Origin of the sequence: Micromonospora sp. NPDC005707, assembly GCF_040631005.1 — a bacterium.
GTDB lineage: Bacteria > Actinomycetota > Actinomycetes > Mycobacteriales > Micromonosporaceae > Micromonospora.
Window position 1 is genome coordinate 1 of sequence record NZ_JBEXYR010000012.1, and the last position, 54,994, is coordinate 54,994.

Consider the following 54,994-nt stretch of genomic DNA (forward strand, 5'->3'; position numbering starts at 1 on the left):
CGCCGCAGGACCACACCACGGTGGCGGAGCTGGCGATCGAGCGGGCGAAGCGCCTCGTCGAGCTGGGCCACGACGTGGTCGTGCTGCTCGACTCGCTGACCCGGCTGGGCCGCGCCTACAACCTGACCGTCCGCTCGGCCGGCCGCACCCTCTCCGGCGGCATCGACGTGGCCGCCCTCACCCCGCCCAAGCAGCTGCTCGCCGCCGCCCGGACGCTCGAGGAGGGCGGCTCCCTGACCGTCATCGCCACCGCCCTGGTCGATACCGGGTCCGCCGCGGACAGCCTCATCTTCGAGGAGTTCAAGAGCACCGGCAACGCCGAGTTGAGGCTGGACCGGGCGCTGGCCGACCGGCGCACCTTCCCCGCCGTCGACGTGCGGGCCTCCGGCACTCGCCGCGAGGACCTGCTGCTCACCGGCGTCGAGCGGGAGCGCCTGCGGGCCCTGCGTGCCGCGCTGTCCACGCTGGACCGGCAGGCGGCGCTGGACCAGCTGCTCCGCCAGCTCGCCGCCAGCGGCGGCAACGCGCATTTCCTGGCCCGCCTCGGTGCCGCGGCCCGCGGCTAGGATCTGCGGTCATGGACGCTCCCCGAGCCGACGGGCCGCCGACCGTACGCCAGTTGCGCCTGGTCGTGGAGGCCGAGGACTACGACGCCGCGGTCGCCTTCTTCCGGGACGCGCTGGGCCTGCCCGAGCAGGCCGCGTACTCGGGTGGCGACGGCGCCCGGGTGGTGATCCTGGAAGCGGGCCGGGCCACGCTGGAGCTGGCGAACCCCGCACAGAAGCGGATGATCGACGAGGTGGAGGTCGGCCGCCAGGTCGCGCCCCGGCTGCGGGTGGCCTTCGAGGTGGACGACAGTCGCGCGACCACCGAGCGTCTCGTCGCGGCGGGCGCCACCGAGGTCGCCCCGCCGACGGTCACCCCGTGGCAGTCGCTCAACGCCCGCCTCGACGGCCCGGCTGGCCTGCACCTCACCGTCTTCGAGGAGCTGCGGAGCCCGGCCGAGCGGGAGACCCTGGACGGCTTCGGCACCGACGGCTGAGAATCCCCGTGGCGCGCCGCCCGTCGGCCCCGCGATACTCGGGCCCGTGCCCGACGTGACGATGACCCCCGCGCAGGCCGCCGCCCTCCGGCACGTCCGCGACGTCGCCCTGCGCGACCGGCCGGCGGCGCTCGCCGTCATCGCCCGGCACCTCGCCGGCTCCGGCGCCGCGTACCGCGCCGAGGAGATCCTCGCCGCGGTGGCCGCGCACGGCCGGCTGACCCTCAACTTCCACCCCGACCGGTTGCTGCGCGACGGCCGGACGGTCGCCGAGGCGCTCGACCAGGAGGGCGTCTACCGCAGCCAGTTCGAGACGGGCGTCTCCAACGGAGGGCTGACCGCCTTCCCCGGCGGCGACCGGGACCGCTGGGAGGAAAAGCTGTTCGGCGGGGCGTACCAGCGGCCCGGCGTGCCCCCGGCGGACCGGCCGAAGTACGGCGGCCTCAACCTGCTCGACCACCCGGACGGCGCCTGCCCCCGGTTCGGCTCCTGCCACCTGCGGTTGCGCCCCGCGGCGCTCGCGCGGGCCACCTTCAGCTTCGGGGACAGCCACACCGAGCCGAAGGACCTCGGCACCCTCACCGTGTTCGAGCCCGTGCTCGCCGCGCTGCTGGCGGCCACCGCCACGACCGGGATCAGCCTCGGCGTGGCCGGCATGGACACCGGCACCCTCCTGCAGACGCTGCTGCGCCGCCGCGAGCGGGCGTCCGACGCGGCCGGCCGGGCACTGGACGACTACATCGAGGCGCAGGTGCACGGTGAGGTCAGCCTCGCCCGGGACGTCGAGGCCGTGGTGGTGGACCCGTCGTTCCGGGGCACCGAGGAGGGCACGATCCTCGCCGGGATCGCCCGGCGGCACGGCTTCGCGCTCTGCTGGCACACCGGGTTCGAGCTGCCGGTCGACGGCGTCGACGCCGAGTTCCGGGGGCCGGCCATCCCGCCGCTCGCCGCCCGCGTGCACGCCGAGTTCGCCCGCCCCGGCGAGCCGGTGCATGCCGCGCTCATCGGCCGCGCCGCCGCCTCGGTGGTGCGCGAGCCGCAACGCTGGGCCGACCGCGGCCCGACCGAGGTGACGCTGCAGCACCTCAAGCAGCTCTGGCACGTCCTGGTCCGGTTCGGCGTCCCGTCGGCCGTCTAGACCGTTTCCATCGGGTTGTCCTTGCCGTCACGGCCGTCCGGAATCCCGGGTGAGCTGGACCGCAGCTCCAGCGGGAGCGGGCATTTCCGGAATGCCCGACTGGTCGAGCTGGTTGTGTCCCCCGTACCGCCGGAACACAAACCCGTACCGACGAGTAGTTCCCCCGAGGGGCGCTCACCCCGGAGCGCGTCGTAACGATCGAAAGGGCATCCATCGTGAAGCAGCACTTCACTCGATGGCTCCCCGCCATCGCGAAGACCGCCGTGGCGAAGGCCGCCGTCACCCGGACCGCCGTGGCGAACTCCGCCATCGCCGAGACCGCCATCGCGAAGACCGCCGCCGCGAGGACCGCCCTCGCCACCAGCCCGAACCGCCGCGCCGCGCTGACCGTTGCGGGCGTGGCCTGCCTGGGCGGGCTGGCGTTCGGCCCCACCGCCGTCGCCGCCCCGGTGACCAGCGGCCCGCACGCCGGGGCCCTGGCCGCCATCGGCCTGGCCACCGGCAAGAAGACCGGCACCGAGACGGTGAAGTCCGGCCTGACCACCGGCAGTGACAAGGTCCCGACCAAGGCCGACCGGCCCGACCGGGAGCAGCTCATCCCGCACGGTGTCGAGGGCGCCCAGTCGCGCATCCCGCTCGACGACGCGCAGCTCGACAACGCCAAGGCCATCGTGAAGGCGGCCAAGGAGAGCGGTGTGGGGGAGCGGGGCGCCGTGATCGGCGTCGCCACCTCCCTGCAGGAGTCGAAGCTGTACAACCTCGGTCACCTCGGCACGTACAACGACCACGACTCGGAGGGCCTGTTCCAGCAGCGCCCGTCGTCCGGTTGGGGTACGCCCGACCAGGTCACCGACCCGGACTACGCCAGCAAGGCGTTCTTCGGCGCGCTGAAGAACGTCGGCGGCTGGCAGGACCTGCCGCTGACCGCCGCGGCCCAGACGGTCCAGGTGTCCGCCTTCCCGTACGCGTACGCGCAGTGGGAGGAGCAGGCGGCGGACATCGTCCAGCAGCTCTGGTGACATGACAAGACCCGCGAAGCGGCCGGCCCCGGACACGGGGGCCGGCCGCTTCCGTCTGTCCCGACCTCCCGCCGCCCGGGTGCCACGGCGTTCCACCGACCGGTGTCGGCGGATTGTCCGGTTCGCAGGCGGCCTCGGTCGCTGAGTGGGAACCTCATGTATGTCTCCCGCGCCCGGATACCTCCATGGCGTTCCACCGGCCGTCCGGGTCTGAGTGCGGTGTCCGTTTCGCGGGTGACCGGCGGCATCCCGGCGGCGGAATGGCCGGCGGGTGGGGGTCGTTGTATCCGGGTGAACGACCGAGGACCACGCCCCGCCCGACGGGGTGACTGGCCCGCGTGACAGCCCCCCGCGTGACAGCCCGCCGAGGCGGGGCTGCCCGGCCGGGAATGACGGTGGCCCGCCGGTCGTTGTACATGGTCCCGGCGCGACGAAGAGGCCTTCGCCCCGCGCGCCGGATCCCCCAAGACTTTCTTGAGCGCCTGACGGTGCTTGCGCACACCAGCAGAGCCGACGCCCGTCGGCCCGCGTGTGCGCCAACCCCCGAATGGAGCTACCCCCATGAACACGATGCTGCGTAAGAGCGTGCTCGGTATTGCTGGTCTGGCCTTCACCGGTGGCATCTTCGCCGGTCCGGTCGCCGCCCACGCCGACGCCGCCCCCGTGCAGGGCACCACGCCGGTCGCGGTGAGCGTGCAGGGCGCCCAGTCCAAGATCGAGCTGAACGGTGAGCAGCTGGCCAACGCCAAGGCGATCATCGCGGCGACGAAGAAGGCCGGCCTGCCGGAGCGGGCCGCGGTGATCTCGATCGCCACGAGCCTGCAGGAGTCGAAGCTGGAGAACCTGGGCCACCTCGGCGACGCCAACGACCACGACTCGCTGGGCCTGTTCCAGCAGCGCCCGAGCTCGGGTTGGGGCACGCCGGAGCAGATCACCGACCCCGAGTACTCCACCCTGTCCTTCCTCAAGGGCCTCAAGCAGGTCGACGGCTGGGACAAGATGCCGCTGACCGACGCCGCGCAGACCGTGCAGGTCTCGGCCTACCCGGACGCCTACGCCCAGTGGGAGCAGCAGGCCACCGACATCGTCACCCACAACTGGAACAGCTGACAGCCGAACGAACACTGGCCGGCACCCCCGAGCGGGGTGCCGGCCAGCGGCGTATCCGGATCAGGCCGGGGCGCTCTCGGCGCGCAGGCGGGACGAGCCCGTGCCCACCGACCAGCCCGCCACCCACCGGCTGGCGCTGGTGTCGCTGGTCCGGTCGGTGAGGTGGTACCAGTCCATCCGGCAGCTCTGCGGAGTCACGTCGAGCACCCCGTACCCGTGCCCGTCCAGCTCGGCCCAGCGCACGTGCGGATTCGTGGAGCGGAGCAGCCCCGCGCCGAGCCGGCTCAGCGGGTTCCCGGCCGGCAGCCTGAGGAAGTCGTTGACGTTGTCGCTGGTCACCGACGGGACGACGAACTCCGCGGCGGCCGGCTCGAACAGTGTCGTCCGGGTGGTCACCTCGTTGGCCCACGAGGTGTGGATGTCCCCGGTCAGGAAGACCACGTCCCGGGTGCCGGTGGCCCGGAGGTGGTTGACCAGTTCGTTGCGGTCGGCGTTGTAGCCGTCCCACTGGTCGGCGTTGAGGACCGCGCCGTTCTCGGGGATGCCGAGCAGCTTCCCGAGCGGGCCGAGCAGCCAGGACGGCAGCGCGCCGACGTCCAGGCGGGCCATCATCACCGGGTTGCCGACCAGCTTCCACCGCGCGGCGGAGCCGGACAGCCCCGCCTTCAGCCAGGTCATCTGCGCGTCGCCGGTGATCGTCCGGTTCGGGTCGTCGACGTCGGCGCCGGAGGCCTGCGCCGACCGGTACGAGCGGAGGTCCAGCATGGACAGCTCGGCCAGCCGGCCGAACCGGAATCGCCGGTAGATGGACCCGTCCGCGCCGATCCGCACGGGCATCCACTCCAGGTACGCCCGCCGTGCGGCGGCCAGCCGGTCGGCGAACGGTCCCTCGGCGCCCGGGGTGTGGTTCTCGGCGCCGCCGGACCACTCGTCGTTGGCCACCTCGTGGTCGTCCCAGGTGATCACCCAGGGCACGGCGGCGTGCAGCGCCTGCAGGTCGGGGTCGGTCTTGTAGAGCGCGTGCCGGATCCGGTAGTCGGCCAGCGTGAGCACCTCGTGCGCCGGCTGGGTCGGCCGGACCACCCGGCCGGCGGCGGCGAACTCGCCGGTGCCGTACTCGTAGAGGTAGTCGCCGAGGTGGACGACGAGGTTGAGGTCGCCCCGGTCGGCCAGCCGCCGGTAGGCCGCGAAGTAGCCGGCCTCCCAGTTCGCGCAGGACACCACGCCCATCCGCAGCCGGTCGACGACCGAGTCCACGGGCGGGGCGGTCATCGTCCGGCCGGTCGGCGACCAGGCGCCGCCGTGGCCGAAGCGGTACCAGTAGGTGGTGGCGGCGGCGAGGCCGGAGACGGCGATCTTCACCGTGTGGTCCCGGTCCGGCCCGGTGGTCAGCGTGCCGGCGGCGACGGGCGAGCGGAAGTCGGGCTCGGTGGCGACCTGCCAGCTCACCTCCACGTCCGGGCCGGCGCCGGAGCCGGGCAGGGCGTCGGGGGTCGGGGTGACCCGCGTCCAGAGCAGGATCCCGTCCGGCAGCGGGTCACCGGAGGCGACACCGTGCCGGAACGCGGCGGTGGCCGCGCCGGCGGGGGAGGGGCCGGCGAGGGTGGCGCCGGCCAGCAGGGCGGTGCCGGCGGAGGCACCGGCGAGACGCAGGAGGGTACGACGGTCGAGGGTGTTCGTCATGACCCATGTATCTACCGCCGTCTACGTCTCCGGCGCACCCCTCCGGGCGGCGAATTCGCAAGCTGTTCCGCGCGGGTTCTCAATTCGCGGGCGGATCAGGAGCGGTCGCCGGAGTGGCGGTGCTCGGCGACGACGTCGACGAGCGCGGCCACCAGGGCCAGCGCGATGATCGCGACGGCCAGCAGCAGCGAGTGCCGGTAGGCGACGGTGAAGTCGCCCCGGCTGTCGCTCAGCGTGGAGAAGAACAGCGCGCCGACACCGGCGATGCCGGCGGCCGAGCCGATCCGCTGCCCGGTCTGCAGCATGCCGGCGCCGCTGCCGGCCTGCGGCACGGGCACCTCGGAGAGGGTCAGCGTCTGGTTCGGCGCGATGACCAGTCCGCTGCCCAGCCCGGCGAGCAGGAACGGCACGGCGAGGAGCAGCGGCACGGAGTGCCGCGGCTCGTTCCGCAGCACCCACACGGTGGCGAGCAGGCCGAGGACGACCACCAGCAGGCCGGCGGCGACCAGCGGCCGGCCGAACCGGGTGACGACCCGGCCGCCGACGGCCGAGGCGGCCGCCGAGCCGAGCGCGAACGGGGTGATGGCCAGGCCGGCGGCGAGCGCGCTGTAGCCGAGGCCGACCTGGAGGTAGAGCGTGAAGATGAAGAAGATCGCGGTGAACCCGGCGAAGTAGACCAGGCCGATCAGCGATCCCAGGGTGTACGAGCGCAGCCGGAACAGCCGCAGGTCGAACAGGGGCGGCCGGTGCCGGCCGTACCACCGCTCCCAGAACGCGAAGCCGGCCAGGAAGAGCAGGCCGACGGGGATCAGCGCCCACTTGCCGGCGCCGCGCCACTGCTCCCGTTGCACGAGCGGCAGCAGCACCATGGTCACCCCGAGGCCGAGCAGCAGCACCCCGATCGGGTCCAGGCGGTGCCGGTCCGGCTGGCCGGCCGGGCGGGCCGGAATGAGCCGCCAGCCGAGCACCACGGCGAGGATGCCGACCGGGATGTTCACGAAGAAGACCCACCGCCAGCCGTGCTCCTCCCCGCCGAGCTGGATGAGCAGCCCGCCGAGCAGCGGGCCGACGGCGGTGGAGATGCCGATGGTGGCGCCGAGCAGGCCGAATGCCCGGCCCCGCTCGGCGCCCCGGAACAACTGCTGGATCATGCCGCTCACCTGCGGGTTGACCACCCCGGCGGCGGCGCCCTGGACCAGCCGGGCCACGACCAGCCACTCCGGCGAGCGGGCCAGCCCGGCCAGCGCGCTGGTCACGGTGAACAGCGCCACCCCGACCACGAACGCGGTACGCCGGCCGCGGGCGTCGCCGAACCGGCCGGCCGGCACCAGCACCAGACCGAAGGTCAGCGCGTAGCCGGACAGCACCCATTGCAGGTCGCTGGGCGTGGCGTGGAGCGCCCGGTCGATCGACGGCACGGCGACGTTGACGATGCTGACGTCCAGCAGGGTCATGAATGCCGCGACCAGGCCGACGCTGAGGGCCTTCCAGCGGCGCCGGTCGTCGGACCCGCCGGTGTCCGCCGGCGCCGACGACCGGTCCGTGCTCATCGTGCCTCCCGTGGACCGTCGATCACGCATTCTTCGATCGCTACCCGGCCCCCGATGGGGCAAACGACGATGTCAGGTCATCTGGCGCGCGCACCACCGCGGTCCGAAGTCGAGCCCGGACATCGGGGAGTCCTCCCGATGCAGCAGCCCCCGCTCGGTGAGCAGGTGCAGCGGCTCGCGGAGCTCCTCCTCGGTCATTCCGGCTTCCTGGGCGATCAGGTCCGGATAGGGGACGTGCCCCCGCACCTCGAGCGCGGACACCGCCTGGTACACCCGTTCCTCGATCGCAGACAGCTGTACCTGCTGCATCGCTTCCCTCCTCGGCGTGGACCGCCCGACCGGCGGGCGGTCTGCGCCCGGCGGTTACCCGGGCGGCGTCCGATGATGCCCACCCGTTCGGGGGGTCGTGGCCGGCGCGTGCCGGGCGGGGGGTCGGCGCCGTGGCCTAGGCTGCTCCCGTGATCATCTGGGACCTCGTCGTCGTCGGTGGCGGCCCCGCCGGCCTCTCCGCCGCGCACGCGGCGGCGCGGGCCGGTGTCCGCACCCTGGTGGTCGAGCGGGCCACCCATCCCCGGTACAAGACCTGCGGGGGCGGCCTGATCGGCACCTCGCTGACCGAGATCGCCGACCGGATCGAGGTGCCCGCGCACGACCGGGTCGACCGGATCGACTTCACCCGGGACGGGCGACGCGGCTTCACCCGCCGGCACTCCGCGCCGCTGGTGGCCATGGTCCGCCGGGAGGAGTTCGACGACCGGCTGCGCGCCGCCGCCGTCGCCGCCGGGGCCGAGGTCCGCGAGGGGGTCGCGGTCCGGGCCGTCGAGCAGGACCCCGACGAGGTACGCCTGCGGCTGGCCGACGGCGACACGGTACGCGCCCGCGCGGTGATCGGCGCCGACGGCTCGTCGGGCGTGACCGCCCGGCACGTCGGGGTGACGTGGCGCCAGGTCGACCTGGGGCTGGAGTTGGAGCTGCCGGTCCCACCCGCCGAGCAGGACCGCTGGCGCGGGCGGGTGCTCATCGACTGGGGCCCGGTCCCCGGCTCGTACGCCTGGGTGTTCCCGAAGGGCGACCGGCTCACCGTCGGTGTCATCGCGGCCCGGGGCGAGGGCGACCGCACCCGCGCCTACCTGCGCGACTTCGTGGCCCGGCTGGGCCTGGCCGGGGTCGCCCCGGAGCACGACTCGGGGCACCTGACGCGCTGCCGGGCGGAGGACTCGCCGCTGCGCCATGGCCGGGTCCTGGTCGCCGGCGACGCGGCGGGCCTGCTGGAGCCGTGGAGCCGGGAGGGCATCAGCTTCGCCCTGCGGTCGGGCCGGCTGGCCGGCGAGGCGGTGGCCGGCGGCGACCTCGACGCCTACGAGCGGGAGGTCCGCCTGCGGCTGGTGCCGGAGATGCGGGCCGGGCACCGGCTGCTGGAGGTCTTCACGCGGCGGCCCGACGTGTTCCACGCGCTGCTGGCGACCCCGCCGGGTTGGCGGATGTTCGTCCGGTTCTGCCAGGGGCGGGCCAGCTTCAGCGACGTCCTGGCCCGCCGCCCGGTGCGAGCCGGCCTGGCCCTGCTGGACCGGCTGCCGCCCCGGCGGCCGAGCGAGGCCGAGGGCGCACGCTAGTCAGGGCACGACGACCGCGCGGCCGTGGATCTCTCCGCGCCGCAGCAGCTCGTACGCCTCCGGCGCGTCCGCCAGCGGGAAGGTCTGCACGTCGGCCTGCAGTTGCCCCGCCCGGGCCAGGGCGATCACCTCCTGCAGTTCCGCCCGGGTGCCCCAGAACGGCACCTCGACCGACGTCTCCAGCGGGACGGTCGGCGGCTCGTCGGCGACCGGCCGCACCGGCAGGGTGCCGCCGGCCAGGCCGACCAGCAGCACCCGACCGCCGGTGGCGACCACCTGCCGGGCCGTGGTGACCGTGGGGTCGGCGCCGACGAAGTCCAGCACCACGTCCGCGCCGTCCGGCGGCGGGCCCACCAGAGCCCGGATCCGGTCGACGCTGTCCGGCCCGGCCTGCACCACCTCGTGCGCGCCCATCCGGCTGGCCAGGTCCAGGGCCGCGACGCTGGTGTCCACCGCGATGATCCGCACCGCCGTGGTGGCGACCAGGATCTGCACCGCCATGTGGCCCAGCCCGCCGATGCCGATCACCACGCAGGAGGTGCCGGGGCGCAGCTGCTCCCGGGCCAGCTCGACGGCGTGGTACGGGGTCAGCCCGGCGTCGGTGAGCGGGGCCGCCTGGGTCAGGTCCAGCTCGCCGGTGTGCAGCAGCCGGGAGGCGGGCACCACCACGTGTTCGGCCAGGCCGCCGTCGCGGCTGAGCCCGATGCCGCCGACCGGCACCACCCGGCACTGGTTCTCCGCGCCCCGCAGGCAGGCCCGGCAGCGGCCGCACCCGATGATCCCGTAGACCGCCGCCCGGTCCCCGCCGGTCCAGCCGGTAACGCCGGGTCCGACCTGGTCGACGGTGCCGGCGATCTCGTGCCCGAGGGTCATGGGGACGGGGTAGAGGCCGGCCGGCGCGTCGAGGATGTGCAGGTCGGAGTGGCAGGCGCCGACCGCGCCGACGCGCAGCAGCACCTCGCCCGGCCCGGCGGTGGGGGTGGGTACCTCCACCTGCTCCAGCACCCCGGGTGCGGTCATCCGTACCGCGCGCATGGTCGCCCCCCACCTTGTCGCCGGACGAATCGTCGCGGCGGCTTACCCCGACCGGATCGATTGATGCGGCAGGTGGCCGGGCGGGCGCACAATGCGGTCATGAGCGAGCCGCGCGAGTCGTTCACCGACGAGGAGTACGCGTTCCTCCGGCACGTCCGCTTCGGCGAACTGCCGCCCTCGGTGCGCCCGGAGGACCGGGTGGAGTCGACCGAGAGCGAGACCGAGCCGCGCCGGGACCGGCCCGACCCGACCGGCGGTCAGCACGAGTGGGACCTGCGCGCCGGCGGCGCCTGACCGGTCCGTGGACGCGGACGGGCCCCGGGTGCGGCACCCGGGGCCCGTCGTGATTGGTACGGATCAGAAGACCGGCACGCCGTCGCGGACCAGCTTCCAGTTGTCGACGAAGAAGTCGGCCGGCCGGATGACGCCCTTGGCCTGCGCCCAGTCGATGAGCAGCTGGCGGATCTCCTGCTGCTGGTTGTAGACCTGGGTCTTCACGATGCCCGGGAAGTTGCCGCCACCGCTGCGCCGGTAGTTGTTGACCGCGACGACGAACTGCGCGTCCGCGGCGACCGGGGTGTCGGTGCCCGGCAGCACCAGGCGGGTGATCCGCTGCCCGACCGGCTTGGCGATGTCGATGTCGTAGTCGAGGCCGGAGATCACGTCGTAGTTGTAGTCCGGCACGGTCGGGTCGTTGATGTTGTCGAGGTCGATGGTGACCCCGGCCGCCCAGGTCTTGAAGTACTTCGCCGAGTACTCCAGGTACGCCTTCACCTCGGCGCCGGTCATGACGACCGCCTCCAGGGTGTTGTCGAAGACGTACAGCCCGGCGACGTCGCGGATCCGCACGTCGCCGGCGGGGAAGACGGCGGTCCGGCTGAACGGCGACGCCTGCGACAGCACCGGCAGGTTCGCGTACGCGGTGCCGGCCAGGGCCGCGGTGACCACCTCGGCCTGGACGTGGTTGATGAAGTCCAGGATCGGGGTGTCCTTGTACCGCGACTCGACGGTGGACAGCTCCACCTCCGACTGCGCCACGACCTGGTTCACGTACCCGACGGTCTTGGTGTGCTGGCCGCGGACGGCGGCGAGCACCGCCGGGTCCTCGACGACGGTGTTGGTGTTCAGCATGGTCGAGCCCTTGCCGGCGACCTTCCAGCGGCCCTTCTCCCGGGTCAGGGTGAAGTCCATCCGGGTGAGCCGCTGGCCCCACTTCGACGGCTCCGAGGTGAGCACCTGCGCGCCGGTGGCCTTGTTGGTGACGAACTTCTCCGGCACCTCGTTGTGGGCGTGGCCGAAGAGGATCGCGTCGATGCCCGGCACCTGCTCGGCGATCAGCGCCACGGGGTTCTCGTTCGGCAGCTCGGGGCCGTAGCTGGAGGTGCCGCTGTCGCCGCCGTGGGCGGAGATGATGACCAGGTCGGCGCCGCGCTCGCGCATCACCGGCACCCACTTGGCGGCGGTGGCCACCATGTCGGCGAAGACCAGCCGGCCCTCGACGTTGGCCTTGTCCCAGATGGCCACGCCCGGGTTGGTGAGGCCGAGGATGCCGACCTTCAGCTTCGGCGCGCCGTGCCCGCCGAGGTCGACCTCCTTGATCACGTACGGCAGGAAGGCCGGCTTGCCGGTCTTCTCGTTGATCGCGTTCGCCGCCAGGGCGGGGAAGCCGAGCTGGCCGATCCAGGTGGCGAGCAGCGGCAGGCCGTAGTTGAACTCGTGGTTGCCCAGCGTGACGGCGTCGTACTTCAGCACGTTCATGGCGTTCGCCATCGGGTGCGTCTCACCGGTGCTGGTGATCGGCTCCTGCTTGGCGTAGTAGGTGGCCAGCGGGGTGCCCTGGATGGTGTCGCCGGCGTCCAGCACCAGGGTCGCCCTGCCCTTGCGCTCCGCGCGGATCTGGTTGACCAGGGTGGCCAGCTTCGCGACGCCGACGTCGTTGTGCTTGCTGTCGTCGAACTCGGCGTCCCGGTAGTAGTCCCAGTTGTAGACGTTGCCGTGGGTGTCCGACGTGCCGAGGACCGTCAGGTCCCAGGTCTTCGGCGGCTTCGGCTTGGCCTCGGCGGGAGCGCCGGCGATCAGGGGGGCGGTCGCGGCGGCGGCGGCGACGGCCAGCACCTGGCGGCGCGAGGCGCCGGAGGAGGAGGTCATGAGGTGCCCTTCCATGGGGGTGGACGCGCCTCGTGGGCGCCGTTGCGCACCATAACGACCAGCTGTCACAGACGCCACATTGCCCAGAGGTATCTCACACCACCAGCGCCACGGGACCCCATGGCGTAACACCGCACGGCGGCCCGTTTCCGCCCCCGACCCCCGGGTAGGGCCGAGGGGACGGACGACGACGGTGCGAGGGAGACCCGGTGAGCGAGGACCAGTACACCCAGCAGGACCCCACCCGGCAGTACGGCCAGCGGCAGGGCCAGCCCGGCCAGCAGCAGTCGGCGCCGGGCACCGAGCGGGAGATGGGTCCCAAGCCGGACCACGGTGAGGAGTCGTACCGGGGCAGCGACCGGCTCGCCGGCAAGCGGGCGGTGATCACCGGCGGTGACTCCGGCATCGGCCGGGCGGTCGCGATCGCCTACGCCCGGGAGGGCGCCGACGTGCTGATCTCCTACCTGGGCGAGGAGGAGGAGGCGGACGCCGGCGAGACGGTGGCGCTGGTCGAGCGGGCCGGGCGCAAGGGCGTCGCCGTCCGGTGCGACGTGCGGGAGGAGGCGAACTGCCGGAGCCTGATCGAGCGGGCGCTGTCCGACCTCGGCGGCATCGACATCCTGGTCAACAACGCGGCCTTCCAGATGTCGCAGGACAAGGGCCTCCTCGACATCACCACCGAGCAGTTCGACCGGGTGTTCAAGACCAACGTGTACGCCATGTTCTGGCTCTGCAAGCTGGCCGTGCCGCACCTGCCCGAAGGTTCGGCGATCATCAACACCTCGTCGATCCAGGCGTTCGACCCGTCGCCGCAGCTGCTGGACTACGCCACCACCAAGGCGGCCATCGCCAACTTCACCAAGGCCCTCGCGCTGAACCTGGCCGACCGGGGCATCCGGGTCAACGCCGTGGCGCCGGGCCCGGTCTGGACGCCGCTGATCCCGGCCACCATGCCCGAGGAGAAGGTGAAGCAGTTCGGAACCGACACGCCGATGGGTCGCCCCGGTCAGCCCGCCGAGCTGGCCCCCGCGTACGTCTTCTTCGCCTCCCAGGAATCCAGCTACGTGACCGGCGAGATCCTCGGCGTCACCGGCGGTAGGCCCACCAAGTGAGGTGGCCGCCCGGCGGCGCGTGCGGTCAGCGCGGCCAGGTGGCCATCCGGCGGCGGACCTCGGCGACCTGGCCCGGGTCCAGGCCGTAGCGGGCAAACCGGCGGTCCGGCACCCGGTCCAGGTAGCGCCCGGCCTCCCGGATGTCGTCGGCGTCCAGCGCCGGGTCCACCTGCCGGGCCAGCTCCAGCAGCTCCGCCACGGCGTACCGGTCCAGCGCGGCCGAGACGTCGATGTAGTCGCGGACCTCCCGGCGGTTGACCAGCGCGGCCGTCTTGTTGGCGATGAGGTCCCGGACGTCCATCACCGGGCCCAGGTCCATGACCACGGGGCTGCGGTACCGGTCGAGCCGGGCCAGGCTGAGCCGGATCTGCCGCCCGTCCCGGCTCACCACGAAGTCCCGCAGGTCCCGGTCGTAGCCGTCGAACAGCTCGCCCAGCTCGCTGCCCGGATCGGCGTCGGCCACCTGGTAGCCGGCCCGCTCCAGCGCCGCGCGCACTCCGGCCGCCGCTGCCGCGGCCGCGCCCTCCACGTCGGCGAACAGGTCGACGTCCTCCGTCGGGCGGGTGACCAGGCCGTGCGCCGCCCAGGCCACCCCGCCGCCCAGCACGAACCGGTGCGGCCCGGCGGCCGCGAGGGCCACCCGGGCCACCTCCCGGTAGAAGTCGTGCAGGTGGGTCACGCGGCGCGCAGGCCCCGGTGCCGGCTCTCCCACGCCAGGCGTACGCCCCGGGGCAGGTTCAACAGCGGCCACACGCGGCGCAGCGTCCCGCCGTGGATCAGCTCGCGCAGGTCCTCGACGCGGCTCGTCTCGCGCAGCACGTTCTCGTACATCCACAGCAGGTCGTCGGGGTCGCCCAGGTCGAAGGCGCGCTCGCTGCTCCACATCAGGCGCACCGGCAGCTCGACGATGCCCCGGGTGGGGCCGGCGAGCTCGCCGAGGGTGCGCGCCACCACGGCGGGTCGCCCGGGCCGGGCGAGGTACGCGGTGCTGGTGGCCGACATGGTGTCAGGGTAACCCCTGTCCGGCGTTTTCCCATCGCCCCGACCTGGCAACTCCCGACCACCCCACCCCGCACCTGACCGCCCCGCCTGGGGTGATTGTCCGGTTCGGGGCTGTGACGGGCGGCATCCTGGCGGCGGAATGGTGGGGGGTCGGGGGTCGTTGTACATGGTCCGGCGCGGCGTAGAGGCCCCCGCCCCGCGCGCCGTTGATTCCCCCGGAGTGACTTCTCTGAGCGCCTGACGGTGCTTGCGTGCGGCCGGCCCCTGCCGGTCTGCGCGTCGACCCCCGAATGGAGCTACCCCCATGAACACGATGCTGCGGAAGAGTGTGCTGGGTATTGCTGGTCTGGCGGTTGCCGGTGGTCTGGCGGCCGGTCCGCTGAATCATCACGAGGCGGCGCCGACGGCGGGGCTGTCGGAGGCGGCGATGGTGCAGGTCGACAAGCCGGACGCGGGCAAGCTGATCCCGCACGGTGTGCAGGGCGCCCAGTCGAAGATCGACCTCAACGACGAGCAGGTCGCGAACGCGAAGGCGATCATCGCCGCGACGAAGAAGGCGGGTCTGCCGGAGCGGGCCGCGGTGATCTCGATCGCCACGAGCCTGCAGGAGTCGAAGCTGGAGAACCTGGGCCACCTCGGCGACGCCAACGACCATGACTCGCTGGGTCTGTTCCAGCAGCGCCCGTCCAGTGGTTGGGGTACGCCGGAGCAGATCACCGACCCCGAGTACTCGACCCTGGCGTTCCTGAAGGGTCTGAAGCAGGTCGACGGCTGGCAGGACATGCCGCTGACCGAGGCCGCGCAGACCGTGCAGGTGTCGGCCTACCCGGACGCGTACGCGCAGTGGGAGCAGCAGGCCGCCGACATCGTCGGCCAGTACTGGAACAGCTGACCCACGTGGATCGCTGGCCGGGGCCCGGTCCCAGCCGCCGGTGACCGCCGTCACCGAGAACCGGCGGAAGAACGAGCGACCCAGTACCGTTGTGCAGAGCGTCGGTGTGTCCAGTGTCCCCGGGCCTCACCTAAATTGCCTTCGCGGAATACCGTTCGGCTGGAGCCGCGTCGCGCCACTCGCCGAGAGGCGACCTGCACACCGACGCCCAGCGACGCCCCGGCCGACAGGTCGGGGCGTCGCTGTTTTCCGGCCCGGGTCGCGAGCGCTCCTCGGCTGGCCTAGTGTTCAAAAGGTCAGCTACCCGCCGGGCGGGAAGGGGGTGTGCCGCATGGGTGTGAAGACCTTCCTCCAGGGGTGGCCGGTCTACCGGCAGCTCACCGGCACCGACCCGCTCGGTCGGGGCGCCGCGGCGCAGTCGGCCCGGTCGGCGGCGCTGACCGCGCGCACCGAGACCGCCGACAGCGTGGCCCGCTCGGTCTGCCCCTACTGCGCGGTGGGCTGCGGGCAGCGCGTCTTCGTCTCCGACGGCCAGGTCACGCAGATCGAGGGCGACCCGGACAGCCCCATCTCCCGCGGCCGGCTCTGCCCGAAGGGCGCCGCCAGCAAGAACCTGGTGACGAGCCCGCTGCGACAGACCAAGGTCCGCTACCGCCGGCCGTACGCCACGGAGTGGGAGGACCTGGATCTCGACGTCGCGCTCGACATGATCGCCGACCGGCTCCTCGCCGCCCGCGACGAGACCTGGGAGGACGTCGACGACCAGGGCCGTCCGCTCAACCGGACGCTGGGCATCTCCAGCCTGGGCGGGGCGACGCTGGACAACGAGGAGAACTACCTCATCAAGAAGCTGTTCACGGCGATGGGGGCGCTCCAGATCGAGAACCAGGCCCGCATTTGACACTCCGCCACCGTCCCCGGTCTGGGGACCAGCTTCGGTCGCGGCGGCGCGACGGACTTCCAGCAGGACCTCGCCAACGCTGACGTCATCGTCATCCAGGGCTCCAACATGGCCGAGGCCCACCCGGTGGGCTTCCAGTGGGTGATGGAGGCCAAGAAGCGCGGCGCCAAGGTCTTCCACGTGGACCCCAGGTTCACCCGGACCAGCGCGCTCGCCGACACGTACCTGCCGATCCGGGCGGGCACCGACATCGCGCTGCTCGGTGGCGTGGTGCGGTACATCCTGGAGAACGAGCTGGACTTCCGGGAGTACGTGGTGGCGTACACCAACGCCGCCACGATCGTCACCGACCAGTTCGCCGACACCGAGGACCTCGACGGGCTCTTCTCCGGCTACGACCCCGAGCGGAACAGCTACGACCAGGGCAGCTGGAAGTACCAGGGCCAGGAGCGGCAGCGCGTGGCGGAGGACACCGCGAAGGAACGGGAGACCGCGGCCGGCCTGCGGCACGAGTCGCACGGCATGCCCGTGGCCGCGAACACCCAGCGGGACGAGACGTTGCAGCACCCGCGCTGCGTCTACCAGATCCTCAAGCGGCACTTCTCCCGCTACACCCCGGAGATGGTGTCCCGGATCTGCGGCATCCCGGTGGAGAAGTTTGAGGAGCTGGCCCGCGCCTGGACGGAGAACTCGGGCCGGGAGCGCACCGGCGCGCTGGTCTACTCGGTGGGCTGGACCCAGCACAGCGTCGGCGTGCAGTACATCCGCACCGGCGCGATCATCCAGACCCTGCTGGGCAACATGGGCCGGCCCGGTGGCGGCATCCTGGCGCTGCGCGGACACGCGAGCATCCAGGGCTCCACCGACATCCCGACCCTGTTCAACCTGCTGCCCGGCTACCTGCCGATGCCGCACCACGCCGACCACCCGACGTTCGACGAGTGGGTGGACAGCATCCGGCACCCGGGCCAGAAGGGCTTCTGGGGCAACTCGCGGGCCTACGCGGCGAGCCTGCTCAAGGCGTACTGGGGTGACGCCGCCACGCCGGAGAACGACTTCTGCTACGGCTACCTGCCCCGGATGACCGGCGACCACGGGACGTACCAGCAGGTGCTGAACATGATCGACGGCAAGGTGAAGGGCTACTTCCTGCTCGGGCAGAACCCGGCCGTCGGCTCGGCGCACGGCCGCGCCCAGCGGCTCGGCATGGCCAACCTGGACTGGCTGGTCGTCCGCGACCTCTTCATGATCGAGAGCGCGACCTTCTGGCGGAACAGCCCGGAGATCGCCACCGGTGAGATCGTGCCGGAGGAGTGCCGCACCGAGGTGTTCTTCCTGCCCGCCGCGTCGCACGTGGAGAAGGAGGGCACCTTCACCCAGACCCAGCGGATGCTCCAGTGGCGGGAGAAGGCCGTCGAGCCGCCGGGCGACTGCCGTTCCGAGCTGTGGTTCTTCTACCACCTCGGCCGGGTGCTGCGGGAGAAGCTGGCCGGCTCCACGAAGCCCCGCGACCGGGCGCTGCTCGACCTGACCTGGGACTACCCGACGCACGGCCCCACCGCCGACCCGAGCGCCGAGGCGGTGCTCAAGGAGATCAACGGCTACGAGGTGGCCACCGGCCGCCCGCTCGGCGGGTTCCCGGAGGCCAGGGACGACGGCTCCACCGCGGTCGGCTGCTGGATCTACTCCGGTGTCTACGCCGACGGCGTCAACCAGGCGGCCCGTCGCAAGTCGCGGCACGAGCAGGACTGGGTGGCCGCCGAGTGGGGCTGGGCCTGGCCGGCCAACCGGCGCATCCTCTACAACCGCGCCTCCGCCGACCCGGAGGGCCGGCCGTGGAGCGAGCGCAAGAAGTACGTCTGGTGGGACCCGGACAAGGGCCAGTGGACCGGCTACGACGTGCCGGACTTCGAGAAGACGAAACCGCCGAGCTACCGGCCGCCGGACGGCAGCTCCGGCACGGAGGCCCTCGCCGGTGACGACCCGTTCGTCATGCAGGGCGACGGCAAGGCCTGGCTGTACACGCCCACCGGGGTGCTCGACGGCCCGCTGCCGACGCACTACGAGCCGGCCGAGTCGCCCATGCGCAACCCGCTCTACGGGCAGCAGGCCAACCCGACGCGCAAGGTCTACGACCACCCGGTGAACCGGATCAACCCGAGCCCGCCGGAGCCGGACAGCCAGGTCTTCCCGTACGTGTTCACGGTCAGCCGGCTCACCGAGCACCACACGGCCGGCGGGATGAGCCGGACCGTGCCGCGCCTGGCCGAGCTGCAACCGGAGATGTTCGTCGAGGTGTCCCCGGAGTTGGCCGCCGAGGTGGGGCTGGCGCACCTGGGCTGGGCGCACATGGTCAGCGGCCGGGCGGTGATCGAGGCGCGGGTGCTGGTCACCGACCGGCTCACCCCGCTGCGGGTCGACGGCCGGGTGATCCACCAGATCTGGCTGCCGTACCACTTCGGCAGCGAGGGCCTGGTCACCGGCGACTCGGCCAACGACCTGATCGGCATCACCCTGGACCCGAACGTGCTCATCCAGGAGAGCAAGGTCGGCACCTGCGACGTGCGACCGGGCCGGCGGCCCACCGGGCCCGCCCTGCTCGACCTGGTGGCCGACTACCAGCGGCGGGCCGGGATGACGCCGGACCGGAAGGTGCCGATCGTCACCACCGATGCGGCGCGGGACAGGGGCGGGCATGCCTGACGCCAACAGCCTCTACGGCCCACTGGACCCGGCCCCGGACGCCGGCTGGGTCGAGGCCGGCCCGCGGATGGGCTTCTTCACCGACACCAGCGTCTGCATCGGCTGCAAGGCCTGCGAGGTGGCCTGCAAGGAGTGGAACGCCGTCCCCGACTCGGGCTTCAACCTGCTCGGCATGTCGTACGACAACACCGGCGCCCTGACCGCCAACTCCTGGCGGCACGTCGCGTTCATCGAGCAGCCCCGCCCGGCCGGGCACCGGTCCCCGCCCTTCGCGGAGACCCCGACCGGCCCGCCGACGAGCGCGGAGAGCGCGGCGAGCGCCGCCGGCACGACCACCGACACCGGCACGACCCCGGGGGTGCCGCCGGGCAGGCCGGAGGCGGCGGCGCGGATGGCGGCCGGCCCCGAGTTCCTCGGCATGCCCGGCGCCCAGCCGCCCGGCCGGGCCACCGGCGCCGACAGCCGCACCGACTTCCGCTGGCTGATGATGTCGGACGTCTGCAAGCACTGCACCCACGCCGCCTGCCTGGACGTCTGCCCCACGGGGTCCCTGTTCCGCACCGAGTTCGGCACGGTCGTGGTGCAGGAGGACATCTGCAACGGCTGCGGCTACTGCATCTCCGCCTGCCCGTACGGCGTGATCGACCAGCGCAAGGACGACGGGCGGGCGTGGAAGTGCACGCTCTGCTACGACCGGCTGGGCGCCGGCCAGACACCGGCGTGTGCGCAGGCCTGCCCGACCGAGTCGATCCAGTTCGGACCCCTGGACGAGCTGCGGGACCGCGCCGCGCAGCGGGTCGCCACGCTGCACGAGCGCGGCGCGCCGGAGGCCCGCCTCTACGGCCACGACCCGGCCGACGGCGTCGGCGGGGACGGCGCGTTCTTCCTGCTGCTCGACGAGCCCGAGGTGTACGGCCTGCCGCCGGACCCGGTGGTCACCACCCGGGACCTGCCGAAGATGTGGAAGCGCGCGGGGCTGGCCGCCCTGGCCATGGCGGCGGCGGCTGTCGCCGCGTTCGTCGGAGGTTCATCGTGAGCCCGGACCGCCCCGCCGTCGGCGACCTGTTCCGCCGCTTCCGTGAGCGGCTCGCCGCCGAGGGCCCGGCCCGCCCCGGCGAGCCGGGCGCCCACGCCCCGAAGGCGGGCGCGAACGGCAGCCGGGCGACCGGCGACAGGGCCGGCGTGGCGCGCACCGGCGCGGGGGCCGCCGAGGCGGCGCCGGCGCCCCGCGACGTCCCGCCCGCCGAACGACGTCGGGGTCGGCGCGGGGGCGGCGGGGAACGGCTGGCCGTGCCTCCCGCCGAGTTCACCTCCTACTACGGGCGGCCGATCCTGAAGGCGCCCGTGTGGAAGTGGGACATCGCCGCATACCTGTTCACCGGCGGGCTCGCGGCCGGGTCCTCGCTGCTCGCGGCCGGTGGCCAGCTCACCGGCCGGCCGGCGCTGCGCCGGGCCGGCCGGGTCACCTCCCTCGCGGCGGTCAGCGCCAGCACGTTCTTCCTCATCCATGACCTGGGCAAGCCTTCCCGGTTCCACCACATGCTGCGGGTGGCGAAGCTGACCTCGCCGATGTCGATGGGCACCTGGATCCTCAGCGCCTTCGGCCCGGCGGCCGGGGTCGCGGCGGTCGCCGAGGCCGCGCCCTGGCTGCCGGAGCGGGGCGTGCTCGGGCTCGGCCGGAAGGTGCTGCGGCCCGCCGGGAACGCCGCCGGGCTGGTCGCCGCGGTCACCGCCCCCGCCCTGGCCACGTACACCGGGGTGCTGCTCGCCGACACGGCCGTGCCGTCCTGGCACGAGGCGTACCCGGAACTGCCGGTCATCTTCGCGGGCAGCGCGCTGGCCAGCGGGGCCGGCGTCGGGTTGCTGGCGGCGCCCACCGGGCAGGCCGGGCCGGCGCGGCGGCTCGCCGTGGCCGGCGCGGCGCTGGAGCTGTGGGGCGCGCACCGGGTGGAGAACCGCCTGGGTCTGCTCAGCGAGCCCTACGCGACCGGCGCCGCCGGGAAGCTGCTGCGCGCCGGGCGGGCGCTCACGACCGCCGGGGTCGTCGGCGCGCTGGTCGGGCGCCGCAACCGGGTGCTCTCCGGGCTCGCCGGCGGCGCGCTGCTCGCCGCGTCCGTCTGCACCCGGTTCGGCATCTTCCGCGGCGGGGTCGCCTCGGCCAGGGATCCGAAGTACACCGTGGTGCCGCAGCGGGAACGGGCGCGGCGGCGGGAGAGCCAAGGACCAGACGTCAGCGGGCCGGGCGCCGGCCCGAACGGGGGATAGGCAGGACAGGCGCCGGCCCATGAGCCGATACGGGGGTACCGCTCATGGCCACAACAGCCGCGAGATCGCGGGGAAATCGACCACCGACACGAGGCCGCTGGGGTCTCGTCGTCGCTGCCGTGCTCGTCCAGCTCGCGCTGGGCGCCGTGTACGCCTGGAGTGTGTTCAACAAGCCGCTCCAGGCCGAGTTCGGGTGGAGCAAGGCCGAGGTGGTGCTGCCCTTCGAGGTGGCGATCGGCACCATCTTCATCGGCAGCCTGGTGGGCGGGCGCATCCAGGACCGGCGCGGGCCGCGGCCGGTGGCGCTGGGCGGCGGGATCCTCTACGCCGTCGGGACCATGCTCGCGTCGCTGGTGTCGTCCAGCGACCAGCTGTGGCTGCTGCTGCTCACCTACGGCGTGCTGGGCGGCATCGGGCTCGGCGCCGCCTACATCACGCCGATCGCCATGCTCAGCAAGTGGTTCCCCGACAAGCGCGGTCTGATCACCGGGATCGCCGTCGCCGGCTTCGGGTTCGGTGCGGTGATCACCGCACCGGTGGCGAAGGCGCTGCTGGCCGGGACCGACCACAAGACCAGCGTCTTCCTGCCGCTGGGCATCGCCTACCTGGTCGCGGTGCTGCTGGGGGCGTCGTTCTTCCGCGACCCGCCGGCCGGCTACCAGGTGCCGGGCTTCACGCCGGCGGTCGGCGGCCGGGCGGTCGCCGGCACCCGGGTCTACACCTTCGGCGAGGCGCTGCGCACCCGGCAGTGGTACCTGCTCACGCTGATCCTCACGCTCAACGTGACCTGCGGCATCGCGCTGATCTCCCAGGCCGCGGACGCCGCGCAGGCGGTCGCCGGGGTGAGCGCCGCGACCGCCGCGGGCCTGGTCGGCGTCCTGGGCCTGTTCAACGGTGGCGGACGGGTGGCCTGGGCGTGGCTGTCCGACCGGATCGGCCGGATGACGGCGTTCATCGGCATGCTCGTCCTGCAGGGCATCTGCTTCCTGATCCTGCCGCACGCCTCCGCGTTCTGGCTGTTCGCCGTCCTCGCCGCCCTGGTCTACCTCGCCTACGGCGGCGGCTTCGGCACCATGCCGGCGACCGCCGCCGACTACTTCGGCACGCCGAACGCCGGCGCCATCTACGGGGCCATGATCGTGGCGTGGAGCATCGGGGGTGTGGTGGGTCCACTGCTCACGGCGCTGCTCTACGACGCCAGCGGCAAGAGCTACACCCTGCCCTTCACGGTGATCGGCATCCTCGCCTTCGTCGCGCTGGTGCTTCCGCCGATCACCCGCCTGCCCACCGCTCCCGGCGAGGCGCGACCCCACTTCCAGACGCCCGGGCCCTGATCCGGTGCGCTTCCCGCCCTCCGCAGGCGGCCGGAGATCACATGTGGTTAGGTGCTGGGTGGAGGCGTTCAGGCGGCTGGTGCCCCTCCCGGTCTTCAAAACCGGAGTGGTCCGGGACCCGGGCCAGGCGGGTTCGATTCCCGTCCGTCTCCGCCAAGCTGTCCCCTGGGAGACCCGATGCGTGACGTCGACCCGCGGCGGCGGGTGCCGCGCACCGACGCGCTGCTCGCCGACGCGGCGCTGGCCGCCGCGGCCGGCACGCTCGGCCGCGACCGGGTCAAGGCCGCCATCGTCCGGGCGCAGCGGCGGGCCCGCGCGGGTGAGCTCACCCCCGAGCAGGTACGCGACGCGGCGCTGGCCGACCTGCCCGCGCCGGCGCCCCGGGCGGTGCTCAACGCCACCGGCGTCGTCCTGCACACCAACCTGGGCCGGGCCCCGCTGGCGGCCTCCGCCGTCGACGCCCTGGTGGCCGCCGCCGGGCACACCGACGTGGAACTGGACCTGCGTACCGGGCGGCGGGCCCGGCGCGGCCGGGAGGCGCTCGACGCGCTCGCCGCCGCGGTGCCCGACGCGGCGGCCGTGCATGTGGTCAACAACGGCGCGGCCGCCCTGGTGCTGGCCGCCACCGCGCTCGCCGCGGACCGGGAGATCGTGGTCAGCCGCGGCGAACTCGTCGAGATCGGCGACGGGTTCCGCCTGCCCGACCTGCTGGAGAGCACCGGCGCCCGGCTGCGCGAGGTGGGCACCACCAACCGCACCGCCCTCGCGGACTACGCCGCCGCCGTCGGCCCGCGCACCGGGTTCGTCCTCAAGGTGCACCCGTCGAACTTCCGGGTCACCGGCTTCACGTCGGCCGTGCCGGTCGCCGAGCTGGCCACCCTGGGCGTGCCGGTGGTCGCCGACATCGGCTCCGGGCTGCTCGCCCCCGACCCGCTGCTGCCCGACGAGCCGGACGCCGCGACCACGCTGCGCGCCGGCGCGCACCTGGTCACCGCCAGCGGCGACAAGCTGCTCGGCGGGCCGCAGGCCGGTCTGCTGCTCGGCGCGGCGGACCTGGTCGAGCGGCTGCGCCGGCACCCCCTCGCCCGGGCGCTGCGGGTCGACAAGCTGACCCTGGCCGCGCTCGCCGCCACCCTGCACGCGCCGACCAACCCGACCCGGGAGGCCCTGCACGCCGAGCCGGGCGCGCTGCGCGCCCGCACCGAGCGGCTCCGCGACCGGCTCGGCGAGGACGGCTGCAAGGCCGAGGTGGTGCCCAGCGCCGCGGTGGTCGGCGGCGGCGGCGCCCCCGGGATCGAACTCGACTCGTGGGCGCTGAGCCTGCCCGAGCGGTACGCCGAGCCGCTGCGCACCGGCGTGCCGCCGATCCTCGGCCGGGTGCTGCACGGCCGGCTCCTGCTCGACCTGCGCTGCGTGCCCGCCGCCGCGGACCCCGACGTGCGCGCGGCGATCCTGCGGATCGGGGCCTGACCGTGTGGGTGGTGGCCACCGCCGGGCACGTCGACCACGGCAAGTCCACGCTGGTCCGGGCGCTGACCGGGATGGAACCCGACCGGTGGGCGGAGGAACGCCGCCGGGGCATGACGATCGACCTGGGCTTCGCCTGGACCACCCTGCCCTCCGGCGGCACCATCGCGTTCGTCGACGTGCCCGGGCACGAGCGCTTCGTGCCGAACATGCTGGCCGGTGTCGGGCCGGCACCGGCGGCGCTGATCGTGGTCGGCGCCGACGAGGGCTGGATGCCGCAGTCCGCGGAGCACCTGGCCGCGCTGGACGCGCTCGGGGTGTCGTACGGGCTGCTCGCGGTGACGCGCGCCGACCTGGCCGACCCGGGCCCGGCGCTGGCCCGGGCCCGCGCGGAGATCGCCGCGACCTCGCTCGGCGACGTGGAGGCGTTGCCGGTCAGCGGGGTCACCGGCGCGGGCCTGCCCGAGCTGCGGGCCGCGCTGGACCGGCTGGTCGCCCGGCTGCCCGACCCGGCCCGCGACGCCCCGGTCCGGCTCTGGGTGGACCGCTCGTTCACCGTCCGGGGCAGCGGCACGGTGGTCACCGGCACCCTCGGCGGCGGCCGGCTGCGCGTCGGCGACACCCTCGAACTCGCCGCCACCGGGGAACCGGTCCGGGTCCGTGGCCTGCACGCGCTGAACACCGCCCACGTCGAGGTCGACGCGGTGGCCCGGGTGGCGGTGAACCTGCGCGGGCTGCCCCGCGACCGGGTGGCCCGCGGCGACGCCCTGCTCAGCCCCGGCCGGTTCCGCGGCACCGACCTGCTCGACGTCCGGCTCGCCGGTGATCCGGCCGCCGACCTGCCGCCCACCCTCACCCTGCACGCCGGCTCGGCCGCGGTGCCCGCCCGGGTCCGCCCGCTCGGCCCGGACACCGTCCGGCTCCGGTTGGCCCGCCCGCTGCCGCTGCTGATCGGCGACCGGGCGCTGCTGCGCGACCCGGGCCGGCACCACGTGAGCGGCGGGGTGACGGTGCTGGACGTGGACCCGCCGCCGCTGCGCCGCCGGGGCGCGGCCGCCGCCCGGGCCGCGGTGCTGGCGGGGCTGGACGGCCGGCCCGACCTGGCCGGGGAGTTGCGCCGGCGGAGCCTGGTCCGCGCCGGTGAGCTGACCCGGATGGGTGTGCCGGCCGGCGCCGCCCCGGTCGCCGGGGACTGGCTGGCCGACCCCGACCACTGGCGGGAGCTGGGCCGCCGGCTCGTCGAGGAGGTCGCCCGGTACGCCCGCGAGCAGCCCCTGGCGGCCGGCGTGCCGGTCGACGTGCTGCGGCACCGCCTCGACCTGCCGGACCGGGCGCTGGTGGAGGCGCTGCTGCGCCCGCCGCTGCGGCTGCGCGCCGGCCGGGTGACCGCCGCACCCGGCGACGCGCTGCCGGAACCGGTGGCCCGGGCGGTGGCCCGGGTGCGCGCCGAGTACGGCGACCGCCCGTTCCAGGCCCCCGAGGCCCACCGTCTCGCCGACCTCGGCCTCGGCCCCCGCGAGATCGGGGCGGCCGTGCGCGCGGGCGCCCTGCTGAAGCTCGCCGACAACGTGGTGCTGCTGCCCGGCGCCCTGGACGACGCGGTGCGGGTGCTCGCCGGGCTGCCGCAGCCGTTCACGCTCAGCGCCGCCCGGCAGGCCCTCGACACCACCCGCCGCGTGGCGGTGCCGCTGCTGGAACTGCTGGACCGGCGGGGCGCCACGCGGCGGCTGCCCGACGACGCCCGCGAGGTGGTCCACCCGGGCGGGTGAGCGTTGCGCCGGGATGCGAGGGTGACCGCATGATCGTCCCGCTCCGCGCCGCCCTGGCCGACCGGTCGTGGCTGCGCCGCCGGGCGCTTCCCCTCGCGGTGGTGCTGTGCTGGCTGATCTGGGCCGCCCTGGCATGGTGGACGGCGCCCCGCGGCGCCGACGAGGCGGAGCTGGAGTGGGACCTCGCCGCGGGCCGGGTCGTCACGATGGCCCGGGCCGACGGGTGGCAGACCGGCGGCGGCTGGGGCCGGCGCCCGGAGCCCCGCTACGCCGAGGGCGGCTGGATGCTCGTGTGGACCCGCCCGGACGGCCAGATCCGCCACGCGAGTGTGCCCGCGCAGGACCCGGAGAGTGGCGTGGATCCGCTGGCCGATCCGCGCGCCCGGGACGCCACCACCCACGGCGGCGACACCCTCGCCGACGCGCAGGCGAACGCGGCCGGGATGCTGGCCCTGACGATCGGCGTCGGCTGGCTGCTCATGCTGGTCGCCGGGCCGCCGCCGGTGGCCGGTACCCGCTGGTTCTGGTTCTGGATCGGCCTGCTGCCGTTCGGTCTCGGCGTGCTGGCCTGGCTGCACCGGGAACGCTGGCGGGGCGACGTGCCGGCAGCCCGGCCGCGCCGCTCGGGTTGGGCCGGCCTCGGCGGGCTGCTGCTCGGCGGGATCCTCCTGTCGATCGCGGTGACCGCCCTCGCCGCCCTGTTCGGCGGGTACGTGGTCCCGGGCGGGTGAGCCAAGCGGCACCGGCCGCCCGGCCCGGTCACCTACGGTGACGCCATGGACCCCTCCGCGGTCTGGCGGGACAGGAACCACCGGTGGCGCATCGAGGCGTACCGGGCACCGGACCTGCGGTTCGCCATCTTCGCCACGAACGGCACCACCGAGTCGGCGCCGCTGTGGCTGTTCGGGATGGGCGCCCTCGCCCGGTGGCTGATGACCCACGCGATCTCCCTGGACGACCTGGAGACCGACTGATGGCCGGCCAGCTCGCCCTGGTGCTGGTCCTGGTGCTGGTCAACGCGGCGCTGTCCGGCAGCGAGATGGCCATCGTGACGCTGCGCGAGGCGCAGCTGCGGCGGCTGGGGCGCTCGGGGCGCACCGGGGCGCGGTTGACCCGGCTGGCGCGGGAGCCGAACCGCTACCTGGCCACCATCCAGCTCGGCATCACCCTGGCCGGGTTCCTCGCCTCGGCGGCCGCCGCCGTGTCGCTGTCGGAGCCGCTGGTCGGCCCGCTGGGCTTCCTCGGCCGGGCCGCCCGCCCGGTGGCCGTGGTGCTGGTGACGATTCTGCTGACCTTCGTGACGCTGGTCGTCGGCGAGCTGGCCCCGAAGCGGCTGGCCATGCAGTCGGCGGAACGCTGGGCGCTGCTCAGCGCCGTACCGCTGGAGCTGCTCGCCCGGGTGTCCCGCCCGGCGGTGTGGCTGCTCAGCCGGGCCACCGACGTGCTGGTCCGGCTGGCCGGCGGCGATCCCCGCGCCAACCGGCAGGAGGTGACCGAGGAGGAGCTGCGGGAGATGCTGGTCAGCCAGCGCGGCCTCTCCGCGCAGCAGCGGGAGATCCTGTCCGGGGCGTTCGACATCGCCGGCCGTACCCTGCGGGAGATCCTGGTGGCCCGCCGCGACGTGACGTTCCTGCCGGCGGAGCTGACCGCGGCGGACGCCATGCGGCGGCTGGCCGCCACCGGCCGCTCCCGGGCGCCCGTGACCGGCCCCGGCGGGCTGGACGACGTGTGCGGCGTGGTGCACATCCGCGACCTGGTCGACGCCGACGGCGCCGGCGTCGGGGAGCGCGCCCGGCCACCGGTGCTGCTGCCCGGCACGCTGCCGGTCGCCGACGCCATGCGGCACCTGCGCCAGCGTCACGAGCAGCTCGCCCTGGTGATCGACGAGTACGGCGGCGTGGACGGCCTGGTCACCATGGAGGACCTGCTCGAGGAGGTGGTCGGCGAGCTGTACGACGAGACCGACCGGGACGTGCGGGAGGCGGTACGGGAGCCGGACGGCGCCCTGCTGCTCCCCGGCGACTTCCCGTTGCACGACCTGCCCGACGCCGGCGTGCAGCTGACCTTTCCGCTGACCCGGGAGTACACCACCGTGGCCGGGCTGGTCCTGGCCGGGCTGGGCCACCTGCCCGCCGGGCCGGGGGAGCGGATCCGGCTGCCCGGGCTCACCGTCGAGGTGGTCGAGGTGTCCGGCCGGTCGATCCGCCGGGTGCGCCTGCGCGGTCCGGCCGCCGGCTGCCGGGCGGAGTGACCACCCGACCGGGGGACAAGCACGCGAAACGGCCCTTTCGGGGCGCCGGGCAGCCGTACCGTCTCGAACGTGAAGGACCGAGGACTGCGGACGTTCATCACCGTGCTCGCCGGGCTGGCCGTGATCTATTTCGGTGCCACCGGGCACCGCAGCAGCGGCGGGGAGGGCGGCGGCATCTCCGGCGGCGTGGTGCTGCTGGCCCTGCTCGCCTCGGCGCTCGCCTGGAACCTGACGAAGCCCGGCCCCGCCAAGTGAGGCCCGGCCGGCTCAGCGGGCCGCGGCGGTCCGGCTGATCTCGCCGGCCGACTCCTCGCCGAGGGCCACCCGCACCAGCGCCGACGCCAGCCGCCCGAAGTCGGCCTCGCCGACCAGCCCGGCCAGGCCGCCGGGGTTGGCCGGCAGGCCCAGCCGGCGCGCACCGGCCAGGGTCCGCCGGTCGGCGTACGGGCGCAGGTCCGGCCAGACGGCCTGTGCCTCGCGGAGGAAGATGTCCGCGCCGGTCGGGCCGATGCCGGGGAACTCGGTGAGCAGCCGGCGCAGCACGGTCCGGTCACCGTCGGCCTCCTTGTGCATCCGGCGCAGGTCACCGTGCCACCGGTCGAGGCAGAGCCGGGCTCCGGTGCCGAGCATGGTGGCGGTCCGCTCGTCGTAGCGGCGGTAGTGACCCCGGCCGAGCGCGTCGACGCGGTCCTGCCAGCTCGCCGCCTCCATGGCCTGCGGGGTGCGCCAGCCGGCCGTGAACAGCTCGCGGGCCGCGGCGATCGCCACGCACGCCCGGATCCGGGTGCTCAGCAGCGTGGTGAGCACGAGCAGCTGGTAGAGCGGGCCGGGCCGGTCGGCGAGGCCGATCCCGGCCTCCTCCGCGTAGGTCCGGGACTGCCGGTCCAGCAGCGCCCGCGCCACGTTCCGATCGTCTGGCATCCGGTGGGGATACCCACCCGGTGCCGGGCCAGACGCCCCGGCGCCCAGCCGGAATGCGCCCGGTGGCGGCGGGTACCCAGCTCACGTGCGCGGCCCACGCCGTGCGCCGCCACCGGAAGGAGAGACCTGTGGTCAAGCCGCAGCAGGAGGAACTGCGCCGCAACGACAAGGGCGCGACCAGCCAGGACAGCCGGGAACTCATTCCCCAGGCCGGGAGCAGGGGGCCGCACGGCAAGGGCGGCAGCTCGAACGCGGACGTGGGGCGGCCGGTACCGAAGGGACAGGTGTCGCCGTACGGCCCGGCCGGCGAGCCGGTGGCCGACGACGAGAGCGACCGGCACGGCTGATCAACCCTGCCGTGACGCCGGCCGCAGCCTCCGCCAGGTGGCTGCGGCCGCCGCTCCGTACGCTAGGTGGGGCACCACGTCCGACAGCCAGTCCTTGCTGCTCCACGTCCGCGGGTCGCTGATGCGCAGCGCGGCCAGCGAACCGTCGGACGTGGCCATCACCCCGCCGCCGAGCATCCCCACGGCCAGCGGCAGCGGGACCCGGCGGCGGGCGGCCAGCACGCCGAACAGCGCGCCGGCGGCGATGCCCGTGCCGTAGCCGATGACGGGCCCGAGGCCGGAGCGGCGGTTCGCCGCCTTCTCCCCGGGCCCGAGGTCCACGTGGGCCGCGTCGGCCAGCTTGCCGGCGGTCTGCTCGGGTGTGCTGCTCGCGGGGCGTCCGCGCAGCGCCATGTCCAGGAAGCTGACGACGTTCAACGCGGCGCTGCCGACGGCGCCCGCAATGGCGCCGTCGACCACGGGAGCGGCCCTCACTTCGGGTCGCCCGGTTCGCGCTCGCCCTTGGGCCCGAACGTCCGTTCGCCCCGTACGATGCCCCGCTGGCCGCGGTCGTCCTGGAGGGTCCGGTTCGCGACCTGGTTCGCCTCCTGGTCGGCGGCCCGCCCGGACTGCTCGATGAGATCGCGCAGCCGCGCGCGTTCCTTGTCGTACGCGTTGCTCCCCGGCCGTGGTCCTGGCATCGCTGCCTCCTCCGGTCGCTGTGGCTGACCGTACGGTCTACCCGCCGGGGCCCCGGCCAACCGTTCAGTCGGGGGCGCGGACGACCGCCACCGGACAGTCGGCGCGGTGCAGGACCGCCTGGCTCACCGAGCCGAGCAGCAGGCCGGTCAGCTCGCCCCGGCCCCGCCGGCCGACGACCAGCAGCTGGGCCTCGCGGGACGCGTCGACGAGCGCGGCGGCCGGCCGCGCGTGCACCACGGCCCGGGTGACCGGCACGTCGGGCCGGCGCTCGGCCAGGCCGGTCAGCGAGTCGGCCAGCACCCGGTCCTCCTCGCCGCGCAGCTCGCTCTCCTCGTACACCAGGGGTTGCATGTCGCCGGGCCCGGCGGAGGCCGGGTGGGTGTAGGCGTGCACGGTGTGCAGCCGGGTGTCCCGGAGCGCGGCCTCCTCGGCGGCGAAGTCCACCGCGGCGCGGGACAGTGTGGAGCCGTCCACCCCGACCACCACGGGGCCGGTCGGGCGTGCCGTGCCGCGGGCCACCAGCACCGGGCAGTCGGCGTAGGAGGCGACCTGGATCGCGACCGAGCCGACCACCAGGGAGGCGAAACCGCCCAGGCCGCGGTCGCCCAGCACGATCATCGTGGCGGCCGGGGACTCGCCGAGCAGCACCGCCGCGGCCTCCCCGTCGATGATCTCGCCGGAGACCCGCAGCCCGGGCGCGGCCGACCCGGCCGCGGCGACCGCCGCGGCGACCAGCTCCTCGGCCTGGTGCCGCAGGCCGCCGCCGGGTGGTGCCCCCGCCGGCGCCGACACGGGTACGCGCAGCAGCGGCCAGATGAAGCCGTGCACCACCCGCAGCGGCCGCTGTCGCCGGGCCGCCTCCTGCGCCGCCAGCCGCACGGCCCGGCGCGACGGCTCCGAACCGTCCACACCGACCACCACCGCCGCGCCGTTAGCCGAGTTCACGCCGTGCCCTCCTCGCCGTCGGCGCCCGCGGCCAGTATCGCGGCAGCCGGGGCGTCGCCGAGGCGATACCGCGCGAGCCGACCCGTGGGTACGCTGGCGACCGTCGCCGGAGAAAGGGAGCCTCTTCGATGGCCGAGCCCGACCAGCCGAGCACCGCCCGCATGATCGACCACTGGCTCGGGGGCGCGCACCACCATCCGGTCGACGTGGCCGCGGCCGGCGCCTTCGAGGGCGCGTACGGGCCGTGCGCGGAGATCTTCCGTTCGCTGCGCGACTTCCTCGGCCGGGCGGTCCGGGCGATCGCCGACGCCGGGGTGGACAACTTCCTGGTCTTCGGGGCGGGCGTGCCCACCTGCGGGAACGTGCACGAGGTGGCCCCGGACGCCACCGTGCTCTACACGGACGTGGACCCGGTGACGGTCCGGCTGGGCCAGCGCCTGCTGGCCGACAGCGACCGCGCCGGCTACGGCTACGGCGACGCCACCGACATCGGCACCGTCGATCCGGCCCAGCTGCACCGGTTCGTGCCGGGGTGGGGGAGGAGACCGGTCGGGGTGGTCTTCCTCGGGCTGGCCGCGTTCCTCGACGACGACACGCTCGCCCGCACCCTCGACGAGCTGTACGAGGCGGTCGCGCCGGGCAGCTTCCTGGCGATCGACTTCGACGGCGAGGAGCTCGCGGCGTATCCGGAGGCACTGGCCATGATGGGGCCGGCGTTCCGGATGCGGGCGCCCGCGCGGTTCGGGCCGCTGCTGGGCCGCTGGCAGCCGACGGCCGACGGTATCGTGCCGGTGGCGCAATGGCGGCCGGCCGGCGTCCCGGAGCCGGTGCCGGACGCGTTCTACGGCGCGCTGGCGGTCAAGCCGGCCGACTGAGGCGAGCCGTCCGCCCGCGATCGGCGCCGCGACAGGCGCAGGTCGGAGCCGGCGCGTACCGGTGTCGGCGCGCCTCCGTATGATGCTTGCCCTACAGCAATAGTCGCCATCGGAGGATGTCAGCATGCCGGACGCGTCCGGAGCGGTGTCGCGCGCCCTGCGCGCCGCGCCCCCCGACCAGTTGGCGGAGGCCGCCGACGCGGCGCTCCGCCGGGTGCTCGACGCGTCGCGGACCGAGGTGTTCGTCGCCGACTACCGGTTCACCGGCCTCTGGCCGGTACTGGACCCGGAGCTGCCCGAGGGCGGCTTCCTCGCCTGCCAGGGCGTCGCGCAGCGCTGCTTCAGCAGCCAGCAGCCGGTGCTGGACATCGCCGAGAACGGCCGGTGCCGGGCCTACCTGCCGCTGTCGGCGTGGGGGGAGCGGCTGGGTGTGCTGATGGTCGAGCTGCCGGCCGCACCGGACTCCGCCACGGTGGAGGCGGCCCGGGACGCCGCGGGCGAACTGGCGGTGGCGCTGCGGGCGGCGGACCGGGAGACCGACCGCTACCGGCGCGCGCGCCGCCGGGAACGGCTCACCATGGCCGCCGAGATGCAGTGGGACCTGCTGCCCGGGCGCAGCGTCACGCACGGCGACTACGTGCTGGCCGGGCAGCTCGAACCGGCGTACACGGTGGGCGGGGACCACTTCGACTGGTCGGTCGACGGCGACCGGCTCACCGTCACGGTGCTCAACGGCGCCGGCAACGGGCTGGCCGCCGCGCTGCTCACGGCGGTGACCGTCAACGCGATGCGCAACGCGCGACGCTCCGGCGGCAGCCTGGTGGAGCAGGCCGAGCTGGCGTCGGACACCATCTTCTACCAGCACCGGGGGAGCCGGCACGTGGCCACGCTGCTGCTGGAGCTGGACAACCGGCGGGGCGTGGTGCGGGCCGTGGACGCCGGCTCGCCGCACGTGCTGCGCCTGCGCGGCGGGACCGTCACGCCGATCGCACTGGAGCAGCAACTGCCGCTGGGCATGTTCGCCGAGACCCGCTACGACGTGCAGGAGTTCGCCGTGGAGCCGGGGGACCGGCTCTTCGTGGTCAGCGACGGGGTCTACGCGGCCGAGCCGGCCGGCCTGGAGCCGTACGGGGACCGGGCCATGGCGCGCGCCATGCGGTCCACTCGGCTGCAGCCGGCGACCGAGGCAGTTGGTACGGTGATGCGCGAACTGCACGCGTACCACGCCGACGCGGACCTCCGCGACGACGCGGTCGTCGTTTGCCTGGACTGGCGCGGTTCCCGCCCGCCGGACGGCGACGTCGGCGGGCGGTGACGGACCGGCGGGGGAACACGAGCGGGACGATCGCAGGGGACACCGGGTGGAGCGACCTCCGAATCTTGCCGCGGCCATCGATGCGGCGGCCGAGGCGCTCATCGGTGTGCTCGACTCCGCCACCTCCCGGCACGCCGTCGGCGTCTCGCCGACCCAGCTGCGGGTGCTGTCGCTGATCATGGCGCACCCGCGCACGAACGTGAACCGGCTGGCCGAGCTGCTCGACGTGGTGCCCTCCTCGGCGAGCCGGCTCTGTGACCGGCTGGAGGCCGTCGGCCTGCTGCGCCGGGCGGCCGACCCACGGGACCGGCGCGAGGTGCGCCTGATCCCCACCGCCGCGGCGGAGACCCTGCTGCGGGAGCTCACGGAGCGGCGGCACCATGCGGTCCAGGCGGTGCTGGACCGCATGCCCAACCGGGTGCAGCACGAGCTGCTGCTGGCGTTGTTGGCGTTCGGTCAGGCCGCGTCGATGAGCACTCCGCAGGCCGCCGCCGACTCCACGGCCCGCACCGCCTGACCCCACCCGGGCCCAGCCCGCCTCGGCGCGCCCACCGCATTCAGCTAGTATCCTAGGATGCCCTAGCGGTGGTGTGGCGCCGCACACACCGCGGAGCTGAGCACCAGCGCGGCGCGGGGCCCGGAGCGGGCCGGGGGAGCCCGATATAGTGGCAGCGCAACTGGCCGGCCCATGATCGACGCGATCCTGGGCCGCGAGGGGGAGGTCCCAGCCCGGGATCGCAGAGGGCGCCGGCGTCTGACCGGCCGGCAACGCGCACGTTCCCGCGGCGGTCGTTCACTCGGCCGCCGGACCGTGCTGCGAAGGGAGGTTCGGTGTCGCGTCGGCCGGCTCCATCGGAGCACCCGGCTACCGGCGGTGCGGCGGAGGTCGTGGGGGACCGTGTCCTCACCCTGCCGAACCTGATCAGCTTCGTCCGGCTCGTCGGTGTCCCGCTCTTCCTCTACCTGTTCCTGGTGGTCAAGGCCGACGTGGCCGCCATCGTGGTGCTGGCGATCGGCGGCACCAGCGACTGGGTGGACGGCTGGATCGCGCGCCGCCTCCACCAGGTCAGCCGGTTGGGCGAGCTGCTCGACCCGCTCGCCGACCGGCTCTACATCCTGGCCACGCTGCTGGCGTTCACCGCACGCGAGATCGTGCCGTGGCAGTTCACCGGCGCGCTGCTGGCCCGCGAGCTGCTGCTGCTCGGCTCGCTGGGTGTGCTGCGCCGCTACGGCTACGGCCCGCCGCCGGTGCACTACGTGGGCAAGACCGCCACGTTCCTCCTGCTGGCCGCGTTCCCGATCCTGCTGCTGGCGTCCGCCGCCGAGAGCGTCGCCACCGCGGCGGGCGCGATCGGGTGGGGGTTGGCCTGGTGGGGCCTGGTGCTCTACTGGGTGGCCGGCGCGATGTACGTGGTGCAGGCCGCCCGCCTGGTCCGGGCGCGGCGCGCGGGAGCGGCGGCATGACGGTGGCGCGGCCGGGCGACGGCGACCGCGACCGCGACCCGTCGGCGCGGGTGTACGCGCCGGACTTCCTCACCGACCTGTTCCGCAACCCCCTCGATCCGGGTTACGGCGACGCGGCGGCCCGGCGCGCCACCGTGCCGCCGTCACGGCTGCGGCGGGTGCTGGCGCGGCCGGTGAGCGTGGTGGTGCTGTTGGTGATCGGGTTCCTGTTCGCGGTGGCCTACCGGGAGACGATGGCGGAGGAGCCGGGCCGGGCGAAGGCGCGGGCCGGGCTGATCGCCGAGATCAAGCAGCGGGAGGCCGAGACGGACCGGTTGACCGCGCGGGCGGACCAGCTGCGCGAGGAGGTCGGCCGGCAGCGGGACGCGGCGTTGAGCGGGTCGCAGGCGTCGCGGCTGCGCAACCTGGAGGCGGGCACGGGCCTGGGCCGGGTGCGCGGTGACGGTGTGGTGGTGCGCCTGGCGGACGCGCCGCGGGATCAGGACGCGGTGACCGGTGCGGACGCGGGGCCCTCGCGGGTGTTGTACTCCGACCTGCAGAAGGTGGCGAACGCGCTGTGGGCGGCGGGCGCGGAGGCGGTGGCCATCAACGGGCAGCGGTTGACGGCGACGTCGACGATCCGCCAGGCGGGAGAGGCGATCCTGGTGGACTACCGGCCGGTGACGGGTCCGTACGAGGTGTCGGCGATCGGGCCGGGCTCGATGCGGAAGCGGTTCGACGGCAGTGAGGCGGCGGAGCTGATGCGTTACGTGGCGCGGACGAACGGGTTGACGTTCGGAGTGAAGAACGCGGACAACCTCACCCTGCCGGCGGCTCCGGAGCCACGGCTACGCTACGCCGAGCCTTCGGTGAGTCCGAGCCCGTCGGGTTCGGGTGTCGCCGGTTCGGCACGTCCCGGGCCGTCCGGTCCGGAGACCTCTTCCAGCCCCTCCGGAGGTGGCCGATGATCGCGGTGCTGGCGTTGCTCGCCGGTGTGGTGCTCGGGGTGTATCTGGATCCCACGGTGCCCGCGGCGTTGCAGCCGTACCTGCCGATCGCCGTGGTGGCGGCGCTCGACGCCGTGTTCGGCGGGGTGCGGGCGAAGCTGGACCGGATCTTCGACGACAAGCAGTTCGTGGTGTCGTTCATCTCGAACGTGCTGGTGGCGGGTCTGATCGTGTACCTGGGTGACCAGTTGGGGGTGGGCGGTCAGTTGTCCACCGGTGTGGTGGTCGTGCTCGGGGTGCGCATCTTCGGAAACGTGGCGGCGATCCGCCGGCACCTGTTCCGGGCGTAGGTTTGTGGCGATGAGCGAGGAGCACAGGGAGACGGGCACGGGTTGGCCGCAGCCGGCGGAGCCGGAGCGGCCGGCGGGGCCGGCCGGTGAGCCGGATCCGCGCCCGGACGCGCCGGATCCGGACGAGTTGAGCCCGTTGGCGCCGGCCGGACCGGTGGAGCAGGAGGACGTGCCGTCGCCGGCGGAGGAGCCGGGGGCGTCGAGCGAGGTCGCGGCCGCCGACGGTGGTGCGGCGGAGGCGAAGCCGGTGCCGGTGTCGCGGCGGTTGACGTCGGCGGGCGCGATGATCGCGGTGTTGCTGGCGTTGCTGGGTTTCACCCTTGTGGTGCAGTTGAAGACGACGTCGACGGATCCGACCCTCGCGGCGACGCGGGAGGAGGACCTGGTTCGGATCTCGTCGGATCTGGATTCGCGGGAGCGGCGGCTGCGGCAGGACATCGAGGCGTTGGAGGAGAGCCAGCGGCAGTTGCGGTCGGGTGAGCAGGGTCGGCAGGCGGCGCTGGAGGAGGCGACGCGGCGGGCGGACGAGCTGGGCATCCTGGCGGGCACGTTGCCGGCGGTGGGGCCGGGTCTGTCGGTGCGGTTCGCGGGTCCGGACAAGGCGGTCTCGGCGGCGCGGATCCTGGACGCGGTGCAGGAGTTGCGGGGTGCGGGCGCGGAGGCCATGCAGATCGCGGGCTCGGACGGTACGGCGGTGCGGATCATCGCGTCGACGTATTTCGTGGATGGGCCGGGTGGTGGTCTGGTGGTGGACGGGCGGCGGTTGAGCGGCCCGTTCGTGATCTTGGTCATCGGTGATCCGCCGACGCTGCGTACGGCGTTGAACATTCCCGGCGGGGTGGTCGCATCGGTGGAGGAGGACGGCGGTAACGTGACGCCGGAGGACAGTGAGGCTGTGGAGGTTTCGCAGCTGCACGCGCCGATCAAGCTGGAACACGCCCGGCCGGTCTCCTGACCGGTCGCGGCCGCGCCGGTTTCCCCCCGGTGCACCGATGACGAAGGACGCAGCTGGTGATTCCTGAGGATCTGCGGTACACCGCCGAGCACGAGTGGGTGGCTGGTGGGGACGGCGGCGCCGTCCGGATCGGCATCACGCACTTCGCGCAGGACGCCCTGGGTGACATCGTGTTCGTCCAGTTGCCGGACGAGGGCGCGGTGGTGGCGGCGGGTGAGTCGCTGGGTGAGATCGAGTCGACGAAGAGCGTGTCGGAGATCTACGCGCCGTTGAGCGGCACGGTGGCGGCGCGCAACGAGGCGTTGGCCGACACCCCTGAGGTGATCAACACGGATCCGTACGGTGCGGGGTGGTTGGTGGAGATCACTCCGGATGATCCGGCCGCGGTCGAGGGTTTGTTGACCGCTGGTGCGTACCGCGAGCTCACCGAGAGCTGAGTTCGTGCGTTCCGGGCGGCGGGCTCGTGTCCGCGCGTCCGGTTGCCCTGTTTTTCGGCGCTGGCTAGGCTCGCCCAGTTGACCGAGAACCAATAGTTTGAGCGTTGCGGAATGCGCCTTCCCGGCACGGGGAGCCAGCCGCCGGGTGTGGGTATGCCCGGCGGCCAGACCCGCCATTGCCCGACGCCGACCGAAACAGATCCGTGAGGTGGTCCCCATGACGCGCCCAGACGACGAGTTCCCCCCGCTCGACGTCACTTCGACGCTCAATCTCGGTTCGCTCGACGAAGTGCTGGAGGGTCCGGACACCGATGTGGTGCCGAGCCGCATGTCCGGCTCGTTGCCGCCCGGGATGGCGTTGCTGGTGGTTCGCCGGGGTCCGAACGCGGGCGCCCGGTTCCTGTTGGACCACGATGTGACGACGAGCGGCCGGCACCCGGACAGTGACATCTTCCTCGACGACGTGACGGTGTCGCGGCGGCACGCGGAGTTCCACCGGGACGGTGGCACGTTCACGGTGCGGGACGTGGGCAGCCTGAACGGCACGTACGTGAACCGGGAGCGGGTCGAGGCGGCGACGCTGAGCAACGGCGACGAGGTGCAGATCGGCAAGTTCCGGGTGGTGTTCATCGCCGGTCCGCGTCCGGAGGAGGCCGGCCGGGGGTGAACGGGCCTGCGGCTTCGACGTCGCCCGGGGCGGCGAACGATCCGCCGCGCTCATCCGCGATGCCGCTGATGAGCATCGGCGAGGTGCTGGCGCAGTTGCGGGTGGAGTTTCCGGACGTCACGATCTCGAAGTTGCGGTTCCTGGAGGCCGAGGGCCTGGTGGAGCCGGAGCGGACGCCGGCGGGGTACCGGAAGTTCAGCTGGGACGACGTGGCGCGGTTGCGGTTCGTGTTGACCGCGCAGCGGGACCAGTACCTGCCGTTGCGGGTGATCCGGGACCAGTTGGCGGAGTGGGATTCGTCGGGTGCGGCGCCGGGGCGGCAGCGGCCGAATCTGGTGGCGGTGGGTCCCGGTGGTGAGGTGCCGGGTCGGGATGCGGCGGAGCCCGCCGAGTCGTCGTCGGAGATGCGGCTGGGTCGGGCGGAGCTGATCTCGCGCAGCGGTGTCGACGAGTCGACGTTGGCCGAGTTGGAGCGGCTCGGTGTGCTGGTGTCGGATCCGCCGGGCTGGTACGACGCGGACGCGTTGATCATCGCGCGGGCGGTGGCGGGTCTGGCGGCGTACGGCTTGGAGCCGCGGCACCTGCGGGCGTACCGGACGGCGGCGGACCGGGAGGTCGGTCTGTTCGCGCAGTTGGTGGCGCCGCTGGCGCGGCAGTCGGATCCGGCGGCGCGGGCGCGGGCGGCGGAGACGGCGCGGGAGTTGGTGGCGTTGTCGCAGCAGTTGCACGCGGCGTTGGTGCGGGTGGGGCTGCGGTCGACGTTGGGTCGGTGAGGTGGTGGGGGCCGGGTGTCGTGGGGGCGCCCGGCCTTCGTCGTGCGTGGGCGCGGAAAGATCTGTTCCGGGAAGCGTGTCGTAGGCTTGCCGGGGTAACCCGTTGCGGCGAGGCGTGGTGCACGTAGCGGATGGGACTCCCGTGTCGCGGTCCGTGTACCGTGCAGGGAAGGGCGCGGTGCGGGCGTAGGTGACAACGACACGGAGGCGGCGGTGCGCGAGCTGAGCGTGGTCGGAGTTCGGGTGGAGCTGCCCAGCAACCAGCCGATCGTCCTGCTGCGGGAGGTCGAGGGGGACCGCTATCTGCCGATCTGGATCGGCGCGGTCGAGGCGACGGCGATCGCCTACGAGCAGCAGGGTGTGAAGCCGGCGCGGCCGTTGACGCACGATCTGTTGCGGGATGTGCTGGCGGCGTTGCAGGCGCCGTTGCACGCGGTGGAGATCACCGAGTTGAAGGAGAACGTCTTCTACGCCGATCTGTTGATCGGTGACGGCGTTCGGGTGTCGGCGCGGCCGAGCGATTCGATCGCGTTGGCGTTGCGGGTCGGTGCGCCGATTCGTTGTGCCGAGCAGGTCCTCTCCGAGGCGGGGATCGTGATCCCGGACGAGCAGGAGGACGAGGTGGAGAAGTTCCGGGAGTTCCTGGAGCAGGTGCGTCCGGAGGATTTCGCGGGCTGAGGTGGCCGGCCGGTGGGCCGGTTCCGGTGCGGCGGCGGTTGTCACGGTGGGTGACGGCTGGCCGCCGTCGGTGATCTTCCGGTGGCGGTGCGGCGTGTCGCGGTGTCTCCTGCGGGTCAACGTCCGGTGCCGGCGCTAGGGTTGCGGTGTCGAGGGGTGCGCGCACGGGGAGACGGCGTGGCACCGCACGGGCGGGGAGGTTGTCCGGATGCACGAGCCGCGAGATCCTGGTCCGACTACGGAGCAGCTGCCCGACCCGGTCATTGACGGTGACGTGGGCTACCGGGGTGTGACCGCGTGTCACGCCGTCGGCATCAGTTACCGGCAGTTGGACTACTGGGCCCGGACGGGTCTGGTGGTGCCGAGCGTGCGGGACGCGTCCGGTTCGGGGACGTCCCGGTTGTACTCCTTCCGCGACCTGGTGGTGTTGAAGGTCGTGAAGCGGCTGTTGGACGCCGGGGTGTCGTTGCAGAACATCCGGAAGGCCATCGACGCGTTGCGGTCGCGCGGGGTGGAGGATCTGGCGGGCATCACGTTGATCTCGGACGGGACGACGGTGTACGAGTGCCGGTCGCCGGAGGAGGTCGTCGACCTGTTGCAGGGCGGCCAGGGGGTGTTCGGCATCGCGATCGGTGGCGCGTTCAAGGAGATCCAGGGTTCGCTGTCGCATCTGCCGGCGGAGCCGGTGGGTGGGCAGCCGGAGCCGGCGGCGCCGCCGGTGGAGGCGGAGTCCGAGTCGGTGGGTGACGAGTTGGCGGCGCGGCGTGCGCGCCGCCGCGCGGGCTGAGTCGCCCGTCACGGGTCTTCGGGGCCACGCCACGCCCAAAACGGGTACGGCGTGGTCCCTTTTTCGATCACAGGGCGTGTCGGCCGGTCGGCCGGGTGCGCCGGTTCCCGGGTGAGCACGGCCGCCGGCCGGGTGGGGCGACGGTGACGTGCGGAAACGGCACCTCGCTGGAGGGCCGGCCGGGGCTGTCCGAAAGGGACCGTCCACGGGATGCGGTGGAGGTGACATCCACCCAGCGTGGCGGTGCGCTCGCGTCCCGCGAGCGATTCGCCGGGGATGTTGACTGTCCGTGATCGACGGATGTCGGGAATCCGATAGGGCAGGGCTGAACCGTTTCGGCGGGCACGCTATGGTCCGACACGGTCGCTTGCGCGTGGCCGTTCGGTGGAGCCGGTGCGACGCGTGCGGGCTGCCCCTCCGCGGCGCTGGTCGCGTTGCCCCCCTCCCGGAAGGAACCACCATGACGGTGACCGAAGAGACCACCCCGATCTCCCACTACGAGCGCATCGGCGGCGCCGCCGCGGTGAAGGCCGCGGTGGAGCTGTTCTACGACAAGGTGCTGGCCGACCCAGACCTGGCCGGCTACTTCACCGACGTGAACATGCCCGAGCAGCGGCGGCACCTGGCGCTGATGCTCGCCGTGGTCCTCGGCGGCCCGAACGAGTACGCGGGCCGCGGCCTGGCCGAGGCGCACCAGCCGCTGAACATCCCCGTGGCGCACTACGTGAAGGTCGGCGAGCACCTGACCGCGACGCTGGTCGAGCTGGGGGTGCCGGCCGACGTGATCGCCGACGTGCACGTCGTGCTGGGTCAGGTCCAGGACCAGGTCGTGTCGTCGGGGAACGCCTGAGCGTGGACGCAGGGCGGCTCAAGCAGAGTTGGTCCCTGGTCGCCGCGCACGGCGACCAGGTCCCGCTCTACTTCTATTCGACACTGTTCCTGGCGCACCCGGAGACCCGGCAGATGTTCCCCACGAACATGGCCGGGCAGCGGGACCGCCTGGTGAACGCGCTGGGGCACATCGTGTCCCACGTGGACCAGGTGGACCAGCTCGTCGGGTTCCTCCAGGACCTCGGCGCGGACCACCGCAAGTTCGCGGTGCGCGCCGAGCACTATCCGGCGGTCGGTGAGGCGCTGCTCGCGACGCTGCGGCACTTCTCCGGCGAGGCGTGGACCGACGAGCTGGCCGCCGACTGGGCGGCCGCGTACGGGTTGGTCGCGCAGGTGATGATGGACTCGGCGCAGGCGGCGGAGACGAAGTCCCCACCGTGGTGGGTGGCGGAGATCCTCGGGCACGAGCGGCGCACGTTCGACGTGGCGGTGCTCACGCTGCGGCCGCAGTACCTGCTGCAGTTCACCCCGGGCCAGTCGATCGGGGTGTCGCACCCGGCGGTGCGGTCGTGGCGTTACTACTCGCCGGCGAACGCGCCGCGCCCCGACGGGACGCTGGAGCTGCACGTGCGGGCCGCGCCGGGCGGCGCGGTGTCGTCGCGGCTGGTGTACGGGTGCGCGGTGGGCGACCAGTTGCACCTGGCCGCGCCGGTGGGTGACCGGTTGACGTTGTGGCAGGCCGGCTCGTCGGATCTGCTGCTGCTGGCCGGTGGCACCGGCTGGGCGCCGGTGAAGTCCCTGCTGGAGCAGGTCGCCGCGGAGGGCGTGGGCCGCCGGGTGGACCTGTACGTGGGGGCCCGGTCCCGGCTGGAGTTCTACGACAGCGAGGCGATCGACAAGTTCGCCGCGTCGTACCCGTGGCTGCGGGTGACGTACGTGGCGGGCGCCGATCCGCGGCGGCCGGGCGAGTTCGTGCAGGTGGCCGACCAGGTCCTGGCCGACGGGGACTGGCGGTCGCGGCACGTGTACGTGTGCGGCTCCGACGAGATGGTGAGCCATTCGGTGGCGGCGCTGTCCAAGGCCGGCTACCAGCCGGGTCAGCTGCACCACGAGGGTTTCGGCAAGCACTGGTACGGGCCGGCCTTCCGGACGATGACCGCCCCTGACGATTCCGGAGGAGCTCGATGAGCGCGACCCCGATCAGCAGGTATGAGGGCCAGGTGACCCACGGTGTGGCGCAGGTGCGCCTCAGCGCCGACCGGGTGCGCCGGTGGGAGTTCGGGTCGGCGTCGTTCACCCGCCGCGGCTACGACCACGCCGACGTGGACCGGTTCCGGGTGCAGGTGGCCGACGAGCTGGATCTGCTGGCCACCCAGCTGGCGAATCTGCGGGCGGAGAACGAGCGGCTCAACGACCATCTGGAGCTGCACCGGCACGGGGTGATCCCGAGCGCCGACAACGGCGCGCCGACGCCGGCCGCGAAGGAGGTGAACCTGCTGTCGGCGGCGCAGCGGGAGGCCGAGCAGATCATCGCGCAGGCCCACGACTACGCCCGGCGGGTCGCCGAGTACGCCCGGATGCAGTACGAGAGCTACATGCAGGCCGCGGCGGAGGAGGCGAAGCAGGAGGCGGAGCGGGCGGTGACGGAGTACCGCAGCAACGCCGGGGTGAACTTCGACGACTCGGTGGCCACCCGGGAGGCGCTGCGGATCTTCGGCGAGATGATGATCTCGCACATGCAGGCGGCGGCCCGGCACCTGGACGACGGCAGCGAGCAGCTGTCGCGGACGATGGAGCGGATCGCCCGGGAGGTGCCCGCGGTCGGCGGTGGGCAGCCGCAGGTGGCGCTGCCCCGCCACCAGCGCTGAGCGGCGGCCCGGCCCACCGGGGTCACCCCGGTGGGCCGGGCGCGCGCCGGTCCCGGAAAGTTCGCCGGAAAATTGTCGCGGCGGGATGTCGAGAACGTGGGTGCGGCTGCGTCCCCCGGGTGAACACGGCGACGATGGCCGTACCGCACCGAGGAGAACCTGATGAAGTACCTGCTGCTCAAGCACTACCGGGGCGCGCCGGCGGCCGTCAACGACGTGCCGATGGACCAGTGGACGCCGGAGGAGGTCTCGGCCCACGTGCGGTACATGCGGGACTTCGCCGCGCGGCTGGAGGGCACCGGGGAGTTCGTCGACGGCCAGGCGCTCTCCCCGGAGGGCACGTTCGTCCGCTACGACGGCGACGGGCGGCCGCCGGTCACCGACGGACCGTTCGCGGAGACGAAGGACCTGATCGCCGGCTGGATGGTGATCGACGTCGACAGCTACGAGCGGGCGCTGGAGCTGGCCGGTGAGCTGTCCGCGGCCCCGGGCGCCGGTGGGAAGCCGATCCACGAGTGGCTCGAGGTGCGGCCGTTCCTGACCGAGCCCCCCACCATCACGGAGTGAACACGGTGGACGAGGCCCTGCTGCGGGCCCTCACCCCCACCGTGATCGGGATCCTCGTCCGCCGCGGAGCTGACTTCGCGGCGGCCGAGGACGCCGTGCAGGACGCCCTGATCGAGGCCGTGCGCGGGTGGCCGGACGACCCGCCGCGGGACCCGAAGGGCTGGCTGGTCACGGTGGCCTGGCGCAAGTTCCTCGACGCCGCCCGCGCCGACGCCTCCCGCCGGCACCGGGAGGTCCGCGTCGACGCCGAGCCGACGCCCGGCCCGGCCGAGGTGGTGGACGACACGCTGCAGCTGTACTTCCTGTGCGCGCATCCGTCCCTCACGCCGGCCTCGGCGGTCGCGCTCACGCTGCGGGCGGTCGGCGGCCTGACCACACGTCAGATCGCGCGGGCCTACCTCGTGCCGGAGGCGACGATGGCGCAGCGGATCAGCCGGGCCAAGCGGACCGTGTCGGGGGTGCGGTTCGACCAGCCCGGTGACGTGGCCACGGTGCTGCGCGTGCTCTACCTGGTCTTCAACGAGGGCTATTCGGGCGATGTCGACCTCGCCGGCGAGGCGATCCGCCTCACGCGGCAGCTGGCGGCCAGGACCGAGCACGAGGAGGTCGCGGGCCTGCTCGCGCTCATGCTGCTGCACCACGCGCGGCGGGCGGCGCGGACCGGCCCCGACGGCCGGCTGGTGCCGCTCGCGGAGCAGGACCGGGGCCGGTGGGACACCCGCCTGATCGCCGAGGGCGTCGACGTGCTCCAGCGGGCCCTCGCCCGCGACCGGCTGGGGGAGTTCCAGGCTCAGGCCGCCATCGCCGCGCTGCACGCCGACGCGCGGGCGGTCGAGGAGACCGACTGGGTGCAGATCGTCGAGTGGTACGACGAGTTGGTGCGGCTCACCGACAGTCCGGTGGCGCGCCTCAACCGGGCCGTCGCGGTCGGCGAGGCCGACGGCCCGCGCGCCGGCCTGGCCGCCCTGTCCGGGCTCGACCCGGCCCTGCCCCGCCACGGCGCCGTCGCGGCGTACCTGCACGAGCGCGACGGTGACCTGGCGCTCGCGGCGCGGCTCTACGCCGACGCCGCGCGGGCGGCGGCGAGCCTGCCCGAGCGGGACCACCTCACCCGGCAGGCCGCCCGGCTCAACGCGCGGCTGCGCGGGTGACCGCCTCGGCGATCGGGGTTTCCCCGCCGACCAGTTCCAGGGTGAGCCCGGCGGTGTCCGGGGCGGCCAGCAGGGCGAGCAGGACCCGCGCCACGTCGGCGCGGGTGACCGGCCCCGGGTCGACGTGCCGGGCCAGGGTGATCCGGCCGACCGGTGCGTCGTCGGTGAGCCGGCCGGGGCGCAGCACGGTCACGTCGAGGTCCCGGCCGGTGAGGTCGTCCTCGGCGGCCTTCTTCGCCCGCAGGTACGCCGCCCACACCTCGTCGGTCCCGGCCCTCGGGAGCCGGTCCACGCCCATCGAGGAGACCAGCAGGTAGCGGCGGACCCCGGCGCGCTGCGCGGCGTCGGCGAGCAGCACCGCGGCGGCCCGGTCGACGGTGTCCTTGCGGGCCGCGCCGCTGCCCGGGCCGGCGCCGGCGGCGAAGACCACCGCGTCGGCGCCGGCCAGGTGCCCGGCGACGGTGTCGACGTCGGTGTGTTCCAGGTCGCAGACGACCGGTTCGGCGCCGGCGGCGCGCAGCGCGGCCCCGTGCTCCGGGTTGCGGATCAACCCGACGGCGGTGTCGCCGCGGCCGGCGAGTTCCCGCTCCAGCAGCTTGGCGATCTTCCCGTGGCCTCCGGCGATGACGACGCGCATGCCCTCAACCTAGCCCCGCGACCCCGCCCGCACCGGGTGAGCGGTGGGCCCGGGTTCGCCGGAGGCGGGGCGGGCGAGGCAGCATGGACGCCGTGACCGAGACGTTCGAGGTGTTGACCCGGCTGGTGGGCGCCGGGGACGTGGTGGTGCTCAGCGGCGCCGGCCTGTCCACCGAGTCGGGCATCCCGGACTACCGGGGGCCCTCCGGGGCGGCCCGCCGGCACACCCCGATGACCTACCAGGCGTTCACCCGGGACGCGGACGCGCGGCGGCGCTACTGGGCGCGCAGCCACCTGGGCTGGCGGCTGATCGCCCGGGCCGCCCCCAACGACGGGCACCGGGCGGTCGCCCGGCTGCAACGCGCCGGCCTGCTCGGCGGGATCATCACCCAGAACGTCGACGGTTTGCACACCGCCGCCGGCGCCACCGGCGTGATCGAGCTGCACGGCCGCCTCGACGAGGTGACCTGCCTGGACTGCGGCAACCTGACCTCCCGCGACGAGCTGGACCGGCGGCTCACCGAGGCCAACCCCGGTTTCGACGCGCACGTCGCGCACGTCAACCCCGACGGCGACGTGGACCTGCCCGACGAGGCGGTGGCCCGCTTCCGCACCGTCGACTGCGGCATCTGCGGCGCCGGGATGCTCAAACCCGACGTGGTGTTCTTCGGCGAGACGGTGCCCGCGCCGCGGGTCGCCGACTGTTTCGCCCGGGTCGAGGGGGCCCGGGCGCTGCTGGTGCTCGGCTCGTCCCTGACCGTCATGTCGGGGCGCCGGTTCGTGCTGCGCGCGGCGAAGCTGGGCATCCCGGTGGCCATCGTCAACCAAGGCCCCACCCGCGGCGACGGGTACGCCACCGTCACCCTCGACGCGCCGCTGGGCGCGACGCTCACCGCGCTGGCCGACCGGGTCGCCGCGCGGCCGGCGCCCGCCGCCGTGTGACCGACCCTCCGGGCGGGGTACGACATGAGCCGGAAACATGGTCGCTGGTAGCGTTGACCATGCCGGTACCACCCACGTGGGAGAGACCGCCCGGGAACCACCCGGACGGCGCCGAAGGGGCAGATTCTCCCCGGAACCTCTCAGGCAAAAGGACCACGTGGGCAGGCGCTGTGGAGCGCGTCAGCGCGACTCAGGGGGAGGCCGACCCGTCGACCTCGCCCCCGCAAGGAGCGCAGCGCATGACCGCAGAGCAGTTCGCCGACCGGCACATCGGCCCCGGCCCGGACGACGAGCGCCGGATGCTGGAGACCGTCGGTCACAGCTCCATCGACGAGCTGATGGACGCCGCGATCCCCGAGGTGATCCGCTGGCACGGCGCCCTGGACCTGCCCGCCCCGGCCAGCGAGCGGGAGGCCATCGCGGAGCTGCGCGCCCTGGCCGCCCGCAACACCGTCGCCGTGTCGATGATCGGGCTGGGCTACCACGGCACGCACACCCCAGCGGTGATCCGCCGCAACGTGTTGGAGAACCCGGCCTGGTACACGGCGTACACGCCGTACCAGCCGGAGATCAGCCAGGGTCGCCTCGAGGCGCTGCTGAACTTCCAGACCATGGTCACCGACCTGACCGGGCTGGCCACCGCGAACGCCTCCATGCTCGACGAGGGCACCGCCGCGGCCGAGGCCATGACCCTGGCCCGCCGCGCGTCGAGGACCAAGAGCCCGGTGTACGTGGTCGACGCCGACACCCTGCCGCAGACCGTCGCGGTGATCACCAGCCGCGCCGAGCCGCTCGGCATCGACGTGCGCGTGCTCGACGTGGAGCGTGACGAGCTGCCCGCCGAGTTCTTCGGCCTGCACCTGCAGTACCCGGGGGCGTCCGGCGCGGTCCGCGACCACACCCCGCTCGTGGAGGCCGCGCACGCCGCCGGCGCGCTGGTGACGGTCGCCGCGGACCTGCTGGCGCTGACCCTGCTGCGCCCGCCGGGGGAGATCGGCGCCGACATCGCCGCCGGCACCACCCAGCGTTTCGGCGTTCCCATGGGCTTCGGCGGACCGCACGCCGGCTACCTGGCCGTCCGGTCCGGGCTGGAGCGGATGCTGCCCGGCCGGCTCGTCGGGGTGTCCAAGGACGCCGACGGCAACCCGGCGTACCGGCTGGCGTTGCAGACCCGCGAGCAGCACATCCGGCGGGAGAAGGCGACCAGCAACATCTGCACCGCGCAGGTGCTGCTCGCGGTGATGGCCGGCATGTACGCCGTCTACCACGGCCCCGACGGGCTGCGGGCCATCGCCCGGCGTACCCATGAGGCGGCGGCGCGGCTCGCGGCCGGGCTGCGCGCCGGGGGCGTGCAGGTCGCGGACGTCGCGTTCTTCGACACCGTCACGGCCACCGTGCCGGGGCGGGCCGCCGAGGTGGTGGCCGCCGCCGCGCGGCGCAACGTGAACCTGCGGCTGGTCGACGCCGACCGGGTCGCCATCTCCTGCGACGAGACCACCACGGCCGCGCACCTGGCGGAGGTGTGGGCGGCGTTCGGCGTGGCCGGGGTCGACGGCGAGGTCGACGCGGCGCTGCCCGGCGACCTGGCCCGCGGCAGTGACTTCCTCACCCACCCGGTGTTCCGCACCCACCACTCGGAGACGGCGATGCTGCGCTACCTGCGCCGGCTGTCGGACTTCGACTACGCCCTGGACCGGGGCATGATCCCGCTCGGTTCGTGCACCATGAAGCTGAACGCCACCACCGAGATGGAGCCGATCACCTGGCCGGAGTTCGCGCACCTGCACCCGTTCGCCCCGGCCGAGCAGACCGCCGGCTACCGGGAGCTGATCGCCCAGCTGGAGGGGTGGCTGGCCGAGGTGACCGGCTACGACGCGGTCAGCGTGCAGCCCAACGCCGGGTCGCAGGGTGAGCTGGCCGGGCTGCTGGCCATCCGGGCCTACCACCGGGAGCGCGGGGAGGCGCACCGCGACGTGTGCCTGATCCCGTCGTCGGCGCACGGCACCAACGCCGCGTCGGCCGTGATGGCCGGCATGCGGGTGGTCGTGGTCGGCTGCGACGCCGACGGCAACGTCGACCTGGTCGACCTCGACACGAAGATCGACAAGCACCGGGACGCGCTCGCCGCGATCATGGTGACCTACCCGTCCACCCACGGCGTGTACGAGACGGGCATCGCGCAGCTGTGCGCGAAGGTGCACGACGCCGGCGGCCAGGTGTACGTCGACGGCGCGAACCTCAACGCCCTCGTCGGGTTCGCCAAGCCGGGCCGGTTCGGGGCGGACGTGTCGCACCTGAACCTGCACAAGACGTTCTGCATCCCGCACGGCGGCGGCGGTCCCGGCGTGGGCCCGGTGGCGGTGCGCGCGCACCTGGCGCCGTTCCTGCCCGGCGACCCGCTCGGCGCGCACGTCGACGGGCGGCCGGCGATCTCCGCGGCGAACCACGGGTCGGCGGGGATCCTGCCGATCCCGTGGGCGTACCTGCGGATGATGGGCGCCGAGGGGCTGGCCCGGGCCACCGGTGTGGCGGTCCTCGCGGCGAACTACGTGGCCGCGCGGCTGCGGCAGCACTTCCCGGTGCTGTACGCCGGCAACAAGGGCCTCGTGGCGCACGAGTGCATCCTGGACCTGCGGCCGCTGACGAAGGCGACCGGCGTGACCGTCGACGACGTGGCGAAGCGGCTCATCGACTACGGCTTCCACGCGCCGACGATGTCGTTCCCGGTGGCCGGCACGCTGATGGTGGAGCCGACCGAGAGCGAGGACCTGGCCGAGCTGGACCGGTTCTGCGACGCGATGATCGCCATCCGCGCGGAGATCGACAAGGTGGGCTCGGGGGAGTGGCCGGCGGGGGACAACCCGCTGTCCAACGCGCCGCACACCGCGGCGATGGTGTCGGGTGACGAGTGGCCGCACCCGTACCCGCGGTCGGTGGGCGCGTACCCGGGCGCGGTGGATCGGGCGGGGAAGTACTGGCCGCCGGTGCGGCGGATCGACGGCGCGTACGGCGACCGGAACCTGGTCTGCTCGTGTCCCGCGCCGGAGGCGTTCGAGAGCTGAGGCGCAGCGCGCCGGGGCGGTGCAGTGCCGCCGCCCCGGCCGGCGCGTCGACCGGTGGGTCGACGCGTACGCTCCATGACGGAGCGTGATCGGTCAGGCGACGAGGGCGTGTCGGGCGGGGCCGCGGTGCGGGGCGATGGTGCTGCCGTCGGGGAGCAGCTCACCGGTGTCCTCGAAGACGATGACACCGTTGCAGAGCAGGCTCCAGCCCTGCTCACGGAAGCAGGCGATGACGCGTGCGGCTTCGCGATCGGTCGCCTCAGCGGAGGGGCAGGTGGGTAGGTGCTGGCACATCGGGTTCTCCGGACTGTGGGGGCACTGTGTCATGGTTCACATGACCAGTGACGCACAGTACCAAGTGAAAGCGCGCGCTATCGAGCAAGGATGCGGCTTGTTCACCCGAAATCGGCTGAACGGATGAGTGTGAACCGACCGGACGGTGTGGAAGCGCTCCCAAGGGTAGGGGTCGACGTCCCCGGGGCGCCGCCGGAGTGCCGGGCCCGGCTCGTGGAGCGGGCCCGGCTGGAATGGTGGCTGGCCGACGGCGGCGACCCGGCGGCGCTGGCCGAGGATTTCCTGGCCGCGCACGGTGTGGCCCTGTCCGACCTGGCCCGGCCGGCCGCCCACGACCCGCGGGGGGCCTGCGGCGCCGCCCTGTTCCTGTCCGCCGCCGCCGGGGCCCGCGCGGCCGGCGGCGCCGCCGGGGCGCCCACCCCCGTGCCGGCGCTGCCGGACCTGGCCGTGGTGGTCTACGGACACACCGACCGGCCCGCCCCGCCGGCCGGCCCCGGACCGGGCGGCGGCTGGTGGCTGGGCCCGTGGCGGGACAGCTGGACCCCCGGCGCGCACGCCGAGGCGGTGACGGCGGTCCGGGCGGCCATCGGGCGCGGCGACGTCTACCAGGTCAACGTCGTGGGCCACGCCGCCGCCGGGTACGCCGGCGACCCGCTGCCCGCCCTCGCGCGCCTGGGCGCGCTGCCCGGCGCCCGTTACGGCGGCACCCTGTCCGGGCTCGGCTGGGCGATCGGCTGCGCCTCACCGGAGACCCTCGTGGCGCTCGAACACGGCCGCCTGGTCACCCGGCCGATCAAGGGCACCCGCCCCGCCACCCCGGCCGGCCGCCGCGAGCTGCTCGCCTCGGCCAAGGAACGCGCCGAGCACGTCATGATCGTCGACCTGGAGCGCAACGACCTGGCCCGGGTGGCCCGCACCGGCTCGGTGCGGGTCGACGAGCTGTTCGCCGTACGCCGGTGGTGTGACCTGTGGCAGGCCGAGTCGACGGTGTCCGCCGCGCCCGCCGACGGGCTGGGCCTGGCCGGCCTGCTGCGCGCGCTCTGCCCCGGCGGGTCGGTCACCGGCGCCCCGAAGCTCGCCGCCCTCGACGAGATCGCCGCCCTGGAGCCGGTCGGCCGCGGCGCGAGCATGGGCGCGCTCGGCTGGGTCGGTCCCGGCCGCGTCGACCTGGGGTTGACCATCCGCACCGCCGCCGCGGACGCCGAACGGCTGCACCTGTGGGCCGGCGGCGGCATCACCTGGGGCAGCGACCCGGCCGCCGAGGTCGCCGAGGCCGCCGCGAAGGCCGCCCCGATCCGGGCCCTGCTCGCCGCCGGCTGACCCGCTCCGCTCCACGCCCCACCGGCGGCCGAGCGCGTCCTGCCAGCGGCCGGCCGACGGCCGCGTCCTGCCGGCGGCCGGCGGAGACCGCGGCGGGTCAGGCGCGGGCGAAGGCGTCCAGGGCGGCCACGACCCGCTCGCCCACCCCGTGGCCGCTGCCGTGGCCGCCGGACTCGACGATCTCCAGCCGGGCGTCGGGCCAGTCCCGGGTGAGCTGCCAGGCGATGTCCGGCGGGCCGCTGACGTCCAGGCGGCCCTGCACCAGCACGCCGGGGATCCCGGCGAGCTTGCCGGCGTCGCGCAGCAGCTGCCCGTCGGGCAGGAACCCCAGGTTGCTGAAGTAGTGGGTGACCAGCCGGGTGAAGCCGGCCCGGAACTCCGGGTCGGCGTAGCGGGGGCTGGCCTGGTATCCGCCGGCCAGGGAGACGTGCACGTCCTCCCAGGCGCACCAGTCCCGGGCGGCCTGGTCGCGCACGCGCGGGTCGGGGTCGTTGACCAGCCGCGCGTACGCGGCGGACAGGTCGCCGTTGCGCTCGGCCGCCGGCACGCCGTCACGGAACCGCGCCCACTCCTCGGGGAAGACCCGGCCCATGTCCCGGGTGACCCAGTCGATCTCACGGCGGGTGTTGGCGACCACGCTGAACAGCACGAGCGCGGTGACCCGCTCCGGGTGGCGCTGGGCGTACGCCAGGGACAGCGACGAGCCCCAGGAGGCGCCGCAGAGCAGCCACCGGTCGACGCCCAGGTGCGCGCGCAGCCGTTCCATGTCGGCCAGCAGGTGGGCGGTGGTGTTGACGGACAGGTCGGTGGCCGGGTCGCTGGCGGGCGGGGTGCTGCGGCCGCAGCCGCGCTGGTCGAACAGGATGATCCGGTAGGCGGCCGGGTCGAACAGCCGCCGCCAGGAGGCGCCCGCGCCGGAGCCGGGGCCGCCGTGCACCACGAGGGCCGGCCGGCCGTCGGGGTTGCCGCAGGTCTCCCAGTGGATCCGCTGGCCGTCGCCGACGTCGAGCTGGCCCTGCGCGTACGGCTCGATCGGTGGATACATCGGGTTCCCCTCCCACGGCCCGGATACAACAGCGCTGTTACATTAGCGGACGTGACCGCCATCCCCGACCGCGAGGCCCTCGGCACCCTGCTGCGCCACGTCCTGGAGGTGCTCGACGGCGACGTCGCCGCCGTCTACGCCGACCTCGACCTGGCCGACTACCGGCCGCGCTTCTCACCGCTGGTGCGGGTGCTGGTCGCCGACGGCCCCCTCGCGATCCGCGACCTGGCCGCCCGGGTGGGCGTCACCCACTCCGCGGCCAGCCAGACCGTCGCCCAGATGGCCCGCGCCGGCCTGGTCGTCCTGACACCCGGCGCGGACGCCCGGCAGCGCATCGTCAGCCTCACCGACCGGGCGCGCGCCCTGCTGCCGGTGATCGAGGCCGAGTGGGCGGCCACCACCACCGCCATGCGGGGGCTGGACGCCGAGCTGCCCGTACCCCTGGCCGACGAGCTGTACGCGGTGCTCGCCGCGCTGCGCCGCCGCCCGCTGCGCGACCGGATCGCCGACACCGGCCTGGCGCCCACCCGACCGCCAGCCTGACCCCCGCCGCCCGCTCGCGCAGGGCGGGCGGCGGGCTGACCGGCCTGACCCGGGCCGCCCGCTCCGGCCGGGCGGGCGACGGGCTGAGCCGCGCCGGCCGCCCTGCCTGAGCCAAGCCCTGCCTGAGCCAAGCCCTGCCTGAGCCAAGCCCTGCCTGAGCCACAGCCGGCCCTGAGCCACAGCCGGCCCTGAGCCACGCCCTGCCTGAGCCGCTGGCGCGCGACGCCGGTCGCGCTCGGCCGGCTTCAGCGGGCCAGGCGTTGCCAGCGGCGCACGGACAGCGGCAGGAACACGGCGACCAGCAGCAGCGGCCAGGCCACCGCCAGGGCGACCGCGTGCTCGGCGGGCCACGAGCCGGCGCCCCAGCCGGGGTTGCCGAACAGGTCCCGGGTGGCGGCGACGGTGGCCGACAGCGGGTTCCAGGCGGCGACCGCGGCGAGCCATCCGGGCATGGTGGCCGGGGCGACGAACGCGTTGGAGGCGAAGCCCAGCGGCCAGACCAGGATCTGCAGGGCGGCGACCGCCTCGGGGCGGCGCAGCAGCAGCGCCAGGTACACCCCGAGCCAGATCATCGCGAAGCGCAGGAGCAGCAGCAGCGCCACCGCGGCCAGGGCGGCGGCCGGGCCGCGGTGCGGCTGCCAGCCGATCAGGACGCCGCAGGCGAGCACCACGGCGAGGGCCACCGCGGAGTGCAGCAGGTCGGCCACGGCGCGGCCGGTGACCACCGCGGCGCGGCTCATGGGCAGCGACCGGAACCGGTCGGTCACGCCACGGGCGGTGTCCACGGCCACCGCCGTGTAGGTGGTCTCGACGCCGAAGAGCATGGTCATGGCCACCATGCCGGGCAGCAGGAACTCCCGGTAGCCGGCGCCGTCGGACAGTGCCGGCACCCCGTCACCGTCGGACAGTGCCATGGCACCGCCGAACAGGTAGCCGAACATCAGCAGCAGCAGGACGGGGAACAGCAGGCCGAACAGCACCTCGCCGGGGCGGCGGGCCCAGTGGGCGAGGGTCCGGCCGGTCAGGACGGCGGTGTCGGCGGCGGCCCAGCGGGCCCGGGACAGCGGCAGGACGCTCATGCCGGCACCTCCGTGCGGGAGTCGGTGAGGTGCAGGAACACCTCGTCGAGGGTGGGGCGGCGCACCGCCACGTCGCTGGCGCGCAGGCCGGCTGCCTCCACGGCGCGCAGCACCGCGGCGAGCGCGGCGACCCGGTCGGTGACCGGGACGCTGAGGCGCAGCGCGGCGCGGTCGACGGTGGGTGTCACGCCGGTGGCGGCGGCGACGGCCGCGGCGGCCGGGGTCAGGTCGTCGGGGTGGTGCAGCACCACGTCGATCCGGTCGCCGCCGAGGGTCAACTTCAGCTCCTCCGGGGTGCCGTCGGCGGTCACCCGCCCGTGGTGGAGCACCCGTACGTTGTCGGCGAGCCGGTCGGCCTCCTCCAGGTACTGGGTGGTGAGCAGGACGGTGGTCCCGGCGCCGACCAGGCCGCGCACGGCGTCCCAGACGTCGCTGCGGGCGCGCGGGTCCAGGCCGGTGGTGGGTTCGTCGAGGAACAGCACCGGCGGGTCGACGATCAGCGCGGCGGCCAGGTCGAGCCGGCGGCGCATTCCGCCGGACCAGCCGGCCACCGGCCGGTGGGCGGCCGCGGCCAGGTCGAAGCGGTCGAGCAGGTCGTCGGCGCGGGCCGCGGCGCGGGCCGGGGAGAGGTGGTGCAGCCGGCCGAACAGCACCAGGTTCTGCCGGCCGCCGAGGACCTCGTCGACCGCCGCGTGCTGGCCGACCAGGCCCAGGTGCGCGCGGGCCCGGTCGGCCTGCCGGCGCACGTCGAACCCGGCGACCCGGGCGACCCCGGAGTCGGCGCGCAGCAGGGTGGTCAGGATGCGGACCAGGGTGCTCTTGCCGGCCCCGTTCACCCCGAGCACCGCGCAGACCGTGCCCGCGGGCACCGCCAGGTCGACGCCGTCCAGTGCGGCCTGGTCGCCGTAGTGCTTGCGCAGGCCCTCCGCCTCGATCGCCGGTCCGTCCCGTCGCATCGCCCCTCCGCTCCCTTGTCCAGTACGCCGTACCGTACACCATACGACAAGGGGGGTCGGTACAGTCGGCGGGTGACCACCGAGTACAGCGGCACCGGGGACCCGGCGCGCAGCCTCGCCCTGCTCTGGCGTACCCGGGAGAAGGCCAGCCGCAAGGGCGGCGACCTCTCCGTCGAGCGGATCGTGCGCGCGGCCATCGAGGTCGCCGACGCCGACGGGCTGGCCGCGCTGTCGATGCGCCGGGTCGCCGAGCGGCTCGGGGTGGGCACCATGACCCTCTACACGCACGTGCCCGGCAAGGGTGAGCTGCTCGACGTCATGCTCGACACCGTCTACGGCGAGACGGCCCGCCCCGAGCAGGTGCCGGGCGGCTGGCGGGGCCGGCTCGCGCAGATCGCCCGGGAGAACTTCGCCCTCTACCTGCGGCACCCGTGGCTGCTGCAGGTCGCCACCACCCGCCCGCCGCTGGGCCCGAACCTGATCGCCAAGTACGAGTACGAGCTGCGCGCCGTCGACGGCATCGGGCTGACCGACCTGGAGATGGA

The 54,994-nt window shown here is 74.2% G+C and carries 57 protein-coding genes, 1 tRNA gene, 1 pseudogene and 1 riboswitch (1 of these 60 cut by a window edge); of the genes and pseudogenes, 43 read left to right on the forward strand and 16 right to left on the reverse strand.

What is annotated here, in order from left to right:
• The 5 genes and pseudogenes from ABZ452_RS22900 to ABZ452_RS22920 all read left to right on the forward strand — a co-directional run.
• Positions 1–566: pseudogene (locus ABZ452_RS22900) on the forward strand (transcription termination factor Rho); the annotation flags it as partial.
• A gap of 11 nt (positions 567–577) precedes the next feature.
• Positions 578–1,042 carry a VOC family protein gene (locus tag ABZ452_RS22905; RefSeq protein WP_357946331.1) on the forward strand — a complete coding sequence of 155 codons (465 nt, stop codon included), beginning with the start codon at positions 578–580 and terminating at the stop codon, positions 1,040–1,042.
• Positions 1,043–1,103: 61 nt separating this feature from the next.
• The gene (locus ABZ452_RS22910; RefSeq protein WP_357946780.1) at positions 1,104–2,180 is read left to right on the forward strand and encodes a DUF3626 domain-containing protein; all 1,077 of its coding nucleotides are present in this window, start codon (positions 1,104–1,106) and stop codon (positions 2,178–2,180) included.
• 215 nt (positions 2,181–2,395) lie between these two features.
• Positions 2,396–3,199 (forward strand): hypothetical protein, encoded by an 804-nt coding sequence (locus ABZ452_RS22915; protein ID WP_357946334.1) that lies wholly within the window; start codon positions 2,396–2,398, stop codon positions 3,197–3,199.
• A 561-nt stretch (positions 3,200–3,760) separates the two neighbouring features.
• Entirely contained in the window at positions 3,761–4,309 is a 549-nt protein-coding gene (locus ABZ452_RS22920; RefSeq protein ID WP_357946336.1) for a hypothetical protein, read from the forward strand.
• 60 nt (positions 4,310–4,369) lie between these two features.
• Here the strand turns inward: ABZ452_RS22920 and ABZ452_RS22925 are convergent, their stop codons facing one another.
• The 3 genes from ABZ452_RS22925 to ABZ452_RS22935 all read right to left on the reverse strand — a co-directional run bounded on the left by ABZ452_RS22925 (position 4,370) and on the right by ABZ452_RS22935 (position 7,851).
• Positions 4,370–5,992, reverse strand: coding sequence for an alkaline phosphatase D family protein (locus tag ABZ452_RS22925; protein ID WP_357946338.1), 1,623 nt, complete (start codon positions 5,990–5,992; stop codon positions 4,370–4,372).
• Positions 5,993–6,087: 95 nt separating this feature from the next.
• Positions 6,088–7,572, reverse strand: a complete 1,485-nt coding sequence (locus tag ABZ452_RS22930) for an MFS transporter (RefSeq protein ID WP_357946340.1) — start codon at positions 7,570–7,572, stop codon at positions 6,088–6,090.
• Positions 7,573–7,614: 42 nt separating this feature from the next.
• Positions 7,615–7,851, reverse strand: a complete 237-nt coding sequence (locus ABZ452_RS22935; RefSeq protein ID WP_357946343.1) for a hypothetical protein — start codon at positions 7,849–7,851, stop codon at positions 7,615–7,617.
• A gap of 149 nt (positions 7,852–8,000) precedes the next feature.
• Between ABZ452_RS22935 and ABZ452_RS22940 the strand changes: the two genes are divergently transcribed.
• Entirely contained in the window at positions 8,001–9,155 is a 1,155-nt protein-coding gene (locus ABZ452_RS22940; RefSeq protein ID WP_357946345.1) for a geranylgeranyl reductase family protein, read from the forward strand.
• Here ABZ452_RS22940 and ABZ452_RS22945 read toward each other — a convergent pair whose 3' ends face one another.
• Complete coding sequence (locus ABZ452_RS22945; RefSeq protein WP_357946347.1) at positions 9,156–10,190, reverse strand: NAD(P)-dependent alcohol dehydrogenase; 1,035 nt, start codon at positions 10,188–10,190, stop codon at positions 9,156–9,158. It lies immediately after the preceding gene.
• Positions 10,191–10,289: 99 nt separating this feature from the next.
• On the opposite strand from ABZ452_RS22945, the gene ABZ452_RS22950 reads away from it, so the two are divergent.
• Positions 10,290–10,484, forward strand: a complete 195-nt coding sequence (locus tag ABZ452_RS22950; protein WP_357946350.1) for a hypothetical protein — start codon at positions 10,290–10,292, stop codon at positions 10,482–10,484.
• Between the two features lie 63 nt (positions 10,485–10,547).
• Here ABZ452_RS22950 and ABZ452_RS22955 read toward each other — a convergent pair whose 3' ends face one another.
• Entirely contained in the window at positions 10,548–12,338 is a 1,791-nt protein-coding gene (locus tag ABZ452_RS22955; RefSeq protein ID WP_357946352.1) for a 5'-nucleotidase C-terminal domain-containing protein, read from the reverse strand.
• Positions 12,339–12,547: 209 nt separating this feature from the next.
• On the opposite strand from ABZ452_RS22955, the gene ABZ452_RS22960 reads away from it, so the two are divergent.
• On the forward strand, positions 12,548–13,450 hold the full coding sequence (locus tag ABZ452_RS22960) for an SDR family oxidoreductase (RefSeq protein WP_357946353.1): 903 nt from the start codon (positions 12,548–12,550) through the stop codon (positions 13,448–13,450).
• A 25-nt stretch (positions 13,451–13,475) separates the two neighbouring features.
• On the opposite strand, the gene ABZ452_RS22965 is transcribed toward ABZ452_RS22960, so the two are convergent.
• Positions 13,476–14,129: a nucleotidyl transferase AbiEii/AbiGii toxin family protein gene (locus ABZ452_RS22965; protein ID WP_357946356.1), complete on the reverse strand. Its 654-nt coding sequence runs from the start codon at positions 14,127–14,129 to the stop codon at positions 13,476–13,478.
• A complete protein-coding gene (locus ABZ452_RS22970) occupies positions 14,126–14,452 on the reverse strand; it encodes a hypothetical protein (RefSeq protein ID WP_313720344.1) in 327 nt (108 codons plus the stop codon). The genes ABZ452_RS22965 and ABZ452_RS22970 overlap by 4 nt, the downstream gene beginning before the upstream one ends.
• A gap of 304 nt (positions 14,453–14,756) precedes the next feature.
• On the opposite strand from ABZ452_RS22970, the gene ABZ452_RS22975 reads away from it, so the two are divergent.
• The 12 genes from ABZ452_RS22975 (at position 14,757) to ABZ452_RS23030 (ending at position 28,289) form a co-directional block, all read left to right on the forward strand.
• On the forward strand, positions 14,757–15,344 hold the full coding sequence (locus ABZ452_RS22975; protein ID WP_357946359.1) for a hypothetical protein: 588 nt from the start codon (positions 14,757–14,759) through the stop codon (positions 15,342–15,344).
• 331 nt (positions 15,345–15,675) lie between these two features.
• Positions 15,676–18,948 carry a formate dehydrogenase gene (gene fdh / locus ABZ452_RS22980; protein WP_357946361.1) on the forward strand — a complete coding sequence of 1,091 codons (3,273 nt, stop codon included), beginning with the start codon at positions 15,676–15,678 and terminating at the stop codon, positions 18,946–18,948.
• On the forward strand, positions 18,941–19,984 hold the full coding sequence (locus ABZ452_RS22985) for a 4Fe-4S dicluster domain-containing protein (RefSeq protein WP_357946363.1): 1,044 nt from the start codon (positions 18,941–18,943) through the stop codon (positions 19,982–19,984). The genes fdh and ABZ452_RS22985 overlap by 8 nt, the downstream gene beginning before the upstream one ends.
• The gene (gene nrfD, locus ABZ452_RS22990) at positions 19,981–21,213 is read left to right on the forward strand and encodes an NrfD/PsrC family molybdoenzyme membrane anchor subunit (RefSeq protein ID WP_357946366.1); all 1,233 of its coding nucleotides are present in this window, start codon (positions 19,981–19,983) and stop codon (positions 21,211–21,213) included. The genes ABZ452_RS22985 and nrfD overlap by 4 nt, the downstream gene beginning before the upstream one ends.
• Before the next feature lie 119 nt (positions 21,214–21,332).
• Entirely contained in the window at positions 21,333–22,547 is a 1,215-nt protein-coding gene (locus ABZ452_RS22995) for an OFA family MFS transporter (RefSeq protein WP_357946368.1), read from the forward strand.
• A 60-nt stretch (positions 22,548–22,607) separates the two neighbouring features.
• Positions 22,608–22,703, forward strand: a tRNA-Sec gene (locus tag ABZ452_RS23000).
• Positions 22,704–22,724: 21 nt separating this feature from the next.
• Entirely contained in the window at positions 22,725–24,017 is a 1,293-nt protein-coding gene (gene selA, locus ABZ452_RS23005; protein ID WP_357946370.1) for an L-seryl-tRNA(Sec) selenium transferase, read from the forward strand.
• A gap of 2 nt (positions 24,018–24,019) precedes the next feature.
• Positions 24,020–25,783, forward strand: coding sequence for a selenocysteine-specific translation elongation factor (gene selB, locus ABZ452_RS23010; protein ID WP_357946372.1), 1,764 nt, complete (start codon positions 24,020–24,022; stop codon positions 25,781–25,783).
• Between the two features lie 29 nt (positions 25,784–25,812).
• The gene (locus tag ABZ452_RS23015) at positions 25,813–26,514 is read left to right on the forward strand and encodes a hypothetical protein (protein WP_357946375.1); all 702 of its coding nucleotides are present in this window, start codon (positions 25,813–25,815) and stop codon (positions 26,512–26,514) included.
• A 45-nt stretch (positions 26,515–26,559) separates the two neighbouring features.
• The gene (locus ABZ452_RS23020; RefSeq protein WP_091258094.1) at positions 26,560–26,757 is read left to right on the forward strand and encodes a hypothetical protein; all 198 of its coding nucleotides are present in this window, start codon (positions 26,560–26,562) and stop codon (positions 26,755–26,757) included.
• Entirely contained in the window at positions 26,757–28,034 is a 1,278-nt protein-coding gene (locus ABZ452_RS23025) for a hemolysin family protein (protein ID WP_357946377.1), read from the forward strand. The genes ABZ452_RS23020 and ABZ452_RS23025 overlap by 1 nt, the downstream gene beginning before the upstream one ends.
• A gap of 69 nt (positions 28,035–28,103) precedes the next feature.
• Positions 28,104–28,289 (forward strand): hypothetical protein, encoded by a 186-nt coding sequence (locus ABZ452_RS23030; RefSeq protein ID WP_355352512.1) that lies wholly within the window; start codon positions 28,104–28,106, stop codon positions 28,287–28,289.
• Between the two features lie 12 nt (positions 28,290–28,301).
• Here ABZ452_RS23030 and ABZ452_RS23035 read toward each other — a convergent pair whose 3' ends face one another.
• On the reverse strand, positions 28,302–28,955 hold the full coding sequence (locus tag ABZ452_RS23035; protein WP_357946379.1) for a hypothetical protein: 654 nt from the start codon (positions 28,953–28,955) through the stop codon (positions 28,302–28,304).
• A 128-nt stretch (positions 28,956–29,083) separates the two neighbouring features.
• Here ABZ452_RS23035 and ABZ452_RS23040 point away from each other — a divergent pair, with 128 nt between their 5' ends.
• Positions 29,084–29,302 carry a hypothetical protein gene (locus ABZ452_RS23040; RefSeq protein WP_357946382.1) on the forward strand — a complete coding sequence of 73 codons (219 nt, stop codon included), beginning with the start codon at positions 29,084–29,086 and terminating at the stop codon, positions 29,300–29,302.
• Here the strand turns inward: ABZ452_RS23040 and ABZ452_RS23045 are convergent, their stop codons facing one another.
• The 3 genes from ABZ452_RS23045 to ABZ452_RS23055 form a co-directional block, all read right to left on the reverse strand.
• Positions 29,303–29,776 carry a hypothetical protein gene (locus ABZ452_RS23045; RefSeq protein ID WP_357946385.1) on the reverse strand — a complete coding sequence of 158 codons (474 nt, stop codon included), beginning with the start codon at positions 29,774–29,776 and terminating at the stop codon, positions 29,303–29,305.
• Entirely contained in the window at positions 29,773–29,982 is a 210-nt protein-coding gene (locus tag ABZ452_RS23050; RefSeq protein ID WP_357946388.1) for a phosphatidylethanolamine-binding protein, read from the reverse strand. The genes ABZ452_RS23045 and ABZ452_RS23050 overlap by 4 nt, the downstream gene beginning before the upstream one ends.
• Positions 29,983–30,046: 64 nt before the next feature.
• Complete coding sequence (locus ABZ452_RS23055) at positions 30,047–30,928, reverse strand: universal stress protein (protein ID WP_357946390.1); 882 nt, start codon at positions 30,926–30,928, stop codon at positions 30,047–30,049.
• A gap of 128 nt (positions 30,929–31,056) precedes the next feature.
• Between ABZ452_RS23055 and ABZ452_RS23060 the strand changes: the two genes are divergently transcribed.
• The 17 genes from ABZ452_RS23060 to ABZ452_RS23140 all read left to right on the forward strand — a co-directional run bounded on the left by ABZ452_RS23060 (position 31,057) and on the right by ABZ452_RS23140 (position 44,572).
• Positions 31,057–31,803 (forward strand): SAM-dependent methyltransferase, encoded by a 747-nt coding sequence (locus ABZ452_RS23060; protein WP_357946393.1) that lies wholly within the window; start codon positions 31,057–31,059, stop codon positions 31,801–31,803.
• Between the two features lie 124 nt (positions 31,804–31,927).
• Positions 31,928–33,118 (forward strand): PP2C family protein-serine/threonine phosphatase, encoded by a 1,191-nt coding sequence (locus ABZ452_RS23065; RefSeq protein ID WP_357946396.1) that lies wholly within the window; start codon positions 31,928–31,930, stop codon positions 33,116–33,118.
• Between the two features lie 46 nt (positions 33,119–33,164).
• Positions 33,165–33,635 (forward strand): MarR family transcriptional regulator, encoded by a 471-nt coding sequence (locus ABZ452_RS23070; RefSeq protein WP_357946399.1) that lies wholly within the window; start codon positions 33,165–33,167, stop codon positions 33,633–33,635.
• 371 nt (positions 33,636–34,006) lie between these two features.
• Positions 34,007–34,582 carry a CDP-alcohol phosphatidyltransferase family protein gene (locus ABZ452_RS23075; RefSeq protein ID WP_357946403.1) on the forward strand — a complete coding sequence of 192 codons (576 nt, stop codon included), beginning with the start codon at positions 34,007–34,009 and terminating at the stop codon, positions 34,580–34,582.
• Positions 34,579–35,529, forward strand: coding sequence for a DUF881 domain-containing protein (locus ABZ452_RS23080; RefSeq protein ID WP_357946405.1), 951 nt, complete (start codon positions 34,579–34,581; stop codon positions 35,527–35,529). The genes ABZ452_RS23075 and ABZ452_RS23080 overlap by 4 nt, the downstream gene beginning before the upstream one ends.
• Positions 35,526–35,858 carry a small basic family protein gene (locus ABZ452_RS23085; protein WP_007071104.1) on the forward strand — a complete coding sequence of 111 codons (333 nt, stop codon included), beginning with the start codon at positions 35,526–35,528 and terminating at the stop codon, positions 35,856–35,858. The genes ABZ452_RS23080 and ABZ452_RS23085 overlap by 4 nt, the downstream gene beginning before the upstream one ends.
• A 10-nt stretch (positions 35,859–35,868) precedes the next feature.
• On the forward strand, positions 35,869–36,813 hold the full coding sequence (locus tag ABZ452_RS23090; RefSeq protein WP_357946407.1) for a DUF881 domain-containing protein: 945 nt from the start codon (positions 35,869–35,871) through the stop codon (positions 36,811–36,813).
• Between the two features lie 56 nt (positions 36,814–36,869).
• A complete protein-coding gene (gene gcvH / locus ABZ452_RS23095) occupies positions 36,870–37,250 on the forward strand; it encodes a glycine cleavage system protein GcvH (RefSeq protein WP_262284244.1) in 381 nt (126 codons plus the stop codon).
• A 217-nt stretch (positions 37,251–37,467) separates the two neighbouring features.
• The gene (locus ABZ452_RS23100; protein ID WP_046570336.1) at positions 37,468–37,917 is read left to right on the forward strand and encodes an FHA domain-containing protein; all 450 of its coding nucleotides are present in this window, start codon (positions 37,468–37,470) and stop codon (positions 37,915–37,917) included.
• Positions 37,918–37,985: 68 nt separating this feature from the next.
• Positions 37,986–38,690 (forward strand): MerR family transcriptional regulator, encoded by a 705-nt coding sequence (locus ABZ452_RS23105; RefSeq protein ID WP_357946412.1) that lies wholly within the window; start codon positions 37,986–37,988, stop codon positions 38,688–38,690.
• A 213-nt stretch (positions 38,691–38,903) separates the two neighbouring features.
• Entirely contained in the window at positions 38,904–39,368 is a 465-nt protein-coding gene (locus tag ABZ452_RS23110) for a bifunctional nuclease family protein (RefSeq protein ID WP_355352396.1), read from the forward strand.
• 208 nt (positions 39,369–39,576) lie between these two features.
• The gene (locus ABZ452_RS23115) at positions 39,577–40,155 is read left to right on the forward strand and encodes a MerR family transcriptional regulator (protein ID WP_357946415.1); all 579 of its coding nucleotides are present in this window, start codon (positions 39,577–39,579) and stop codon (positions 40,153–40,155) included.
• Between the two features lie 460 nt (positions 40,156–40,615).
• A complete protein-coding gene (locus ABZ452_RS23120; protein WP_355055689.1) occupies positions 40,616–41,005 on the forward strand; it encodes a group 1 truncated hemoglobin in 390 nt (129 codons plus the stop codon).
• Between the two features lie 2 nt (positions 41,006–41,007).
• Positions 41,008–42,174 (forward strand): globin domain-containing protein, encoded by a 1,167-nt coding sequence (locus tag ABZ452_RS23125; RefSeq protein ID WP_357946417.1) that lies wholly within the window; start codon positions 41,008–41,010, stop codon positions 42,172–42,174.
• Positions 42,171–42,854, forward strand: coding sequence for a cell division protein DivIVA (locus tag ABZ452_RS23130; RefSeq protein WP_357946420.1), 684 nt, complete (start codon positions 42,171–42,173; stop codon positions 42,852–42,854). Before ABZ452_RS23125 ends, ABZ452_RS23130 begins: the two co-directional genes overlap by 4 nt.
• Positions 42,855–43,013: 159 nt before the next feature.
• On the forward strand, positions 43,014–43,421 hold the full coding sequence (locus ABZ452_RS23135) for a YciI family protein (RefSeq protein WP_357946783.1): 408 nt from the start codon (positions 43,014–43,016) through the stop codon (positions 43,419–43,421).
• Between the two features lie 5 nt (positions 43,422–43,426).
• Entirely contained in the window at positions 43,427–44,572 is a 1,146-nt protein-coding gene (locus tag ABZ452_RS23140; protein WP_357946785.1) for a DUF6596 domain-containing protein, read from the forward strand.
• Here ABZ452_RS23140 and ABZ452_RS23145 read toward each other — a convergent pair.
• Entirely contained in the window at positions 44,550–45,209 is a 660-nt protein-coding gene (locus ABZ452_RS23145; RefSeq protein ID WP_357946422.1) for an NAD(P)H-binding protein, read from the reverse strand. The genes ABZ452_RS23140 and ABZ452_RS23145 overlap by 23 nt on opposite strands.
• 83 nt (positions 45,210–45,292) lie before the next feature.
• Here ABZ452_RS23145 and ABZ452_RS23150 point away from each other — a divergent pair, with 83 nt between their 5' ends.
• Positions 45,293–46,150, forward strand: coding sequence for an NAD-dependent protein deacetylase (locus tag ABZ452_RS23150; RefSeq protein ID WP_357946424.1), 858 nt, complete (start codon positions 45,293–45,295; stop codon positions 46,148–46,150).
• 67 nt (positions 46,151–46,217) lie between these two features.
• A riboswitch (glycine riboswitch) is annotated at positions 46,218–46,316 on the forward strand.
• A 73-nt stretch (positions 46,317–46,389) separates the two neighbouring features.
• On the forward strand, positions 46,390–49,212 hold the full coding sequence (gene gcvP, locus ABZ452_RS23155; RefSeq protein WP_357946427.1) for an aminomethyl-transferring glycine dehydrogenase: 2,823 nt from the start codon (positions 46,390–46,392) through the stop codon (positions 49,210–49,212).
• A gap of 93 nt (positions 49,213–49,305) precedes the next feature.
• Here the strand turns inward: gcvP and ABZ452_RS23160 are convergent, their stop codons facing one another.
• Positions 49,306–49,506 (reverse strand): DUF5999 family protein, encoded by a 201-nt coding sequence (locus tag ABZ452_RS23160; protein WP_109947276.1) that lies wholly within the window; start codon positions 49,504–49,506, stop codon positions 49,306–49,308.
• 123 nt (positions 49,507–49,629) lie between these two features.
• Here ABZ452_RS23160 and ABZ452_RS23165 point away from each other — a divergent pair, with 123 nt between their 5' ends.
• Positions 49,630–50,826 (forward strand): chorismate-binding protein, encoded by a 1,197-nt coding sequence (locus ABZ452_RS23165; RefSeq protein WP_357946429.1) that lies wholly within the window; start codon positions 49,630–49,632, stop codon positions 50,824–50,826.
• A gap of 97 nt (positions 50,827–50,923) precedes the next feature.
• Here the strand turns inward: ABZ452_RS23165 and pip are convergent, their stop codons facing one another.
• On the reverse strand, positions 50,924–51,871 hold the full coding sequence (gene pip / locus ABZ452_RS23170; RefSeq protein ID WP_357946431.1) for a prolyl aminopeptidase: 948 nt from the start codon (positions 51,869–51,871) through the stop codon (positions 50,924–50,926).
• Positions 51,872–51,922: 51 nt separating this feature from the next.
• Here pip and ABZ452_RS23175 point away from each other — a divergent pair, with 51 nt between their 5' ends.
• Positions 51,923–52,414 carry a MarR family transcriptional regulator gene (locus tag ABZ452_RS23175; protein WP_357946434.1) on the forward strand — a complete coding sequence of 164 codons (492 nt, stop codon included), beginning with the start codon at positions 51,923–51,925 and terminating at the stop codon, positions 52,412–52,414.
• Between the two features lie 245 nt (positions 52,415–52,659).
• Here ABZ452_RS23175 and ABZ452_RS23180 read toward each other — a convergent pair whose 3' ends face one another.
• Positions 52,660–53,493 carry an ABC transporter permease gene (locus ABZ452_RS23180; protein WP_357946437.1) on the reverse strand — a complete coding sequence of 278 codons (834 nt, stop codon included), beginning with the start codon at positions 53,491–53,493 and terminating at the stop codon, positions 52,660–52,662.
• Complete coding sequence (locus tag ABZ452_RS23185; protein ID WP_357946440.1) at positions 53,490–54,449, reverse strand: ATP-binding cassette domain-containing protein; 960 nt, start codon at positions 54,447–54,449, stop codon at positions 53,490–53,492. The genes ABZ452_RS23180 and ABZ452_RS23185 overlap by 4 nt, the downstream gene beginning before the upstream one ends.
• Positions 54,450–54,521: 72 nt before the next feature.
• Here ABZ452_RS23185 and ABZ452_RS23190 point away from each other — a divergent pair, with 72 nt between their 5' ends.
• A protein-coding gene (locus ABZ452_RS23190; RefSeq protein WP_357946443.1) for a TetR/AcrR family transcriptional regulator crosses the window boundary here: on the forward strand, positions 54,522–54,994 show its 5' portion. It continues 316 nt past the right edge of the window; 473 of the gene's 789 nt are visible here — the first part of the coding sequence; it begins with the start codon at positions 54,522–54,524; its stop codon lies beyond the right edge, outside the window.

What these genes read in the sequence shown, in the direction of transcription:
- ABZ452_RS22905 (WP_357946331.1), top strand. Translation starts at nt 578, where the DNA reads ATGGACGCTCCCCGAGCCGACGGGCCGCCGACCGTACGCCAGTTGCGC.
- ABZ452_RS22910 (WP_357946780.1), top strand. Translation starts at nt 1,104, where the DNA reads ATGACCCCCGCGCAGGCCGCCGCCCTCCGGCACGTCCGCGACGTCGCC.
- ABZ452_RS22920 (WP_357946336.1), top strand. Translation starts at nt 3,761, where the DNA reads ATGAACACGATGCTGCGTAAGAGCGTGCTCGGTATTGCTGGTCTGGCC.
- ABZ452_RS22925 (WP_357946338.1), bottom strand. Translation starts at nt 5,992, where the DNA reads ATGACGAACACCCTCGACCGTCGTACCCTCCTGCGTCTCGCCGGTGCC.
- ABZ452_RS22930 (WP_357946340.1), bottom strand. Translation starts at nt 7,572, where the DNA reads ATGCGTGATCGACGGTCCACGGGAGGCACGATGAGCACGGACCGGTCG.
- ABZ452_RS22935 (WP_357946343.1), bottom strand. Translation starts at nt 7,851, where the DNA reads ATGCAGCAGGTACAGCTGTCTGCGATCGAGGAACGGGTGTACCAGGCG.
- ABZ452_RS22945 (WP_357946347.1), bottom strand. Translation starts at nt 10,190, where the DNA reads ATGCGCGCGGTACGGATGACCGCACCCGGGGTGCTGGAGCAGGTGGAG.
- ABZ452_RS22950 (WP_357946350.1), top strand. Translation starts at nt 10,290, where the DNA reads ATGAGCGAGCCGCGCGAGTCGTTCACCGACGAGGAGTACGCGTTCCTC.
- ABZ452_RS22955 (WP_357946352.1), bottom strand. Translation starts at nt 12,338, where the DNA reads ATGACCTCCTCCTCCGGCGCCTCGCGCCGCCAGGTGCTGGCCGTCGCC.
- ABZ452_RS22970 (WP_313720344.1), bottom strand. Translation starts at nt 14,452, where the DNA reads ATGTCGGCCACCAGCACCGCGTACCTCGCCCGGCCCGGGCGACCCGCC.
- ABZ452_RS22975 (WP_357946359.1), top strand. Translation starts at nt 14,757, where the DNA reads ATGAACACGATGCTGCGGAAGAGTGTGCTGGGTATTGCTGGTCTGGCG.
- ABZ452_RS22985 (WP_357946363.1), top strand. Translation starts at nt 18,941, where the DNA reads ATGCCTGACGCCAACAGCCTCTACGGCCCACTGGACCCGGCCCCGGAC.
- selA (WP_357946370.1), top strand. Translation starts at nt 22,725, where the DNA reads ATGCGTGACGTCGACCCGCGGCGGCGGGTGCCGCGCACCGACGCGCTG.
- ABZ452_RS23015 (WP_357946375.1), top strand. Translation starts at nt 25,813, where the DNA reads ATGATCGTCCCGCTCCGCGCCGCCCTGGCCGACCGGTCGTGGCTGCGC.
- ABZ452_RS23020 (WP_091258094.1), top strand. Translation starts at nt 26,560, where the DNA reads ATGGACCCCTCCGCGGTCTGGCGGGACAGGAACCACCGGTGGCGCATC.
- ABZ452_RS23025 (WP_357946377.1), top strand. Translation starts at nt 26,757, where the DNA reads ATGGCCGGCCAGCTCGCCCTGGTGCTGGTCCTGGTGCTGGTCAACGCG.
- ABZ452_RS23035 (WP_357946379.1), bottom strand. Translation starts at nt 28,955, where the DNA reads ATGCCAGACGATCGGAACGTGGCGCGGGCGCTGCTGGACCGGCAGTCC.
- ABZ452_RS23050 (WP_357946388.1), bottom strand. Translation starts at nt 29,982, where the DNA reads ATGCCAGGACCACGGCCGGGGAGCAACGCGTACGACAAGGAACGCGCG.
- ABZ452_RS23060 (WP_357946393.1), top strand. Translation starts at nt 31,057, where the DNA reads ATGGCCGAGCCCGACCAGCCGAGCACCGCCCGCATGATCGACCACTGG.
- ABZ452_RS23065 (WP_357946396.1), top strand. Translation starts at nt 31,928, where the DNA reads ATGCCGGACGCGTCCGGAGCGGTGTCGCGCGCCCTGCGCGCCGCGCCC.
- ABZ452_RS23080 (WP_357946405.1), top strand. Translation starts at nt 34,579, where the DNA reads ATGACGGTGGCGCGGCCGGGCGACGGCGACCGCGACCGCGACCCGTCG.
- ABZ452_RS23085 (WP_007071104.1), top strand. Translation starts at nt 35,526, where the DNA reads ATGATCGCGGTGCTGGCGTTGCTCGCCGGTGTGGTGCTCGGGGTGTAT.
- ABZ452_RS23090 (WP_357946407.1), top strand. Translation starts at nt 35,869, where the DNA reads ATGAGCGAGGAGCACAGGGAGACGGGCACGGGTTGGCCGCAGCCGGCG.
- ABZ452_RS23100 (WP_046570336.1), top strand. Translation starts at nt 37,468, where the DNA reads ATGACGCGCCCAGACGACGAGTTCCCCCCGCTCGACGTCACTTCGACG.
- ABZ452_RS23105 (WP_357946412.1), top strand. Translation starts at nt 37,986, where the DNA reads ATGAGCATCGGCGAGGTGCTGGCGCAGTTGCGGGTGGAGTTTCCGGAC.
- ABZ452_RS23115 (WP_357946415.1), top strand. Translation starts at nt 39,577, where the DNA reads ATGCACGAGCCGCGAGATCCTGGTCCGACTACGGAGCAGCTGCCCGAC.
- ABZ452_RS23120 (WP_355055689.1), top strand. Translation starts at nt 40,616, where the DNA reads ATGACGGTGACCGAAGAGACCACCCCGATCTCCCACTACGAGCGCATC.
- ABZ452_RS23130 (WP_357946420.1), top strand. Translation starts at nt 42,171, where the DNA reads ATGAGCGCGACCCCGATCAGCAGGTATGAGGGCCAGGTGACCCACGGT.
- ABZ452_RS23145 (WP_357946422.1), bottom strand. Translation starts at nt 45,209, where the DNA reads ATGCGCGTCGTCATCGCCGGAGGCCACGGGAAGATCGCCAAGCTGCTG.
- ABZ452_RS23150 (WP_357946424.1), top strand. Translation starts at nt 45,293, where the DNA reads ATGGACGCCGTGACCGAGACGTTCGAGGTGTTGACCCGGCTGGTGGGC.
- gcvP (WP_357946427.1), top strand. Translation starts at nt 46,390, where the DNA reads ATGACCGCAGAGCAGTTCGCCGACCGGCACATCGGCCCCGGCCCGGAC.
- ABZ452_RS23160 (WP_109947276.1), bottom strand. Translation starts at nt 49,506, where the DNA reads ATGTGCCAGCACCTACCCACCTGCCCCTCCGCTGAGGCGACCGATCGC.
- ABZ452_RS23165 (WP_357946429.1), top strand. Translation starts at nt 49,630, where the DNA reads ATGAGTGTGAACCGACCGGACGGTGTGGAAGCGCTCCCAAGGGTAGGG.
- pip (WP_357946431.1), bottom strand. Translation starts at nt 51,871, where the DNA reads ATGTATCCACCGATCGAGCCGTACGCGCAGGGCCAGCTCGACGTCGGC.
- ABZ452_RS23180 (WP_357946437.1), bottom strand. Translation starts at nt 53,493, where the DNA reads ATGAGCGTCCTGCCGCTGTCCCGGGCCCGCTGGGCCGCCGCCGACACC.
- ABZ452_RS23185 (WP_357946440.1), bottom strand. Translation starts at nt 54,449, where the DNA reads ATGCGACGGGACGGACCGGCGATCGAGGCGGAGGGCCTGCGCAAGCAC.